This is a genomic window from Halomonas daqiaonensis (genome assembly GCF_900109725.1).
In the GTDB taxonomy this organism is placed as follows: domain Bacteria; phylum Pseudomonadota; class Gammaproteobacteria; order Pseudomonadales; family Halomonadaceae; genus Halomonas; species Halomonas daqiaonensis.
On sequence record NZ_FOBC01000022.1, the window covers coordinates 1 to 55326 of the forward strand.

The 55326-nt window shown below is 64.7% G+C and carries 51 protein-coding genes, 2 tRNA genes, 1 other RNA gene and 1 pseudogene (1 of these 55 only partly in view); 31 read left to right on the top strand and 24 right to left on the bottom strand.

The window, feature by feature from the left end:
- Positions 1-122: 122 nt before the first annotated feature.
- Entirely contained in the window at positions 123-1325 is a 1203-nt protein-coding gene (locus BMY30_RS15055) for an ISL3 family transposase (protein ID WP_089715187.1), read from the top strand.
- A gap of 160 nt (positions 1326-1485) precedes the next feature.
- Here BMY30_RS15055 and BMY30_RS15060 read toward each other — a convergent pair whose 3' ends face one another.
- From BMY30_RS15060 to BMY30_RS17895, 4 genes are all read right to left on the bottom strand, one after another.
- A complete protein-coding gene (locus BMY30_RS15060; RefSeq protein ID WP_089715189.1) occupies positions 1486-2934 on the bottom strand; it encodes a GGDEF domain-containing protein in 1449 nt (482 codons plus the stop codon).
- Between the two features lie 47 nt (positions 2935-2981).
- Positions 2982-3350, bottom strand: a complete 369-nt coding sequence (locus BMY30_RS15065; RefSeq protein WP_089715191.1) for a hypothetical protein — start codon at positions 3348-3350, stop codon at positions 2982-2984.
- A 163-nt stretch (positions 3351-3513) separates the two neighbouring features.
- A protein-coding gene (locus tag BMY30_RS15070) for an IS3 family transposase (RefSeq protein WP_089715193.1) occupies positions 3514-4676 on the bottom strand; the annotation gives its coding sequence in 2 pieces (ribosomal slippage) (positions 3514-4418 and positions 4418-4676; 1164 coding nt in all).
- 269 nt (positions 4677-4945) lie between these two features.
- Positions 4946-5164, bottom strand: coding sequence for a hypothetical protein (locus tag BMY30_RS17895; RefSeq protein WP_170840164.1), 219 nt, complete (start codon positions 5162-5164; stop codon positions 4946-4948).
- On the opposite strand from BMY30_RS17895, the pseudogene BMY30_RS15075 reads away from it, so the two are divergent.
- Positions 5153-5570, top strand: a pseudogene (locus tag BMY30_RS15075) (IS1380 family transposase); the annotation flags it as partial. The gene BMY30_RS17895 and the pseudogene BMY30_RS15075 sit on opposite strands and share 12 nt — an antisense overlap.
- Positions 5571-5811: 241 nt before the next feature.
- Here the strand turns inward: BMY30_RS15075 and BMY30_RS15080 are convergent.
- The 3 genes from BMY30_RS15080 to smpB form a co-directional block, all read right to left on the bottom strand.
- Positions 5812-6114, bottom strand: coding sequence for an Arm DNA-binding domain-containing protein (locus tag BMY30_RS15080; protein WP_089715195.1), 303 nt, complete (start codon positions 6112-6114; stop codon positions 5812-5814).
- Between the two features lie 262 nt (positions 6115-6376).
- Positions 6377-6756: a transfer-messenger RNA gene (ssrA, locus tag BMY30_RS15085) on the bottom strand.
- Positions 6757-6796: 40 nt separating this feature from the next.
- Entirely contained in the window at positions 6797-7288 is a 492-nt protein-coding gene (gene smpB / locus BMY30_RS15090; RefSeq protein ID WP_089715197.1) for an SsrA-binding protein SmpB, read from the bottom strand.
- A 128-nt stretch (positions 7289-7416) separates the two neighbouring features.
- Here smpB and BMY30_RS15095 point away from each other — a divergent pair, with 128 nt between their 5' ends.
- Both BMY30_RS15095 and BMY30_RS15100 read left to right on the top strand, forming a co-directional pair.
- Entirely contained in the window at positions 7417-7851 is a 435-nt protein-coding gene (locus BMY30_RS15095) for a type II toxin-antitoxin system RatA family toxin (RefSeq protein ID WP_089715199.1), read from the top strand.
- Between the two features lie 10 nt (positions 7852-7861).
- Positions 7862-8155: an RnfH family protein gene (locus BMY30_RS15100; RefSeq protein ID WP_089715201.1), complete on the top strand. Its 294-nt coding sequence runs from the start codon at positions 7862-7864 to the stop codon at positions 8153-8155.
- Positions 8156-8207: 52 nt separating this feature from the next.
- Here BMY30_RS15100 and BMY30_RS15105 read toward each other — a convergent pair whose 3' ends face one another.
- Positions 8208-8636, bottom strand: a complete 429-nt coding sequence (locus BMY30_RS15105; protein ID WP_211607368.1) for an outer membrane protein assembly factor BamE — start codon at positions 8634-8636, stop codon at positions 8208-8210.
- 72 nt (positions 8637-8708) lie between these two features.
- On the opposite strand from BMY30_RS15105, the gene fur reads away from it, so the two are divergent.
- On the top strand, positions 8709-9155 hold the full coding sequence (gene fur / locus BMY30_RS15110; RefSeq protein ID WP_089715206.1) for a ferric iron uptake transcriptional regulator: 447 nt from the start codon (positions 8709-8711) through the stop codon (positions 9153-9155).
- 110 nt (positions 9156-9265) lie between these two features.
- On the opposite strand, the gene recN is transcribed toward fur, so the two are convergent.
- On the bottom strand, positions 9266-10939 hold the full coding sequence (recN, locus tag BMY30_RS15115) for a DNA repair protein RecN (protein WP_089715208.1): 1674 nt from the start codon (positions 10937-10939) through the stop codon (positions 9266-9268).
- Positions 10940-11187: 248 nt separating this feature from the next.
- On the opposite strand from recN, the gene grpE reads away from it, so the two are divergent.
- The 3 genes from grpE (at position 11188) to dnaJ (ending at position 15114) form a co-directional block, all read left to right on the top strand.
- On the top strand, positions 11188-11811 hold the full coding sequence (gene grpE, locus BMY30_RS15120; protein ID WP_089715210.1) for a nucleotide exchange factor GrpE: 624 nt from the start codon (positions 11188-11190) through the stop codon (positions 11809-11811).
- A 133-nt stretch (positions 11812-11944) separates the two neighbouring features.
- Positions 11945-13876 carry a molecular chaperone DnaK gene (gene dnaK / locus BMY30_RS15125; protein ID WP_089715212.1) on the top strand — a complete coding sequence of 644 codons (1932 nt, stop codon included), beginning with the start codon at positions 11945-11947 and terminating at the stop codon, positions 13874-13876.
- A 92-nt stretch (positions 13877-13968) separates the two neighbouring features.
- Positions 13969-15114 (top strand): molecular chaperone DnaJ, encoded by a 1146-nt coding sequence (gene dnaJ / locus BMY30_RS15130; RefSeq protein WP_089715214.1) that lies wholly within the window; start codon positions 13969-13971, stop codon positions 15112-15114.
- A 75-nt stretch (positions 15115-15189) separates the two neighbouring features.
- On the opposite strand, the gene BMY30_RS15135 is transcribed toward dnaJ, so the two are convergent.
- Both BMY30_RS15135 and corA read right to left on the bottom strand, forming a co-directional pair.
- Complete coding sequence (locus tag BMY30_RS15135; protein ID WP_170840165.1) at positions 15190-15912, bottom strand: HNH endonuclease; 723 nt, start codon at positions 15910-15912, stop codon at positions 15190-15192.
- Positions 15913-16259: 347 nt separating this feature from the next.
- A complete protein-coding gene (corA, locus tag BMY30_RS15140) occupies positions 16260-17225 on the bottom strand; it encodes a magnesium/cobalt transporter CorA (RefSeq protein ID WP_089715218.1) in 966 nt (321 codons plus the stop codon).
- Positions 17226-17407: 182 nt separating this feature from the next.
- On the opposite strand from corA, the gene BMY30_RS15145 reads away from it, so the two are divergent.
- Together BMY30_RS15145 and BMY30_RS15150 are read left to right on the top strand one after the other, a co-directional pair.
- Positions 17408-17686, top strand: a complete 279-nt coding sequence (locus tag BMY30_RS15145; RefSeq protein WP_170840166.1) for a DUF2218 domain-containing protein — start codon at positions 17408-17410, stop codon at positions 17684-17686.
- Positions 17683-18588 (top strand): DMT family transporter, encoded by a 906-nt coding sequence (locus BMY30_RS15150; protein ID WP_244516238.1) that lies wholly within the window; start codon positions 17683-17685, stop codon positions 18586-18588. Before BMY30_RS15145 ends, BMY30_RS15150 begins: the two co-directional genes overlap by 4 nt.
- A gap of 37 nt (positions 18589-18625) precedes the next feature.
- Here BMY30_RS15150 and BMY30_RS15155 read toward each other — a convergent pair whose 3' ends face one another.
- On the bottom strand, positions 18626-20557 hold the full coding sequence (locus tag BMY30_RS15155) for an MBL fold metallo-hydrolase (RefSeq protein ID WP_170840167.1): 1932 nt from the start codon (positions 20555-20557) through the stop codon (positions 18626-18628).
- Positions 20558-20676: 119 nt separating this feature from the next.
- Between BMY30_RS15155 and dapB the strand changes: the two genes are divergently transcribed.
- The 4 genes from dapB to greA all read left to right on the top strand — a co-directional run bounded on the left by dapB (position 20677) and on the right by greA (position 26945).
- Positions 20677-21483, top strand: coding sequence for a 4-hydroxy-tetrahydrodipicolinate reductase (gene dapB, locus BMY30_RS15160; protein WP_089715224.1), 807 nt, complete (start codon positions 20677-20679; stop codon positions 21481-21483).
- Between the two features lie 533 nt (positions 21484-22016).
- Complete coding sequence (gene carA / locus BMY30_RS15165; RefSeq protein WP_211607370.1) at positions 22017-23174, top strand: glutamine-hydrolyzing carbamoyl-phosphate synthase small subunit; 1158 nt, start codon at positions 22017-22019, stop codon at positions 23172-23174.
- Between the two features lie 52 nt (positions 23175-23226).
- Complete coding sequence (carB, locus tag BMY30_RS15170) at positions 23227-26472, top strand: carbamoyl-phosphate synthase large subunit (protein WP_089715229.1); 3246 nt, start codon at positions 23227-23229, stop codon at positions 26470-26472.
- Positions 26469-26945, top strand: a complete 477-nt coding sequence (gene greA / locus BMY30_RS15175) for a transcription elongation factor GreA (RefSeq protein WP_089715231.1) — start codon at positions 26469-26471, stop codon at positions 26943-26945. Before carB ends, greA begins: the two co-directional genes overlap by 4 nt.
- A 178-nt stretch (positions 26946-27123) precedes the next feature.
- Here the strand turns inward: greA and BMY30_RS15180 are convergent, their stop codons facing one another.
- Positions 27124-27450 carry a YhbY family RNA-binding protein gene (locus BMY30_RS15180; RefSeq protein WP_089715233.1) on the bottom strand — a complete coding sequence of 109 codons (327 nt, stop codon included), beginning with the start codon at positions 27448-27450 and terminating at the stop codon, positions 27124-27126.
- 193 nt (positions 27451-27643) lie between these two features.
- Between BMY30_RS15180 and rlmE the strand changes: the two genes are divergently transcribed.
- The 15 genes from rlmE to pnp all read left to right on the top strand — a co-directional run bounded on the left by rlmE (position 27644) and on the right by pnp (position 43095).
- Positions 27644-28318, top strand: a complete 675-nt coding sequence (gene rlmE / locus BMY30_RS15185; protein ID WP_089715235.1) for a 23S rRNA (uridine(2552)-2'-O)-methyltransferase RlmE — start codon at positions 27644-27646, stop codon at positions 28316-28318.
- A gap of 196 nt (positions 28319-28514) precedes the next feature.
- Entirely contained in the window at positions 28515-30479 is a 1965-nt protein-coding gene (gene ftsH / locus BMY30_RS15190; protein ID WP_089715238.1) for an ATP-dependent zinc metalloprotease FtsH, read from the top strand.
- 67 nt (positions 30480-30546) lie between these two features.
- On the top strand, positions 30547-31410 hold the full coding sequence (folP, locus tag BMY30_RS15195) for a dihydropteroate synthase (protein WP_425283463.1): 864 nt from the start codon (positions 30547-30549) through the stop codon (positions 31408-31410).
- Entirely contained in the window at positions 31403-32752 is a 1350-nt protein-coding gene (gene glmM / locus BMY30_RS15200) for a phosphoglucosamine mutase (protein ID WP_089715240.1), read from the top strand. The genes folP and glmM overlap by 8 nt, the downstream gene beginning before the upstream one ends.
- An 82-nt stretch (positions 32753-32834) precedes the next feature.
- Positions 32835-33584, top strand: coding sequence for a triose-phosphate isomerase (gene tpiA / locus BMY30_RS15205; RefSeq protein WP_089715242.1), 750 nt, complete (start codon positions 32835-32837; stop codon positions 33582-33584).
- Between the two features lie 4 nt (positions 33585-33588).
- Positions 33589-33948 (top strand): preprotein translocase subunit SecG, encoded by a 360-nt coding sequence (secG, locus tag BMY30_RS15210; protein WP_089715244.1) that lies wholly within the window; start codon positions 33589-33591, stop codon positions 33946-33948.
- Between the two features lie 23 nt (positions 33949-33971).
- Positions 33972-34058 (top strand) — tRNA-Leu (locus BMY30_RS15215).
- A 111-nt stretch (positions 34059-34169) separates the two neighbouring features.
- Positions 34170-34246, top strand: a tRNA-Met gene (locus tag BMY30_RS15220).
- Between the two features lie 216 nt (positions 34247-34462).
- A complete protein-coding gene (gene rimP, locus BMY30_RS15225) occupies positions 34463-34921 on the top strand; it encodes a ribosome maturation factor RimP (RefSeq protein ID WP_089715246.1) in 459 nt (152 codons plus the stop codon).
- Between the two features lie 43 nt (positions 34922-34964).
- Positions 34965-36458 (top strand): transcription termination factor NusA, encoded by a 1494-nt coding sequence (gene nusA, locus BMY30_RS15230; RefSeq protein WP_089715248.1) that lies wholly within the window; start codon positions 34965-34967, stop codon positions 36456-36458.
- 27 nt (positions 36459-36485) lie between these two features.
- Positions 36486-39047, top strand: a complete 2562-nt coding sequence (gene infB / locus BMY30_RS15235; RefSeq protein ID WP_089715250.1) for a translation initiation factor IF-2 — start codon at positions 36486-36488, stop codon at positions 39045-39047.
- Between the two features lie 18 nt (positions 39048-39065).
- Positions 39066-39527, top strand: a complete 462-nt coding sequence (gene rbfA, locus BMY30_RS15240; protein ID WP_089715251.1) for a 30S ribosome-binding factor RbfA — start codon at positions 39066-39068, stop codon at positions 39525-39527.
- Positions 39527-40444 (top strand): tRNA pseudouridine(55) synthase TruB, encoded by a 918-nt coding sequence (gene truB, locus BMY30_RS15245; protein ID WP_089715253.1) that lies wholly within the window; start codon positions 39527-39529, stop codon positions 40442-40444. The genes rbfA and truB overlap by 1 nt, the downstream gene beginning before the upstream one ends.
- 79 nt (positions 40445-40523) lie before the next feature.
- Positions 40524-40793, top strand: coding sequence for a 30S ribosomal protein S15 (gene rpsO / locus BMY30_RS15250; protein WP_040183911.1), 270 nt, complete (start codon positions 40524-40526; stop codon positions 40791-40793).
- A 166-nt stretch (positions 40794-40959) separates the two neighbouring features.
- Positions 40960-43095 carry a polyribonucleotide nucleotidyltransferase gene (gene pnp, locus BMY30_RS15255; RefSeq protein ID WP_170840168.1) on the top strand — a complete coding sequence of 712 codons (2136 nt, stop codon included), beginning with the start codon at positions 40960-40962 and terminating at the stop codon, positions 43093-43095.
- A 174-nt stretch (positions 43096-43269) separates the two neighbouring features.
- On the opposite strand, the gene BMY30_RS15260 is transcribed toward pnp, so the two are convergent.
- From BMY30_RS15260 to dksA, 9 genes are all read right to left on the bottom strand, one after another.
- Positions 43270-44445: an acetyl-CoA C-acetyltransferase gene (locus BMY30_RS15260; RefSeq protein WP_089715256.1), complete on the bottom strand. Its 1176-nt coding sequence runs from the start codon at positions 44443-44445 to the stop codon at positions 43270-43272.
- Positions 44446-44807: 362 nt separating this feature from the next.
- On the bottom strand, positions 44808-45656 hold the full coding sequence (panC, locus tag BMY30_RS15265) for a pantoate--beta-alanine ligase (protein WP_089715258.1): 849 nt from the start codon (positions 45654-45656) through the stop codon (positions 44808-44810).
- A gap of 21 nt (positions 45657-45677) precedes the next feature.
- On the bottom strand, positions 45678-46469 hold the full coding sequence (gene panB / locus BMY30_RS15270; RefSeq protein WP_089715260.1) for a 3-methyl-2-oxobutanoate hydroxymethyltransferase: 792 nt from the start codon (positions 46467-46469) through the stop codon (positions 45678-45680).
- Between the two features lie 115 nt (positions 46470-46584).
- The gene (folK, locus tag BMY30_RS15275) at positions 46585-47082 is read right to left on the bottom strand and encodes a 2-amino-4-hydroxy-6-hydroxymethyldihydropteridine diphosphokinase (protein WP_089715262.1); all 498 of its coding nucleotides are present in this window, start codon (positions 47080-47082) and stop codon (positions 46585-46587) included.
- Positions 47079-48476, bottom strand: coding sequence for a polynucleotide adenylyltransferase PcnB (pcnB, locus tag BMY30_RS15280; protein WP_089715263.1), 1398 nt, complete (start codon positions 48474-48476; stop codon positions 47079-47081). The genes folK and pcnB overlap by 4 nt, the downstream gene beginning before the upstream one ends.
- A gap of 807 nt (positions 48477-49283) precedes the next feature.
- Positions 49284-50672 (bottom strand): sigma-54-dependent transcriptional regulator, encoded by a 1389-nt coding sequence (locus BMY30_RS15285; protein WP_089715265.1) that lies wholly within the window; start codon positions 50670-50672, stop codon positions 49284-49286.
- Between the two features lie 238 nt (positions 50673-50910).
- A complete protein-coding gene (locus tag BMY30_RS18320; RefSeq protein ID WP_280140908.1) occupies positions 50911-51036 on the bottom strand; it encodes a hypothetical protein in 126 nt (41 codons plus the stop codon).
- A gap of 12 nt (positions 51037-51048) precedes the next feature.
- A complete protein-coding gene (gene gluQRS / locus BMY30_RS15290; protein WP_089715267.1) occupies positions 51049-51942 on the bottom strand; it encodes a tRNA glutamyl-Q(34) synthetase GluQRS in 894 nt (297 codons plus the stop codon).
- 90 nt (positions 51943-52032) lie between these two features.
- The gene (gene dksA / locus BMY30_RS15295) at positions 52033-52470 is read right to left on the bottom strand and encodes an RNA polymerase-binding protein DksA (RefSeq protein WP_040183924.1); all 438 of its coding nucleotides are present in this window, start codon (positions 52468-52470) and stop codon (positions 52033-52035) included.
- 221 nt (positions 52471-52691) lie between these two features.
- On the opposite strand from dksA, the gene BMY30_RS15300 reads away from it, so the two are divergent.
- Both BMY30_RS15300 and sfsA read left to right on the top strand, forming a co-directional pair.
- Entirely contained in the window at positions 52692-53852 is a 1161-nt protein-coding gene (locus BMY30_RS15300) for an aminotransferase class I/II-fold pyridoxal phosphate-dependent enzyme (RefSeq protein ID WP_089715269.1), read from the top strand.
- Complete coding sequence (sfsA, locus tag BMY30_RS15305) at positions 53852-54610, top strand: DNA/RNA nuclease SfsA (protein WP_089715271.1); 759 nt, start codon at positions 53852-53854, stop codon at positions 54608-54610. Before BMY30_RS15300 ends, sfsA begins: the two co-directional genes overlap by 1 nt.
- Before the next feature lie 19 nt (positions 54611-54629).
- Here sfsA and BMY30_RS15310 read toward each other — a convergent pair whose 3' ends face one another.
- Both BMY30_RS15310 and metW read right to left on the bottom strand, forming a co-directional pair.
- A complete protein-coding gene (locus BMY30_RS15310) occupies positions 54630-55082 on the bottom strand; it encodes a DUF4426 domain-containing protein (protein WP_089715273.1) in 453 nt (150 codons plus the stop codon).
- 47 nt (positions 55083-55129) lie between these two features.
- On the bottom strand, positions 55130-55326 hold the final stretch of the coding sequence (gene metW / locus BMY30_RS15315) for a methionine biosynthesis protein MetW (protein WP_089715295.1). The gene runs 403 nt beyond the window's last position; only the last 197 of its 600 coding nucleotides appear in the window; its start codon lies beyond the right edge, outside the window — the gene reads right to left on this strand; its stop codon occupies positions 55130-55132.

Consider the following 55326-nt stretch of genomic DNA (forward strand, 5'->3'; position numbering starts at 1 on the left):
GGTTCTACGCAGACTGGCGTGAAAACGAAGTGATCTTAGGCAGTAGCGGGATAGAGTAACGGCGGTAAATCCGAGTAAGCTGATATTCGCCAAAACGTCAGCCTACGGATACCGCCGTTGCCATGGATGCTACCCCGCTCTACCTGTTCTGGAAAGGGTTCACCGTTACCCACCACGAGTTTTTGGATCCTCAGACGCTGCGGCTCCAGCTGGAACCCGATGACCGGATTCCCCCTGTCTGCAGCGGCTGCGATCATGCCTGTTTCCTGGTGCATGACGTGCATCGCCGGCGCGTCCGTGAGGCACCGCTGCTGATCTACCGAGTGGAGCTCGACGTCCCGGTGCGGCGCCTGCGCTGCCCGGTCTGTGGCCCGACACGAGAGCGCATCGACTGGTTACCCGGGCGCTCGCCGGTCACCACCACGCTTCGCCAGTGGGTGGAGCGTCTGGTCACGTTGCTGCCGATTCGGCATGTCGCGGACCTGGTTGGCTTGCACTGGCATACCGTCAAGACCATCGACAAGCATCGCCTGCAACGCGACCTGCCAGTACCGGACCCGACACGCTTGCGGCGCCTGATGATGGACGAGTTCGCCCTGCACAAGGGGCACCGCTACGCCACCGTGGTGGCCTGCGCCGACACCCAGCAGGTGGTCTGGATCGGCGAGGGCCGCTCACGAGAAGCGATCCGCCCGTTCTTCGCGTGGCTGGGCGAGGCGCGAGAGCAGATCGAGGCCGTCGCCATGGACATGAACTCGGCCTTCGATCTCGAGGTGAAGGCCCAGTGCCCCAACGCCGAGGTGGTCTACGACCGCTTCCATGTGGTGGCCAAGTACGGACGCGAGGTGATGGACCGGGTGCGCGTCGACCAGGCCAACCAGCTGCGCGACGACAAGGCCGCCCGCAAGGTGATCAAGGGCAGCCGCTGGCTGCTGCTGCGCAACGCCGACAACCTTAAGCCCGAGCAGGCGGTGAAGCTGGAGGAGCTGTTGGCGGCCAATGCGTCACTGACCACGGCGTATGTGCTCAAGGACCAGCTGAAGACCCTGTGGTTTGCCGACGACGAGGCCACCGCTTGCGGTGCCTGGCAGGAGTGGTACGACATGGCCATCAGCAGCGGCATTGAAGCGCTAGGACGCTTCGCCAAGCGGCTGGCTCCCTATCTGGAGGGGATCCTGTCCAGTGCCCGGCACCGGCTGAACACCAGCGTGCTGGAGGGCATGAACAACCGGATCAAGGTCATCAAGCGGATGGCCTACGGGTACCGCGACACGGCGTACTTCTTCCTGAAGATCCGTGCCGCGTTTCCCGGCAAAGTGCGATGAACCATTTTTTTGGACACCGATCTAAGCGATTATCCGGTATTCGAGGGCTATGAGCTGACCGTCCCAGTACGCCCGCCCGGGCTAGACCTCGGAAAATGCCGCCCTGCGCATCTTGGAAGAAAATCGCACGGCTCAAGAGACCTGATGAGGATCGAGATCCTCACCCGGTCACCACGCGATTTCGGCCCAACGCCTTGGCCTCGTAGAGGCGTTCATCCCCGGCGCGCATGATCGAGTCCAGGTCCTTGCCGTCCTGGACCATTTGGGCACTACCCACGCTGACCGTGACCTTCAACACCTTGCCGTGCAGCCTGATCTCCAGGTCATGAAGGGACGAACGAATGCGCTCAGCGATCTCGCCCGCCTGCTGACTGTTGGCATCCGGCAACAGGACCTGGAATTCTTCGCCACCCACCCGGGCCAGCAGGTCGGTGGGCCTCAGATTCTGTTGCATTGTCAAGGCCACCTGTTTGAGCACCTGGTCACCGGCCTGATGCCCATGGACGTCATTGACCGTCTTGAAGTGATCGATATCCAGGCACAACAGCGACAGGGGCGTGCCGTTGCGTTGTGCCCGGGCGAGTTCCCGCCTGGCCTGTCTCGTCAACTGGCGTCGATTGGCCGCGCCGGTGAGCCAGTCGGTGGCGGCCTGTTGGGCCAGGCGTGTGTTGGCTGTCTTGAGTTTTGCCAGGGCCTCTTGGGTGTGAGCCTGTTCTTGCCGGACCTGCTTCATGACCTCCGCCTGGCTGTAGACGGTGGAGAAGGAGCCGGTGGTATGGAAGGCGTGAACGACGCCGTAGCTGAGCAGGAGAAACCCTGTCGTGAAGATGACGTGGGCCAGCCACCACAGATGGCTCCAGGGATCGGAGATCAAGAAGGCGATCGAGGCCTGGGCGAAAGCCGCCAACGAGAGCAGGTAGATGATCATCAGCGGCAGGCGGATACGCCGCAGGGCCGTGACGATGATACCTGCCAGGAAGAGTGCCAAGGCCAGGGCTTCCATCACCGGGATCACGCTCTTCGCCGAAACCATGGGAATCAGGAAGAATGCCGCCAGCCCCAGATCGATGGCCAGGAAGATTCCCACTGCCATCCCCCAGGTGGTCGGGCGTCGGCGTGACTCGGAAGGCCTCACCGGCTTGCCGAAACGCTTCAGCGCGACCAGTAAGCAGATGGCCATGGCTAGGCGCGAGGCGGGACCATAGGCGAGGAACAAGGCCATCATGTCATCGGAAAACCGGGTGAAGAGACCATGCGGCAGATAAACCAGGGTGAAGCCCAGGAACGCCAGGGCCAGCCAACGCAAGAAGATCTCGCCGGATGCCAGATAGCAGCGCCAGGTGACATAGGTGACAAAAGCCCCTAGTGCAATGGCCAGCAAGGAGGCCACCTCATGCAGGCCATATGCCTCGAAAAGAAGCTTGGGATCTTGGAAGAGCTCCAGGTAGCTGATCATCATCAGGGGGAGAAGGGCCACCAGTAACACCAGCAGGCGCTGGTAGATGCCCGTCAGGCGCCGAATGAAGGCATCGGGCTTTCCTTGGTTTTCTGATTCCGTGTCACTTTTGGATGAATCGCTTAGCCGCTGCGCTACGGTGCCGTCATGCATCAGGGATCGAATCGTCCGGGGGCGTTTCCACCAAAATATCAGCTGATTCATGATAATCGCGCCCAGCTTTTGAGTAATGCCAAAGCGTCATCGGCCGTGACGGGTCGGCTGAATAGGTAGCCCTGGATCACATTGCACCCCAATTCCTGCAGCATGGCGCGCTGGGCCTCGGTGAGATAGCGAAGGCGAGTATCAACGATGCAGAGGGTACCGAGGGGCTGGCCCGAAGGACCGCGTAGCACCGCACCGGCGTAGAAGAGGATGGCGATGGGCACCTTGAAGATTTCTGCCACGAGCCGCGTGTAGCGATCGAAGCGCTCCTCCGGTGAGGTGTTGAGGATATCGAGAGAACGGAGTTCGGCGAGCCGAGCCGTTTGGTCGAAGGGAAGTACAGTGTCTATCTTGTGTTCGACCATGATGAGCCGTCCTGATGCTCTGCCCCTTCAATATTAAGCGGCTTGTGCGTGGGGGTGGGGAAGGAGGCGGACAGGCACTCAGTCGATGGGTGCCGGAGAGCAGGATGTTCTTGGGAAAGCCGAATAAGCTAAGTGATCTTACCCAGCAAACGTGGACACCGATCTAAGAGATCTTTCGGGCCTCGAAGGCCTCAGGGCTGATCATCCCAATCGCACTATGCCGGCGCTGCCGGTTGTAGTCCAACTCGATGTATTCGAACACTTGCCGCCGCATGGCCGCCCGGGTCTCGAAACGTTCACCATGGATCGCCTCGATCTTCAGGCTATGGAAGAAGCTCTCGGCACACGCGTTGTCGTAGCAGTTGCCCTTGGCACTCATGCTGCATTTCAAGTCGTGCTGGATCATCAGTGACTGGTACAGGGTCGAACAGTACTGGCTGCCGCGATCCGAATGTACGATCACCTTCTCGGGCATCTTACGGCGCCACAACGCCATCTTGAGGGTGTCACCGACCAGGTCAGCCGTCATGCGGTCGCTCATTGCCCACCCGATCACCTTGCGTGAGTAAAGGTCGATCAGCACCGCCAGGTAGAGCCATCCTTCACCGGTCGCCAGATAGGTGATGTCGCCGACCCATTTCTGGTTCGGCGCCATGGCGGTAAAGTCTTGCTCCAGCAGGTTGGGCGCTACCGGCAGCGAGTGCCGTGAGTTCGTCGTGGCCTTGAACTTGCGCGCCGCCTTGGCGCGAAGCCCCTGGCGGCGAAGGCTGGCAGCGACGGTCTTGCGATTCACCGCCAGGCCATCGTCAACCAAGTCCAGCGCCAATCTAGGGGCGCCTGAGCGCCCCTTCCGGCGCTGATAAGCCTGGGCCACTTGCTGGTCGAGAGCCGCTTGTTGGCGGCGTCTCAGGGGCGGTTCACCGCCACGCTGTCGCCAGGCGTAGTAGCCGCTGCGAGCGACCCCAATAACCCTGCACATGCGCTGGATGCTGAATGCCTGACGATGCTGGTGGATGAAGGCGTACTTCACTTCAGGCTCTTGGCAAAGTACACCGCGGCTTTTTTTGCGATTTCAAGCTCTTCCGACTTCTCGGCCAGTTGCCGCTTGAGCCGAGCATTCTCGTCGGCCAGGGCTTGCTCACGCTCTGAGGTGCTTTGCCGCTGCTGGGCCTTGGTTCGCCACTGGTAGAGCTGGCTGGGCTGAAGGCCAAGCTCTCGGGCGGCGGCACTGATGCCGACCCGGTCGGCTAAGGCCAGCGCCTCGGCCTTGTAGTCTTGGGAGTAACGGGTACGGGTCTTCTTCATCGAAGCTGGTTGCCTTGCCATGGGTCACCTCGTCTCAGTGTACTGTCTTAATGAGGTGTCCACTGCTGCTGGGCAAGATCAAAGTGTGCTCGCTCTGTGGTCATGACGGCTCGTCAAATCGGACCGGTATGACAGGGCTTAATTTGAGGCCGCGGTAACAATTGGTTCGCGTGCGCCGGCACCTTTTTGCAATCTACTCTGGCGGGGTTGTCTGCTGGTACCAGAAACGAACTTAAGGTTCATCAAGGATGCCTGTTTTTTAACAAACATACGACTGTTTCGTAACAAGGCTAATTATAATTAACACATGACTCACCGAACTGAGTTAAAAAATGAGTGGCGATAAATTTCTCAAATAAAATCAATACGTTTAAACCATAATGCGATTCAAGAGACCACTCACAGTGGGTGTAAAGCGAATCCTCTGGATTCTGTCCCGAAACGCGTCCATCCGCGTTGAGCTTGATGGCCAGCGCATCACCAGCGATCGCGGCGCACTGCCGCTGCATGCCTTTTCCCTGGTCACTAACCTCAGCAAGTTCGAATGGCCGCCGGAGAAGGATACCCCAAGCGTGGTAGCACTGAAGCCCACACGGGCGAGGTGAAGTCTGCGCAGGACATGCATCTCTCCTCGACGGATCGCGGCTGCTCTACCGTTCAGGACGTGATGGCCCGCAACGAGGTGAGCCTGCTGCTGAGCCTCTATGACTACCAGATGCTGCATGGGCTCTGGCGCCTGCTGGAAAGCCGGACACACCAAGGGTGGAGTCTGATGCGGATGCGCGAGCAGGTGCTCAAGGTCGCCGCGACGTTATCGCTGCCCCCCGGCGCATTACGGTTCACCTCGGTGAAGCGGCCGACAAATGGTGGCTGACCTTGCTGAAGGGACTGCCTCGGCCGACGGCCCTAGCCTGACACTCGGCATCAACATGATCCAATCAGCCAGCAGAGCGGCCACAACGGAGGTCGGCGGGCACGGCTGCGTCGACAGTCGACCTCGATTTCTATGAGATATAAAAAGGCTGGATGAAAGTCGAAACGGGCATAAATTAGGCGGTTGATCAGCAGACGGATGCAGTTGAGGCAGGCCGGTATCGGCAGCCACCGGCTTCAAACCAGTCGTTCGGCACCCCCGATGAATGAAGCGGGTGTATCCCTATGCAGCAGTATGGCCATGGCGCGCGAGCTGCTTGGCCATGCTGGGGTCCACATCCTCGGCTAGCTGCTCCTTGGCCTTGTCACGAGCCTTTCTTGCGTCCGCCAGCGTTACGTCCGGGTAGGTGCCGATCGCGAGGAGCCTCTCCTTGCCAGTATAGCGGTACTTCATCTGCCAGTACTTGCTGCCAGTCGGTCGGATCTCAAGATAGAGTCCTCCGCCATCGGCCATCCTGGTGGTCTTGTCTTTGGGCTTCACCGTCTTCACGGCGGTGGCTGAGAGCTTGTTGATCTGGCGGCTCATGGGGGGACCTCACAGCGAGCTTGGCAGGTACCCCCATCGTGGGCCGCCTTGCACTTGCGAGGCGACTTAGAAGCCCGCCTGATGCGGTCTGCGGGGTGTTGGGGGTACCAGATTATGGTTTCGACGATGTACCCCCAGATCTACCCCCATCGTTGGGGGTATGTCAAAGGATGACCTGGGAACTCCTGAAACAAGAAAGGGGCCCGGAGGCCCCTGTTCATGCGGTTTCTGGCGTTTCTTGGGAACTCCTGAAACCTCGGTTTGGTGGAGGCGGCGGGAATTGAACCCGCGTCCGCCGGCACTCACCCTTCGGCTCTACATGCTTAGTTTCGTCTTTTGATTTAACGCGACTGGCTCCGACGAGCAGGATCCAGTCACGCGGTTCCTCTAAGTTTTAACGATCGGCGAGAGGACACCACCGATCGCGATCCCATCAGTCTTCGCTCGTATCCCCTCCGTGATGAATGGGCACATCACTTCGGGGCCGGGCTAGAAGCTAGCGGCGTTTAAGCTGCCAGCGCGCCCTGAGCGTAGTTGTCGTCGTTTGCGACTATTTAATCGTGATGTTGGATTTACGAGATACATCACGCTCTCGGCATGCACCTCAGGGATTGTCACCGGCGTCGAAACCGTGTCGCCCCCGTAACGAGCATCCTAACAGGATGTGTAGCCTTGTGACACATCAGGCCTTGATTTGTTCCCGCATGATGCGGCCCTTCTGGCGCTGCCAGTCGCGGTCCTTCTCGGTAGCCCGCTTGTCGTGCAGTTTCTTGCCGGTCACCAGGGCCAGCTCGCACTTTACCAGGTTGTTCTTCCAGTAGAGCTTGAGCGGAATGCAGGTGTGGCCCTTCTCCTGGGTGCGCGAGAAGATCTTGGCGATCTCCTTGCGGTGTAGCAGCAGCTTGCGGGTGCGCGTGGGGTCCGCTACCTCATGGGTGCTGGTGGTGTTGAGCGGCATGATATGGCTGCCCAGCAGCCAGGCCTCGCCGTTCTTGACCAGGATGTAGGTGTCGGTGAGCTGCGCCTTGCCGGCCCGCAGGCTCTTCACTTCCCAACCGGCTAGCGCCAGGCCAGCCTCGAAGGTCTCGTCGATGTGGTACTCGAAGCGCGCCTTCTTGTTCTGGGCGATGACGTTGTTGCCGGGCCCCTTGCTCTTGGCTTTCTTGTTGGCCATGAAACCTCGTGTCCTGTATCTGCCGGTGGCGCCGCCCCTTCGATATGGGGGGAAGCGTGGTACCATTCAAGGCCTGAAATAAGCGCTCATGATACGCCCTGGGCACAGTGAAGTCAGCGGAGGGCTCAATGCCAACGGTCAATCGGTCCGCCATGGTGCGGCACACTCCCAAGGAAATGTTCGACCTGGTCAACGACTTCGAGCGCTACCCGGAGTTCTTGCCAGGGTGCCGGCGCGCGCGTCTGCTCGAGCGCGACGAGTCGCATTTGATCGGCGAGATGACCCTGGGGCGGGCCGGGATCGAGCAAAGCTTCACCACCCGTAATGACCTGATCGAGCCCGAGCGCATCGAGATGTCGCTGGTCAGCGGTCCCTTCAAGCGCCTGCGCGGGCGCTGGCTGTTCCTGCCTATGGGCGAGGGGGCCTGCAAGGTGAGCCTCGAGCTGGAGTTCGAGTTCGCCAACCGCCTGCTGGGCATGGCCTTCGGCAAGCTCTTCCAGCAAGTGGCTGGGCAGTTGGTCGATTCCTTCACCCGCCGTGCCGATGACCTCTATGGCCCCTAGGTCGCCCGCCATGCTCGATATCGAGGTGGCCTTTGCGCTGCCCGAGCGGCAGCGCATCATCCAGCTCGTGGTGCCCGAGGGCACTACAGCACGCCAGGCGGTGGCAATGGCGGGGCTGGAGGCGGCGTTTCCCGAACTGCCATCGGTCACCTTTCGGCAGGCCGACCTAGGCATCTTCGGCAAGCGGCTGCGCGACCCCGAAGCGGTGCGGCTGCGCAGCGGGGATCGGGTCGAGGTCTATCGGCCACTGCAGATCGATCCCAAGGCGGCTCGCAGCGAGCGGGCCGCCCGCGAGAATCGCTGACGCCCCAGCCAGCGAGGGTCGGGGCGTCAGCAAAGCACGCGGTGCGGAGCTATCAGGGGCGATCCGGGGTGACGTTGTCGATCGGGGCTTCCCGGGCGTCCGACGTGCCCTCGACGCTGGGGCCGACACCCCGGTCATCGGGCAGTTGGATGTCGCTGGAGATATTGCCCTGGCGTTCGATATTTGCCAGTTGGTTCCCCTGGAAGGTCAGGGTGACGCGGCGTTGTTCCACGCCGCCATAGGCCTTGTCGAGGCGATAGACATAGTCCCACTGGCTGGAATCGAAGGGAGCTTCGAGCAGCGGGCTGCCCATCAGGTCGACCACCTGCTGCCGACTCATGCCCGGTTGCAGCTGTTCGACCATGGCCTTGTTCACCAGGTTGCCCTGGGGCAGGTCGCGCTTGTACACGCCGAAGTAGCTGCAACCGCTGATCATCAGCAGGGCGGCGGAAAGGGTGATGATTCTGGTCAACTTTTGCATTTGCGCCTGTTCTTCACTATCGTGGTTTCGGTCGATCATAACCGACCCTACCCGATACTGCGAAGAGCGACCATGGCCGACCAGAACCATGAATTGCGCAAGGCCGGTCTCAAAGTGACCCTGCCTCGCGTCAAGATCCTTCAGATCCTCGAGAATGCCTCCGAGCAGCATCACCTGAGCGCCGAGGATGTCTACAAGACCCTGCTGGACACGGGCGAGGACGTGGGCCTGGCCACCGTCTATCGCGTGCTTACCCAGTTCGAGTCCGCCGGCCTGGTGATTCGCCATAACTTTGATGGTGGTCATGCGGTCTTCGAGCTTTCCCAGGATGAGCACCACGACCATATGGTGTGCCTGGAGAGCGGCGAGATCATCGAGTTCTTCGACGAGACCATCGAGCGTCGGCAGCAGGAAATCGCCGAGGAGCACGGCTTCGAGCTGGTCGACCATGCTCTGGTGCTCTACGTGAGGCCGCGGGGCTCCAAGGCGACCCGCCCGGAGGGCATCCAGAAGAAGTGACCTCGCCACGCTGAGTCTGCCAGTTACACGACCGCGGCCCCGATCCCAAGGATCGGGGCCGCGTTGCGTCAGGGCTGGGCGGTCCGTGGTGGGCGACCGGTGTTGGTCGCTCAGTGGTGGGCGCGTTGGCTGGCATCGAGCATCTCCCTGGCGTGAGCCAGGGTGTGGTCGGAGAGGTTCACGCCGCCCAGCATGCGGGCCAGTTCGCCGACTCGGCCGGCCTCGTCGAGCAGTGCCATCCGAGTCAGCGTGGAGGCTTCTCCGGCCTGCTTCTCGATGTGCAGGTGATGGTGCGCCTGGGCGGCTACCTGCGGCAGGTGGGTCACGGTCATCACCTGGCCGTTCTCGCCGAGCCGGCGCAGCAGTTGGCCGACGATCTCGGCGGTGGCGCCGGAGACGCCCACGTCCACCTCGTCGAACACCAGGCTGGCGATGGTGGAGTGCTGGGCCGCTACCACCTGGATCGCCAGGCTGATGCGCGAGAGCTCGCCGCCGGAGGCCACCTTGGCCAGCGGCCGGGCCGGCTGGCCGGGATTGGCGCTGATCAGCATGCGAGCGACCTCGAGCCCCTCGGCGGCTGGAGCGTCGCGGGTCTCCAGCTCGACCTCGAAAGTTGCCTTGTCCATGGCCAGGAAGGCCAGCTGTTCCTGCACGGCCTCACCGAAGCGACGGGCGGCCTGGCGGCGAGCCTGTGAGATCTCGGTAGCCTGCTCGTGCCAGCGGTTCTTCAGGGTCTCGGCCTCGCCGGCCAGGGCCTCCAGGTCGCCATCGCCGCCTTCCAGGCCCTCGAGCTCCTTGGCCAGCCGCCGATGCAGGGCGAGGAGTTCCTCGGGTAGCACATGGTGCTTGCGGGCGATACGGTGCACCTCGCTAAGACGCCCCTCGACCCAGGCCAGTCGCTCCGGGTCCAACTCGATGCTACCGGCGAAATGGCCGAGCTCGCGGCTGGCCTCCTCGACCTGGATGCGCGCATCGCCGAGCATGCTGAGGGTGTCGGCCAGGCTGCCGCGCTCGCTGCCCGGCAGCGCCGAGAGGTGCTGGATTGCCTGGTTGAGCAGTGACAGGGCGCCGCCCTCGTCGCCGTCGCAGCATTCGGCAGCGAACTGTGCCTCGCGCAGCCGCTCCTCGGCGTGGGCCAGCTCCTCCTGCTCCTCCTCGAGCCCCTTGAGCTCGTCCTCGGCCAAGGCCAGCTGATCGAGCTCCTCGACCTGATAGCGCAGCAGCTGGCGGCGGGCGCGGATCTCGTCGCCATCCTCGGCCAGGCGCTCGAGGCGGCGGCGGGTCGCCTGCCAGTCGCGGAAGGCCTGGCGCATCTCGGCCACCTGCTCGTGGTGGCCGGCGAAGTCGTCGAGCAGGCGCAGGTGGGTCTCCTCGTGCAGCAGCGCCTGGTGGGCATGCTGACCGTGGATCTCGATGAGATGCTCGCCCAGGGCACGAAGATCGGCCACTGTGACCGGCTGGCCGTTGATCCAGGCCTTGGAGCGCCCGCCGCGGGTGACCACCCGGCGCAGTAGGCAGTCGTCCGTGGGCAGCTCTCGTGTCTCGAGCCAGGCACGGGCCTCGGGCAGCGCCTGGAGGTCGAAGCGGGCACTGAGGTCGGCGCGCTCACGGCCATGGCGCACGCTGGCGCTGTCGGCACGCTCGCCCAGGCAGAGCCCCAAGGCACCCAGCAGAATGGACTTGCCGGCCCCCGTTTCACCGGTGATGGCGGTCATGCCGCCGCCAAGTTCCAGCTCGAGGTGGTCGACGATGGCGAAGTCGCGAATGGCAAGCTCTGTCAGCATGGTGCCTCCCGGGGCCTGTCTGGGGCTACTGTTCTGAAGCTACTGTTCTAGAACCACTGTCTATCTATACACATAATGTCATTTTATACAGTAGTCAAGGTTCGCCCACAATGCACGTCCGGCTTCGTCTCCCGGTAACGCCTTGAGTTCGCCTCGGCCAGCCCCATATATCCCGCAGACACGTCATCAAGCCATCATCAATGCCTTGCCAGCGGCCCTGGCCGCTGATTGCCATTCAGGAGACCCACATGGCCAAAGACCCCCAGACCCCGCTGGACGACGAACTCGCTCGCGAGGAGCAGGAAGCCGAGCCGCAGCCCGAGACCGTAGAGGGTGAGCTGGAGGACGCCATCGAGGGCGCCGAGCAGGCTGCCACTGAGTCCCAGGCCGCGGACAATCCCGAGGCCGAGACGCTGGCCGCCCGGGTCGAGGAGCTCGAGCAGAGCGTAGCCGATGCCAAGGAGCAGCAACTGCGTGCCGCCGCCGAGGCGCAGAACGTGCGTCGCCGCGCCGAGCAGGAGGCCGAGAAGGCGCGCAAGTTCGCCCTCGAGAAATTCGTCAAGGAACTGCTGCCGGTGGTCGACAGCCTGGAAAAGGCACTGGAGGCTATGCAGGACGGCGCCAGCGAAGCGCATCGCGAGGGCGTTTCCATGACCCTCAAGATGCAGCACGACGTGCTGGCCAAGTTCGGCGTCGAGGTGGTGGACCCCCACGGCGAGCCCTTCGACCCGCAGTTCCACGAAGCCATCACCATGGTGCCCAACCCCGAGATGGAGCCCAACACCGTCATGGAAGTGATGCAGAAGGGCTACCTGCTCAACGGACGCCTGGTACGTCCGGCCATGGTGGTGGTCAGCAAGGCTGCCGACTGAGGCCGGGCCGTACACCGGGGCATACAAAAGCGGCCCTCGGGTCTTGAAAAGGTCCTGAGGGCCCCCAGATAGACGGCAACCCCGCGGTGAAAGCCGCAGACAATGAATTCAACTGTAATTTTGAGGATTTCCTATGGGACGCATCATCGGTATTGACCTGGGGACCACCAACTCCTGTGTCGCCGTGCTCGACGGTGACAAGGCCAAGGTGATCGAGAACGCCGAAGGCGCACGCACCACGCCCTCCATCATCGCCTACACCGAAGACGGCGAGATCCTGGTGGGCCAGGCGGCGAAGCGCCAGGCGGTGACCAACCCGCACAACACCGTCTACGCGATCAAGCGCCTGATCGGCCGTCGCTTCAAGGACGACGTCGTCCAGAAGGACATCAAGATGGTGCCCTACACCATCTCCGAGGCCGACAACGGTGACGCCTGGGTGGAAGTGAAGGGCAAGAAGCTCGCGCCGCCGCAGGTCAGCGCCGAAATACTGAAGAAGATGAAGAAGACCGCGGAAGACTACCTGGGTGAGGAAGTCACCGAGGCAGTCATCACCGTACCGGCCTACTTCAACGACAGCCAGCGTCAGGCCACCAAGGATGCCGGTCGTATTGCCGGCCTCGAGGTCAAGCGCATCATCAACGAGCCGACTGCGGCGGCCCTGGCCTATGGCATGGACAAGGCGCGCGGTGACAAGACCATCGCGGTCTACGACCTGGGCGGCGGTACCTTCGATATCTCCATCATCGAGGTGGCGGACGTCGACGGCGAGACCCAGTTCGAGGTGCTGGCCACCAATGGCGACACCTTCCTGGGCGGCGAGGACTTCGACCTGGCGCTGATCAACTACCTGGTCGACCAGTTCAAGTCCGACAGCGGCATCGACCTATCCGGCGACAACCTGGCCATGCAGCGCCTCAAGGAAGCCGCCGAGAAGGCCAAGATCGAACTGTCCAGCGCCCAGCAGACCGACGTTAATCTGCCGTACATCACGGCCGACAACACTGGTCCCAAGCACCTCAATGTCAAGGTGACCCGCGCCAAGTTGGAGTCGCTTGTCGAGGACCTGATCAAGCGCTCCATGGATCCGTGCAAGACCGCGCTCAAGGATGCCGGCCTGTCCGCTTCCGAGATCGATGATGTCATCCTGGTCGGCGGCCAGACCCGCATGCCCATGGTGCAGAAGTCCGTGGCCGACTTCTTCGGCAAGGACGCCCGCAAGGACGTCAACCCGGATGAAGCTGTGGCCGTGGGTGCAGCGATCCAGGGCGGCGTGCTGGGCGGCGACGTCAAGGACGTGCTGCTGCTCGACGTTACCCCGCTGACCCTGGGCATCGAGACCCTGGGTGGCGTGATGACGCCGTTGATCGAGAAGAACACCACCATCCCGACCAAGAAGACCCAGACCTTCTCGACCGCGGATGACAACCAGACGGCCGTGACCATCCACGTGCTGCAGGGTGAGCGCAAGCAGTCCAGCGGCAACAAGTCACTGGGTCGCTTCGACCTCAGCGATATCCCGCCGGCGCCGCGCGGCGTGCCGCAGATCGAGGTTGCCTTCGACCTGGACGCCAACGGCATCCTGCACGTGTCTGCCAAGGACAAGGCTACCGGCAAGGAGCAGTCGATCGTCATCAAGGCCTCCAGCGGTCTCTCCGAGGAAGAGGTCGAGCAGATGATGCAGGACGCCGAGGCCCACGCCGACGAGGACAAGAAGTTCGAGGAGCTGGTGCAGCTGCGTAACCAGGCCGACGGCATGGTCCACGCCGCCCGCAAGACCCTCGAAGAGGCCGGCGACAAGGCCAGCGACGAGGAGAAGCAAGCCATCGAGAGCGCCGCCGCCGAGCTGGAAGAGGCAATCAAGGGTGACGACAAGGACGACATCCAGGCCAAGCTGGACAAGCTGACCGAGGCTTCCGGCAACCTGGCGCAGAAGATGTACGCCGAGCAGAGCGATGCTGCCCAGCAGGCCGATGAGGCCGGTGGCGACGCTGGCGCCAAGAAGGAAGATGACGTGGTCGATGCCGAGTATGAAGAAGTCAACGACGACCAGAAAAAGCAGTAAACCACGACATCTGAACCACGGATGACGCCAGCGCGGGAGCCTGACTCCCGCGTTGGTGTTTCCGCAGAGTCCCTACGGAGGCGGACAGACTCATGTCCAAGCGTGATTACTACGAAGTACTGGGCGTCGAGCGCGGGGCCGACCAGAAGGACATCAAGAAGGCCTACCGGCGCCTCGCCCAGAAATTCCATCCGGACCGTAACCCGGATGATGACAAGGCCGCGGAGAAATTCCGCGAGGTCTCGGAGGCCTATGAGGTCCTGAGCGACAGCGAGAAACGCGCCGCTTACGACCAGTTCGGCCATGCCGGTGTCGACGAGCAAGCCGGTGGTGGCGGCGGCTTCGGCGGCGCCGGGGCCGGTGGCTTCAGCGATATCTTCGGCGATGTGTTCGGCGATATCTTCGGCGGGGGCGGCGGGCGCCGCCATCCCAATGCGCCGGCCCGTGGCTCGGATCTGCGCTACAACCTCGAGCTCGACCTCGAGGACGCCGTGGCCGGCACCAGCGTGGATATTCGCGTGCCGCGTCATGTCGAATGCGAGCGCTGCGACGGCAACGGTGCCGAGCCGGGCTCCTCCAAGGACACCTGCCCGACCTGTAACGGCATGGGCCAGGTGCGCATGCAGCAGGGCTTCTTCGCCGTGCAGCAGACCTGCCCGACCTGCCACGGCAGCGGCCAGCACATCAAGGTGCCGTGTCACAAGTGCAACGGCGATGGCCGGGTACGCGAGACCCGCACCCTTTCGGTGAAGATCCCGGCCGGCGTGGACACCGGTGACCGCATTCGCCTCAACGGTGAGGGCGAGGCCGGTATCAACGGTGGCCCGCCCGGGGACCTGTATGTCCAGGCGGCGATCAAGCCGCACCCCATCTTCCAGCGCGACGGCCGCCACCTGCAGTGCGAGGTGCCGATCAACTTCGTCGACGCCGCCCTGGGTGGCGAACTCGAGGTGCCGACGCTGGATGGCCGGGTCAAGCTGAAGATCCCGCCCGAGACCCAGACCGGCAAGGTCTTCCGTCTCAAGGGCAAGGGCATCAAGCCGGTGCGTGGCGGCCCGCCTGGCGACCTGCTGTGCAAGGTCGTGATCGAGACCCCGGTCAAGCTCAAGGAGGAGCAGAAGGAACTGCTGCGCAAGTTCCAGGACAGCCTCGGCGGCCAAAACGGCCATCACCACTCACCGAAGAAGTCGAATTTCTTCGATGGGGTGAAGAAGTTCTTCGAGGACATGAAGCCGTAAGGCGAGTCCGCTCGGCAACGACAGGGCCCCGGCATCGCGCGATGTCGGGGCCCTGTCATGTCTGGTTAGTGACGATCAGCGCTGCAGGTGATCCATCCGCCATGCCAAACCATCGTCGTGGGGTTGGAATCGCTCGTCCCGAGGCAGCGATAGTGGCTGACTGTCCAGCCGCCACAGCCACTGGTTGTCCGCCATCAGCGCATCGACCACGGGGCTGACGTGCCAGGCTCGATCAGGCCCCGGGGCGATCAGGTGGTTGTCCATCGCCCAGTGCAGATCTGGCGTCAGAGCCAGGCCATTGCAGGGGCGATCGTCGCGGCTCGCAGCGAAGGGGATCAAGTGGGCGGCTTCGACCAGGAAGCGAAAGTCCGGGGTGATGAAGCGTCGCCGGCTAGCCGCGCAGCGATAGTCATAGGCATCCAGCACCAGGGTGCGGAATGCCGCGGACCTGGCCTGGTTCTGGTCCGCTTCGCGAACCTCGCCTGCCAGGCGCTCTGGGGCTTTCTCATATTCGCCACTGGCAAATGCCGTCTCGAGATATGCCTGAAGTAGCGCATAGGCCCCCTTGTTCGAGGACAGATACCGGCTGGCCAGCAGCGCACAGGCTTCACGGGCAGTGTTGGTGTCCTTAAATGCCGAAAAGAGTGCCGGATCAAGCCGAGCAGCGCCGAAGCGCTGTTCGAGCTGATTCATGGATTTCGGTTGCCCCATCTGGTCGGCCAACTCCTTCACGGCCTGGCCATACTCGGGACGCCAGAGTTTTCCGGTGGGGCCTTCCCGGTTTTTTAACGCCCACATCGGCATCCATGGACGGGCTCGGTAGGCTCTCCTGTCGCCGTCTCGAAGATGTCGTGGTAGCGGGCGATCAGGCGTGTATCAATCTGGACAAGCGGGGAGGTGATATGGCCTGCCTGAATCTCGCAGATGATCGCCAGCAACAAACAAGGTTGGTGTGGTGCGGGTCGCCCCGTACTTTGGTCGACTTTGAGCCGTGTTAGGCAGTCAAGCCGAGTATCCATCCGCACTTCCTCTTGTGTTCCCTGTTTCTGCTGCTCCTGAGCTCACACCAGTCTGCCATGCCTTGCTGCTCAAGTGTGCGGTTACCCTATATCACTCATGTACTAAGGTGCTGGCGACGGTGATCGTTACAGCCAGCCGGCTCGACGGAAGCGATAGTAAAGCAGGCTGCAGGTGCCTCCCATTACCAGCAGGGCCAGGGGGTAGCCGAGTCGCCAGTCAAGCTCCGGCATGTGGGTGAAGTTCATGCCCCAGATGCCGGCGAGGATCGTGGCTACCGCGAAGATGGCCGCCCAGGCCGCCAGTCGCTTGTGAACCTCGCCCTCTTCGATGGCCACCATCGAGAGGTTGACCTGGATGGCGGTGATGGTCATCTCGCGGATGGTGTCCACTGTCGATTCGATGCGGTGCAGGTGGTCGTAGACATCCCGGAAGTACTCCCGTGTCTTGCGGCACAGTGCCGGTACCCTGCCGCCGAATAGGTGCGCCGTGGCCTCGCCCAGGGGCATGGCAGCGTGCTTGAGCTTCATGGTCTGGCGCTTGAGCTTGTAGAGGCGCTCCAGGCTCCGGCGGGCCGTACCCTTGACGAAGATCTCGTCCTCGATGCTCTCGAGCTCGGCCTGCAGCGATTCAATGACGGGGAAGTAGCGGTCGACGATGGTGTCCATCAGGGCATAGAGCACGAAGGCCGGCCCATGCCTCAGAAGCTTCGGCTCGTGCTCGCAGCGCCGGCGTACCTCGGCGAAGCCTCGGCCCGGGTGGAGGCGCACCGAGAGCACATAGCCGGGACCTGCAAACACGGCTACCTGGCCGGCCTCGAGCTGGTCGTCGCGCATGGTGATCATGTGCATGACCATGAACAGCGCATCGCCGTACTCCTCGATCTTGGGGCGCTGGTCCCCTTTCAGGGCGTCCTCCACGGCCAGTTCATGCAGGTCGAACACCTTCTGGAAGGTGGCCATCTCCTCTTCGTCCGGATTATGCAGTGCCACCCATACGAAGCGGTCCGGCGTTCCCAGGTAATCGCCGATCTCGTGGGTCTGGATGTCCTGCAAGCGATGTCCCTTCTCGTAGGCCACGCAGTTGACGATCATTTTCAGGTTCTCCCGCCGGTGATGGAGCCGTGTGCAAGAGCATAGACGCTGAGGCCGTTCGCCTGCCGTTCCCTTCCAACGGTGCGGTATGGGGAGTGAGCGGTAAAGTGCGGTCAGGGCTGGCGTTCCGGGGTGACGTCGTCATAGTCTGAATGCTCACCCAACGAGATGCGGAGGCCACCATGCCGATTTCACGAGCCGAGCTGCACGCCGAAGACGCGGCGTCGCTGGTCGACCAGCTCTGCGAGCGCTGGTCGGACGCCAAGGAGGTGGATCGCTCCAGCGATCCGGTTCGGGTCACCTTCGATGAAGGTAGCTGCTTCCTCCAGGCGCAGCCGGACAAGCTGCTGGTGGTGGTCGAGGCACTGGATGACGAGTCTCACAACGAGCTCGAGGGCCAGGTGGATGCTGCCCTGGATTCCCTGAAGGGCGTCGAGCTGGATATCGTCTGGGAGGCGTGAGCAGCGCGGTATCCTCTCGCGCCGCCCATCTCGGCATGCTGCTGTGGGCGGTGCTGGTGGGACTGTCGTTTCCCGCGGTGGGGGTGATGAGCGAGCTGCCGCCGTTCTCGCTCACCGCGCTGCGCTTCGCCATTGCCTGCAGCGGCCTGTGGTGGCTGGCTCGGCGCTCACCGGCCTTCCTGCCTTCCTGCCGGCAACTGCCGCTCTATGCCCTGATGGGGCTCTGCCTGGCTGGCTTCTTCGGTGCCATGTTCTGGGCGGCTCACCATGCCACGGCGCTCTCCATGTCGACGCTCTTCGTTACAGTGCCACTGCTGGCTTTCCTGCTGGGGCTGGGTTTCGGTGTGGAACAGCTGGCCTGGCGCCTGCCGGCAATTCTGGCGCTGGGCGCGACGGGAGCGCTGGGCCTGGCGTTCGCTGAATCCCTGGTGAAGGGTGGGCGCCTGCAGTTCGGCATCGGCGAGGCGGTGTTCTTTCTGGGCTGTCTCTCCACGGCGCTCTATCCGGTGCTCAGCAAGTGGGGGCTGGCGACCGGACGCCTGCCGGAATCGGCGGCGGTTCGCACCTTCTGGAGCCTGGGCCTGGGTGCCGTGCTGATCGGGCTGCTAGGGATCGCCCTCGAGCCGGTGGAGCGTCTGGCGACCATGAGCGGCCGTGACCTGTTGTTGCTGGTCTATCTGGGGCTGTTCTCCAGCGCCCTGACCTTCTGGCTCCTGCAGCGCGCTACCTCGGTGCTCACCCCGGGCGCGGTCACCGCCTACAGCTACCTGGTGCCCTTCGTCTCGATGCTGCTGCTGTTCGTCCGTGAGCCCGAGCGGATCGGCTGGGTCTGGCTGCCGGGCAGTTTGCTGGTGATCGTGGCGATCTTGCTGCTGCTGCGAAACGGCCGCGCGACTGCCTAGTCGGCCGCACTTTGCCGGACGTCCTGGCCGGCCGCACCTAGCTGCTCTCGCCACCGCCCGCTGCCTCACCGGGAAAGGCCAGGCGGATCTCGTCGTGCAGGCGGCGGGGGTCGCTGACGTGGCGGCGCGAGAAGTGGAAGGGCACCAGCCGTGCCACTCCGGCCGCCGCGGCGATTTCCCCGCAGGCTCGTGCGGTCAGGTGGCCGGTGCGTCGGGCCTGCTCCGCCTCGGCCTCCAGGAAGGGAGCCTCGCAGAAGAGCACCCGGGCGCCCCGCGCCAGCGCGACCAGTCGCCGCCGGTTTTCCGCGGTGTCGCCCAGATCGGTGGCATAGACCAGCCGCTCGCCTGGCCGGCTCATCAGCAGCACCTCTGCCAGCCGGGCTGCCGTCTGCGTGGTGCCGTCCGGCAATCGGATCAACGCCTCTTCCTCGCCTGCCAAGGTGTGATGCTTGAGCGTGCCGAGCCAGGGGCCCGGTGGCCAGCCATGAGCCGCCAGTTGTTCCTTGCGAACCGATACCCGTTGGTCGGGCTCCAGGGCAAAGGCTAGCACCGGCGTGCCGTGGTCGAGGGTCGTGGCGCGCACGCGAAAGCCGAGCTCCCCGCGCAGCAGGCCGCCGGGGACAGAGCGGCTGGGCAGGGGCGTGGGTCGCGTTTCGCCGGCGACGATCCGCCAGCGAGCGAGGCGCTCGCCATGCAACTCGTTGACCTCGAAGCGCGGCGCCTTGTCGCCGACCCGGTCCCAGAGGATGCCGCGCACGAGCCCGTGCAGATGGCTCGCCAGCCCCGGTGGGCCGTAGAGTCGGCAGGGCGGGTATTCGCCGATGCGTGAGCGCAGCAGCCACAGGAAGCCGCCGATGTGGTCGAAGTGGGCGTGGCTGATGAAGACATCGCTGACCTGGTGGGCGAGGCGCGCCGGCAGGCGGCCGGGGTCGCCCAGGTCGAACAGCAGGCTGCGCTGCTGGTGCTTGAGGCGGACATGCAGCAGCGGGTCGCCGAAGACGCCGTTGACCAGGGTTGCGGTAAAGGTGCCGAGGTCGGCCCGGGGACCCTCGCGGCTTTCCAGGGGCTCGGGGGTATCGTCCGATTCTGGCGTGTCGCGGGTGGGTAAGCAGGGACGGGCGGTGCCCAGTTGCCCGTCGCATCCGCGCTGGGCATCGCGAACTACCAGGGTGCAAGGCGTGCCGGTCGGCGTGGGGGCGCGAATCCAGAGCCGGTTAGCTTCCAGCGCGATTATCTCGCCTAGGCCCAGCGTGTCGCCCCGCTCGTCGAGCAGCCCGACCTGGCGTCCGGCCCAGGCCTCGGGAGCGCTGCGCGGCGGGACGGTGCCGATCAGGGCCAGTGAGGGCAGCTCGAGCATGGTCTCGTGCGCCGTCGCCAGCCAGGCCGCCCAGTCGTCGCTGCGACGCTCGCGGCGCCGTCGCTTTCCGGGGTGGCGGGCGTTCGGGGCCGGTGCCAGGGTGACGGTTTCTAGCCCCAGGGCGCGACACTCCTCGTGCAGCGGGAATGAGGCTGCATCCGCCGTCAGCAGCAGCAGGGCACTGACGCTTCCGGCCTCCGCCAGCGCTGGCAGCAACTCGGCGCCGGCGGCGCCACGGACGACCCCCGGGGCATCCAGCAGCAACGCCCCGGCAGGGGCCCGTTCGGCCAGGCATCGCACCGCCTGCACCAGTGGCAAGCGGAAGCGGGCGGCATCCAGGGTGGCGAGGGCCGCCAGGGCTTCAAGCTGCCAGTCATCCGCCTGCCAGCGGCCCAGGCAGGCCGCGCCGGGTGGCCCGATGCCGGGCAGCCCCGGGTCGGCACTCAGGCAGTGGCACGCCTGGCCTCGAGCGGCCAGGGTCGCGGCGGCCGCGCGCACCAGGGTGCTCTTGCCGCTGCCCGGGGCGCCGGCCACCAGCACGTGGTCATGTCGCTTCAGCAGGGCCAGCAGGGGATGGTCCGCGGGGAGGTGCTCGGTGGGTACAGGCATCATGGCGGCTCTCGGCATCGATAGGCCCAGTGTGGGGGGATTGGTGGGGGACGGCCACCCTGCGCGGGTGGCCTCTGGTATACTGCCGCCATTCCTCAGCCATTGAATTCGCAGGAGTCCGCATGACCCGTATCGCCATCGTCGGTGTCGCCGGCCGCATGGGCCGCACCCTGGTCAACGCCGTGCAGCAGGATGACGGCGCCACCCTGGCCGGCGGCATCGTCGAGCCGGGGAGCTCGCTGGTGGGGGCCGACATCGGCGAGCTGGCGGGGGTCGGCAAGCTGGGCGTGACCGCTGTGGACTCCCTCGAGGCCATCGCCGATGACATCGAGGTGCTGATCGACTTCACCACCCCCCAGGTGACCCTGGCGAATCTGGCGTTCTGCGCCGAGCACGGCAAGCGCATCGTCATCGGCACTACCGGCCTGAACGACGAGGAACTCGCTGAGCTGGACGCCTTCCGCGACCGGGTGCCGATGGTCTTCGCGGCGAACATGAGCGTGGGGGTGAATCTGACGCTGAAGCTGCTCGAGACGGCGGCCAAGGCGCTGGGTGACGAGGGCTACGATATCGAGGTGATCGAGGCCCACCATCGCCACAAGGTGGATGCGCCTTCCGGTACGGCGTTGAAGATGGGCGAGGTAGTGGCCGAGAGCCTGGGCCGTAGCCTCAAGGAGCACGGCGTCTTCGAGCGGGTGGGCCAGTGCGGACCACGCGATCCCAAGGAGATCGGCTTTGCCACTGTGCGTGCCGGCGATATCGTCGGTGAGCACACCGTGATGTTCGCTACCGAAGGCGAGCGCATCGAGATCACCCATAAGGCGTCGAGTCGCATGACCTTCGCCAAGGGCGCGGTGCGCGCCGCACGCTGGGTGGCCGATCAGGGCATTGGCCGCTTCTCGATGCAGGATGTGCTGGGGCTGGATTGACTGGGGTGGCGTAAACTAAGGGTCGCCTGGTCTCCGCTCCCGATAGAATCGGCACCACGACCTTGTGGGAGCGGTGCTCGCACCGCGATTTCTGTGGCGCGGCACTAATCGCGCTGCAAGCAGTGCTCCCACAAAACCCACTGCAGCTTGGTCAGCTATGGCGTGTCCTGCCTTATTCCCAGGGCAGTATCGATGGCCCTGCCTGGTAGGCCTCCGGGGGTAGCCGCTTGGCGCCTTTTCCTGTAATATCCCCAAAATTTTGGCCGGGCGCATGGGCGAGAGCCCCCTTCGCTGCGCTTGTTGCTTCGGCCCCCAGTGTGCTGATGTTCTGAGCGAATCAGTTCCGAGCGAATGACAACAAGCGGGATGAAACCGGTCTTACATCGGATTTCGTCCCGCTTTTTTGCGGGGCGGCCTTCCGCGGGGCGGCCTTCCGCGGGGCGGCCTTCCGCGGGGCGGCCTTCCGCGGGGCGGCCGCTCGGGGCCCGGCCATGACGCGCAGTATTCCTAGACGAGCATGGGAGGACGTTGCATTGAACAAGCCCGCGATACTGGCCCTGGAAGACGGAAGTGTATTCCACGGCACGGCCATCGGTGCCGATGGACAGACCAGCGGTGAGGTGGTGTTCAATACGGCCATGACCGGTTACCAGGAAATCCTGACCGATCCCTCCTACACCCGCCAGATCGTCACCCTGACCTATCCACATATTGGCAATACCGGCGTCAACGCCGAGGACGTCGAGTCCGGCGCCATTGCCGCTTCCGGCCTGGTGATCCGTGACCTCCCCCTGCTGGCCAGCAGCTTCCGCTGTGAACAGACGCTCTCCGACTACCTCAAGAGCCAGAACGTGCTGGGCATCGCCGACATCGACACCCGCCGCCTGACCCGCATCCTGCGTGACAAGGGTGCCCAGAACGGCGCGATCCTCGCCGGTTCCGATGCCGAGGGTGACGACGCCGTCGATCGTGCCCTGGCCGCCGCCCGCGCCTTCCCGGGCCTGAAGGGCATGGACCTGGCCAAGGTGGTCTCCTGCCAGACCCCCTATGAGTGGAACGAGGGCGAATGGACCCTGGGCACGGGCTATGCCGATGTGTCCGGCCCTGATGGAAAGGCGGAGCGCCCCTTTCATGTGGTGGCCTACGACTACGGCACCAAGCGCAACATCCTGCGCATGCTCGCCTCTCGCGGCTGCCGCCTGACCGTGGTGCCGGCCCAGACCCCGGCCGCCGAGGTGCTGGCCATGAACCCGGACGGCGTCTTCCTGGCCAACGGGCCCGGCGACCCCGAGCCCTGTGACTACGCCATCAAGGCGATCCAGGAAATCCTCGAGACGACGATTCCGGTGTTCGGCATCTGCCTGGGCCACCAGCTGCTGGCGCTGGCCAGCGGTGCCAGAACGATGAAGATGGGCCATGGCCACCACGGCGCCAACCACCCGGTGCAGGACCTCGATACCGGCAAGGTGATGATCACCAGCCAGAACCACGGCTTCGCCGCCGATGAGGCGAGCCTGCCGGCCAATCTACGAGCCACCCACCGCTCGCTGTTCGACGGCACCCTGCAGGGCATCGAGCGTACCGATCGCCCGGCCTTCAGCTTCCAGGGTCATCCCGAGGCCAGTCCGGGACCGCGCGACGTATCGCCGCTGTTCGACCGCTTCGTCACCATGATGAAGGAACGCCGCTAGGCTGCACCGCCTCCATCTGACCGTCATTCATCGATTAGCCGCGGGAACCGTCATGCCCAAGCGTACCGACATCCAGAGCATCCTTATCATTGGCGCCGGCCCCATCGTCATCGGCCAGGCGTGCGAGTTCGACTATTCCGGCGCCCAGGCCTGCAAGGCGCTACGCGAGGAGGGCTACCGGGTCATCCTGGTCAACTCCAATCCGGCCACCATCATGACCGACCCGGTGATGGCCGACGCCACCTACATCGAGCCGATCACCTGGCAGACGGTGGAGAAGATCATCGAGGCCGAACGCCCGGATGCCATCCTGCCGACCATGGGCGGCCAGACCGCGCTCAACTGCGCGCTGGACCTGGACAAGCACGGCGTGCTGGCGAAATACGGGGTGGAGATGATCGGCGCCAACGCCGATGCCATCAACATGGCCGAGGACCGCGACCTCTTCGACCAGGCCATGAAGCGCATCGACCTGGAATGCCCCAAGGCCGAGGTGGCGCACAGCATGGAGGAGGCCTGGCGCATCCAGGCGCAGTTCGGCTTCCCGGTGATCATCCGTCCTTCCTACACCATGGGTGGCTCCGGCGGCGGCGTGGCCTACAACAAGGAGGAGTTCGAGGAGATCTGCACCCGTGGCTTCGAGCTCTCCAACAACCATGAACTGCTGATCGACGAGTCGCTGCTGGGCTGGAAGGAGTACGAGATGGAGGTCGTTCGCGACAAGAACGACAACTGCATCATCGTCTGCGCCATCGAGAACTTCGACCCCATGGGCGTGCACACCGGCGACTCCATCACCGTGGCCCCGGCCCAGACGCTGACCGACAAGGAATACCAGATCATGCGCGACGCCTCGCTGGCGGTGCTGCGCGAGATCGGTGTCGAGACCGGCGGCTCCAACGTGCAGTTCGGCGTCGATCCCAAGACCGGGCGCGTGGTGGTCATCGAGATGAACCCGCGGGTGTCGCGCTCCTCGGCGCTGGCTTCCAAGGCCACCGGCTTCCCGATCGCCAAGATCGCCGCCAAGCTGGCCGTGGGCTACACCCTGGATGAACTGCAAAACGACATCACCGGCGGGCGCACCCCGGCCTCCTTCGAGCCGTCCATCGACTATGTCGTCACCAAGATCCCGCGCTTCACCTTCGAGAAGTTCCCGCAGGCCAATGATCGCCTGACCACCCAGATGAAGTCGGTGGGCGAGGTGATGGCCATCGGCCGCACCTTCCAGGAGTCGCTGCAGAAGGCGCTGCGCGGCCTGGAAACCGGCAATGACGGCCTCGACCCCAAGTTTCCTGAGCACAAGCTCGGCGAGTTCACCGACGAGGCCATGGCGCTCATCAAGGGTGAGCTGCAGGCCGCCGGCGCCGAGCGTATCTTCTTCGTCGCCGACGCCATGCGTGCCGGAATGAGCGTCGACGAGGTCTTCGCCCTGACCAACATCGACCGCTGGTACCTGGTGCAGATCGAGGACCTGGTGCGCACCGAGGCCGAAGTGGCGAAGCGCTCGCTGTCTGAGTTCAGCCCCCGCGAGCTGTTCGCCCTCAAGCGCAAGGGCTTCAGTGATGCCCGCCTGGCGAGCCTGCTGGGGGTCGCCGAGAAGGAGTTCCGCAAGACTCGCCAGCAGGCCGGTATCCGTCCGGTCTACAAGCGGGTCGACACCTGTGCCGCGGAGTTTGCCTCGGATACCGCCTATATGTACTCCACTTACGAGGAGGAGTGCGAGGCCGAGGTCTCCGACCGCAAGAAGATCATGGTGCTGGGTGGCGGACCCAACCGCATCGGCCAGGGCATCGAGTTCGACTACTGCTGCGTCCACGCCGCCTTCGCCATGCATGACGACGGCTATGAGACCATCATGGTCAACTGCAACCCGGAGACCGTCTCCACCGACTACGACACCAGTGACCGTCTCTACTTCGAGCCGGTGACCCTGGAGGACGTGCTGGAGATCGCCGACAAGGAGCAGCCGGTTGGCGTGATCGTGCAGTTCGGTGGCCAGACCCCGCTGAAGCTTGCCCGCGAGCTGGAGGCTGCCGGCGTGCCGATCATCGGCACCACGCCGGACGCTATCGACCGCGCCGAGGATCGCGAGCGCTTCCAGCAGATGATTGACAAGCTGGGCCTCAAGCAGCCGCCCAATGCCACCGCACGCAGCTTCGAGGAGGCTTTCGCCAAGGCCGAGGCGATCGGTTATCCGCTGGTGGTGCGCCCCAGCTATGTGCTCGGCGGGCGCGCCATGGAGATCGTCTACGACCCCTCGGAGCTGGAGAACTACATGACCCACGCGGTCAAGGTCTCCAACGACTCTCCGGTGCTGCTCGACCACTTCCTCAATGCCGCCGTAGAGATCGACATCGATGCGGTCAGCGACGGGACTCAGGTGGTGATCGGCGGCATCATGCAGCATATCGAGCAGGCCGGCGTGCATTCCGGCGATTCCGCCTGCTCGCTGCCGCCCTACTCGCTTCCCGTCGAGGTGCAGGACGCGATGCGCGAGCAGGTCAAGCAGATGGCCGTGGAGCTCGGGGTCAAGGGCCTGATGAACGTGCAACTGGCCTGGCAGGACGGCGAGATCTACGTCATCGAGGTCAATCCGCGTGCCTCGCGTACCGTGCCCTTCGTCTCCAAATGCATCGGCACCTCGCTGGCTCAGATTGCCGCGCGCTGCATGGCCGGCTCCAGCCTCGAGGAGCAGGGCTTCACCCGCGAGATCGTGCCGCACTTCTTCAGCGTCAAGGAGGCGGTCTTTCCGTTCAACAAGTTCCCGGGTGTCGACCCGATCCTCTCGCCGGAGATGAAGTCCACCGGCGAGGTGATGGGCAGCGGTGACACCTTTGCCGAGGCCTTCTACAAGGCGCAGCTGGGTGCCGGCGAGGCGATCCCGCCCCTGGATGGCGACCGCAAGGCCTTCCTCTCGGTGCGTGACCCGGACAAGGCGGGAGTTATCGATGTGGCACGTTCTCTGGTAACCTTGGGGTTCACTCTGTGCGCGACCCGTGGCACGGCCGAGGCCCTAGAGGCCGCCGGCCTGCCGGTGGAGATCGTCAACAAGGTCTATGAGGGCCGTCCGCATATCGTCGATCTGCTCAAGAACGACGAGGTCGCCTATATCGTCAACACCACCGAGGGCCGCCAGGCCATCAACGACTCCTCGGTGATCCGTCGCACCGCACTCGCCCGCAAGGTTCCCTATGCCACCACCCTGGCAGGGGCCAATGCCGTTTGCATGGCGCTCGAATACGGCAATGCCATTACCGTGCGGCGGCTACAGGAACTGCATGCAGGAGCTACGCAATGAACAAGGTCCCGATGACCGTCGCCGGTGAGAAGCGGCTTCGCAAGGAACTCGAGGAGCTCAAGAGCGAGGCGCGTCCGCGGGTAATTGCTGCTATCGCCGAGGCTCGCGAGCACGGCGACCTGAAGGAGAACGCCGAGTACCATGCGGCCCGCGAGCAGCAGGGCTTCATCGAGGGGCGTATCCAGGAGATCGAGGGCAAGCTTTCCAACGCCCAAGTGATCGATGTCACCAAGCTGCCTCAGACCGGCAAGGTGATCTTCGGCGTGACCGTGGGGCTGATCAACCTGGAGTCCGACGAGGAAGTGACCTATCGCATCGTTGGCGAGGACGAGGCCGATATCAAGTCGGGTCGCATCTCGGTGACCTCGCCCATCGCTCGTGCCCTGATCGGCAAGGAAGAGGGCGACGTGGTGGTGGTGAAGACTCCCGGCGGCGAGGTCGAGTACGAGATCTCGAGCGTAGAGCACCTCTAAGCGCCGAGCTACAAGCGCCGGGCCATTTGGTGACGGGCGGCTCGGCGCGGGCTCACCGGCAGGCAAGAAGAAACCCCGCGGACTCTGGTCGGCGGGGTTTCTCGTTCAAAGCACCGTGGCATCATCCTGCGGCGCTCGGCGCTCGGCGCTCGGCGCTCGGCGCTCGGCGCTCGGCGCTCTAACGCCGCCCGTGGTGGTTCTCGAAGCGCGTGATGTTGGAGAGCTTGGGGTTGACCCGGGGGTTATGGCGGTAGAGCAGGGCCATTTTGCCGATCTTCTGTATCAGCTCGGCGCCGCTCGCCGCGACCAGCTCGTCGAGCATGGCGGCGCGGTCGTCGCGATCGGGCAGGGCGAGCTTGACCTTGATCAGCTCGTGGTCGCCCAGCGCGCGGTCGAGCTCGGCCAGCACGCCCTCGGAGGCTCCGTTCTCGGAGACGGTGACGACGGGGTCGAGGTAGTGGCCGATGCTGCGAAATGCTTTCTTTTGTGCCTGTGACAAGCTCATGGTATCTTGCTTCTTCCCGGTTGGCGCGCAGCGCACATGGTACGGTGAAACGTCGCGGGGCGAAAGCGCGTGGCCTTGCCATCCTCAGGATTCCACCAGCCGGTCCCGCAGGTCAGCACCCCGTCGTACCTCCACAGGTCTTTCCGGAAACCGCTCGACTGCCTGTCATTCATGGTCATTCACAGGTGATGCCGTGGCACGTTCCAATGCTTCCCGCGCCAAGGGCGCAACCGGCAAGGCGCCGGCCAGCAAGACCAGCAAGACCAGCAAGGACTGGCTGAAGGAGCACTTCGACGACCGCTTCGTGCAGCAGAGTTGGCAGGACGGCTATCGCAGCCGCGCCAGCTACAAGCTGCTGGCACTGGACGAGAAGGATCGCTTGTTGCGGCGAGGAATGACGGTTATCGATCTGGGTGCCGCGCCCGGCGGCTGGAGCCAGGTGGCCGCCGAGAAGGTCGGCTCCGAAGGCGTGGTGATCGCCTCCGATATCCTGGAGATGGATGCCCTGGCGGATGTCGACTTCATCCAGGGCGATTTCACCGAGGAGAGCGTGCTCGAGGCGATCCTCGCGACGCTAGGCGATCGACCGGTAGACCTTGTGATGTCCGACATGGCCCCCAATATGAGCGGTATGGCGGCCATCGACCAGCCCCAGGCGATGCTCCTCGCCGAGCTGGCGCTGGACCTGGCACGCCAGACGCTCTCGCCCGGCGGCACCTTCCTGGCCAAGGTGTTCCAGGGGGAAGGATTCGATGCCTTTCTCAAGGAGCTGCGCGGCAGCTTCACGCGGGTGGTGACCCGCAAGCCGGAGGCCTCCCGGGCCCGCTCCCGCGAGGTCTACCTGCTGGCGGAAGGGTTTCGCGGCTGAGGCAATGCCTCGTCGCGCTAGGTGCTTTCACGATAGGTCGCGCCTAACGGGCCGATTGCCGGACACGGCATCGTGACTGTGTCACAGTGACAGCAGTTTCCCCTCCCCACGGAGGCTGGCTGAACATGTGCCGCTCATGTAGTGTCGAAAGACCAGGCATTTTCGGCCGACAGATTCTTGCAATGAGGGTAGTCCCTTGAATGATATGGCGAAGAACCTGATTCTGTGGTTGGTCATCGCGGCAGTGTTGCTGACGGTGTTCAACAATTTCAGCGTCGACAGCTCACCGCAGGCGATGAACTATTCGCAATTCGTCCAGCAGGTGCAGAACGAACAGATCCGCAACGTGACCATCGATGGCTATACCATTACCGGTGAGCGTACCGATGGCTCGCAGTTCCGGACCATCCGCCCGGCGGCGGAAGACCCCAAGCTGATGGATGACCTGCTCGCCAATGACGTCACCGTGGTGGGCAAGGAGCCCGAGCAGCAGAGCTTGTGGATGCGCCTGCTGATCGCCAGCTTCCCGATCCTGTTGATCCTGGCCATCTTCATGTTCTTCATGCGCCAGATGCAGGGCGGGGGTGCCGGCAAGGGTGGGCCGATGAGCTTCGGCAAGTCCAAGGCCAAGCTGCTCTCCCATGACCAGGTCAAGACCACCTTCGCCGACGTCGCCGGCTGTGACGAGGCCAAGGAAGAGGTCGAGGAGCTGGTCGACTTCCTGCGCGATCCCACCAAGTTCCAGCGCCTGGGCGGTACCATTCCCCGCGGCGTGCTGATGGTGGGCCCGCCGGGTACCGGCAAGACACTGCTCGCCAAGTCCATCGCCGGCGAGGCCAAGGTGCCGTTCTTCTCGATCTCCGGTTCCGACTTCGTCGAGATGTTCGTGGGTGTCGGTGCGTCCCGCGTGCGAGACATGTTTGAGCAGGCCAAGAAGCAGGCACCCTGCATCATCTTCATCGACGAGATCGATGCCGTGGGCCGTTCACGCGGCGCCGGCATGGGCGGCGGTAACGACGAACGCGAGCAGACCCTCAACCAGCTGCTGGTCGAGATGGACGGCTTCGAGCCCAACGAGGGCATCATCGTCATCGCCGCCACCAACCGCCCCGACGTGCTCGACCCGGCGCTGCTGCGCCCGGGCCGCTTCGACCGCCAGGTAGTGGTGCCGCTGCCGGACATCCGCGGTCGCGAGCACATTCTCAACGTGCACCTGCGCAAGGTGCCGCTGGCCGACGACGTCAAGCCGTCGCTGATCGCCCGTGGTACCCCCGGTTTCTCCGGTGCCGACCTGGCCAACCTGGTCAATGAGGGGGCCCTGTTCGCCGCGCGTCGCAACAAGCGCCTGGTGGGCATGGAAGAGCTCGACATGGCCAAGGACAAGATCATGATGGGCGCCGAGCGCAAGTCTATGGTCATGACCGACAAGGAGAAGCTCAATACCGCCTACCACGAGTCGGGTCACGCCATCATCGGCCTGGTGATGCCGGAGCACGACCCGGTCTACAAGGTCACCATCATTCCCCGTGGTCGGGCGTTGGGCGTGACCATGTTCCTGCCGGAGGAAGATCGCTACAGCCTCTCCCGCCAGCAGATCATCAGTCAGATCTGCTCGCTGTTCGGCGGCCGGATCGCCGAGGAGATGACGCTCGGTCCCAATGGGGTGACGACGGGCGCCTCCAATGACATCAAGCGGGCCACGGAGCTTGCGCACAACATGGTTGCCAAGTGGGGTCTCTCCGAGGAGATGGGGCCGATCATGTACGACGAGGACGAGTCCCACCAGTTCATGGGCGGCCCCGGCCAGGGCGGCAAGCTCAAGTCCGGAGAGACTACCTCCAAGCTGGACAAGGAAGTGCGCAAGATCATCGACGGCTGCTACGAGCAGGCCAAGAAGATCCTCGACGAGAACCGCGACAAGCTCGATGCCATGGCCGAGGCGCTGATGAAGTACGAGACCATCGACTCCCATCAGCTCAAGGACATCATGGAAGGGCGTGACCCACGGCCACCCGAGGGCTGGGACGACCCGAGCAGCGGAACGCCAACGGGTGGCGAGCCTCAGGCCGAGTCCGCCCCGGAGTCGAGCGACGATGCCGAGGATGACGAGACGCCGTCGCGGAGGCCTTCCGACCCGCTGGGTGGTCCGGCCGGCAGCTGAATTCGCTGCGTTCCCCCTTTTCAGGCGCCCTGCGGGGCGCCTTTGCCGTTCGACCGACAGGAAGACGATGGATACCCGTACCCCGACGCATCTGCCGTGTGGCCGGCACCGGCTCGACCTCTCCTTCCCCCGCATCATGGGGGTCCTCAACGTCACCCCCGACTCCTTCTCCGACGGCGGCCGCCATGCAGTGCCGGATGACGCACTGCGTCATGCCGAACAGATGCTGGCCGAGGGGGCCGCGATCATCGACGTGGGTGGCGAGTCTACGCGTCCCGGTGCCGAGCCGGTCTCGGTCCAGCAGGAACTGGACCGGGTGGTGCCGGTGGTGGAGGCCCTGGTGCGCGAGTTCGATGCTCTGGTCTCTGTGGATACCAGCACCCCCGCGGTGATGCAGGCAACATCACAGGCCGGCGCGGGCATGATCAACGACGTGCGCAACCTGCGTCGCGAGGGTGCCCTCTCGGCGGCGGTCGTCAGCGGGTTGCCGGTGTGCCTGATGCACATGCTCGGCGAGCCCGGCGACATGCAGGACGCCCCGCACTACGATCAATCGGTGGAGGAGGCCGTGGCTGCCTTCCTGACGGAGCGGGTGGCGGCCTGCGAGGCGGGCGGGCTGCGTCGCGAGCGCATGCTGCTCGACCCGGGCTTCGGCTTTGCCAAGTCGGTGGAGCACAATCTGCGGCTGCTCAAGCATATGGACCGCCTGGGGGAGCTTGGGTTGCCCCTGTTGGTGGGCATGTCGCGCAAGAGCATGATCGGCAAGGTGCTGGGCCGGCCGGTGGAGGAGCGCCTCTCCGGTGGCCTGGCGCTCTCCGCCATGGCGGTGGAGCGCGGCGCCCGTATTCTGCGCGTCCACGACGTGGGGCCCCACGTGGACGCGGTGAACATGACCTGGGCCGTACTCGAGGAAGGTAGTGCGCATGACTAGACGCTATTTCGGTACCGATGGCATCCGTGGCACCGTCGGGGAGTCGCCCATCACAGCTGATTTCATGCTCAAGCTGGGCTGGGCCACCGGCCGGGTCCTGACCCGGGACAAGAGACGTGCCCGGGTAATGATCGGCAAGGACACCCGGATCTCGGGCTACATGTTCGAATCGGCTCTGGAGGCGGGGCTCTCCGCCGCGGGTGTCGACGTGATGCTGCTGGGGCCAATGCCAACCCCGGCGATTGCCTATCTGACGCGCACCTTCCGCGCCGATGCGGGCATCGTCATCTCGGCCTCCCACAATCCCTTCCAGGACAACGGCATCAAGTTCTTCTCCGCCGCCGGCACCAAGCTCGCCGACGAGGTCGAGGAACGCATCGAGGCCATGCTCGGGGAGGCGCTGACCACAGTGGCGCCGGATCACCTGGGCAAGGCGATGCGGGTCGATGATGCCCCCGGTCGCTATATCGAGTTCTGCAAGTCGACCATTCCAGACCGGGTCAGCCTGCACGGGCTGAAAGTGGTCATCGACTGCGCCCATGGCGCTACCTACCACATCGCGCCCAGCGTGTTCCGCGAACTGGGCGCAGAGGTTCGCCTGATCGGTGCCAATCCCGATGGCCTGAACATCAACCAGGAGGTGGGCTCGACCCATCCCGCTGCGCTGCGGGCAGCGGTGATCCAGCAGGGGGCCGACCTCGGGGTGGCCTTCGACGGTGACGGTGACCGGGTGCTGCTGGTGGATGCCGATGGCCGCGAGATCGACGGCGACGATATCCTCTATCTGATCGCCATGGATCGCCATGGTCGTGGCGAGCTGGGTGGTGGCGTGGTGGGTACCCTGATGTCCAACTTCGGCCTGGCGGCCGCCATGGAAGAGCGCGACATTCCCTTTGAGCGCGCCCGGGTCGGGGATCGCTACGTCATGGAGCGGCTGGCCGCCAACGGCTGGCAGCTGGGGGGCGAGTCTTCCGGCCATATCGTCTGTGGCCATGTGCAGACCACCGGCGACGGCATCGTCTCGGCGTTGCAGGTGCTGGCGATCATGGTCCGCGAGCAGCAGCCTCTGGGGCGCCTGCTCGCCGGCCTGCAGAAGGCACCCCAGGCGCTGGTCAATGTACGCCTGACACCCGGCAGCAATGCCAAGGCGTTACTGGAGCAGGAATCTCTCAAGCAGGCGGTGAGCAGCCTGGAGGCGGAGCTGGGCGATCAGGGGCGCGTGCTGCTGCGGGCCTCGGGCACCGAGCCGCTGATCCGTGTGATGGTCGAGGGACGTCCTCATCTGGACGTCGATTCTCTGGCACGTCGTCTGGCCGACGACGTCGAGGCGCTGCTCGGCTGATCGTCGGCAGGCTGCCCGGTGCCGGTTGTCTTGAATGGGTCCCTCCTATACCATTTCGCACCACCTTGAAAGAGGAATTCCCATGCGCATGCCGCTGATCGCCGGAAACTGGAAGATGAACGGCTCCCTGGCGCTTGTCGAGGAGTTCGGCCGGCGCTTTGCCGATGTCTCCCTTCCTGTGAACGTCGAGGTGGCGCTGATGGTGCCTTTTCCTTTCCTGGAGGCGGCGGGCCGGGCCTTCGGCGAGACCTCGGTGATGGTCGGTGCCCAGACGCTCAGTGATCGACCCTCGGGGGCCCTTACCGGTGAAGTCAGCGCGGCGATGCTGCGCGAGTGCGGTGCCCGGCTGGTGCTGGTCGGCCACTCGGAGCGACGCACCCTGTTCGGTGAAGACGACGCGGCGGTGCTGGCGCGCGTCAAGGCGGCCCTGGATGAAGAGCTCACGCCGCTGTTGTGCGTCGGCGAGACCCTCGAGGAGCGCGAGGCCGAACGCACCGAGGCGGTGGTGCTGGGCCAGGTAGAGGCGGTATTCGACGCCCTCGACGAGGCCGAGCGCAATCGGCTGGTGATCGCCTACGAGCCGGTCTGGGCGATCGGCACCGGACGCACGGCGAGTCCCGAACAGGCCCAGGCGGTGCACGCGGCCATACGAGGCTGCCTGGCGCGTTATGATGATGCGCTTGCCGGTGGCATGCGTCTGCTGTACGGCGGCAGCATGAAGGCGGATAATGCCGCCGAGCTGCTCGCCCAGCCCGATATCGACGGCGGCCTGGTGGGCGGTGCTTCGCTCAAGGTCGACGATTTCCTAGCCATTTGTCAGTCAGCAGGTTGAATCCATGCAAGTTGCCATTCTCATGACCCATGTGGCGATCGCCATCGCCCTGGTAGTCCTCATCCTGCTGCAGCAGGGCAAGGGCGCCGAAGCCGGTGCCGCCTTCGGTGGCGGTGCCTCCCAAACCGTGTTCGGCTCGCGGGGCAGCGGTAGCTTCCTGGCGAAGTTCACCGGGTTGCTTGCCGCGGCCTTCTTTGCCACCTCCCTGACCCTGGCCTGGTTTGCCTCCCAGGCCGGTGAGGCGCCCGAGGCCGGCATTCCCGATGCCCAACTGATCGAGCAGCAGAATGCCGTGCCGACCCTTGACGATGGCGGCGGCGATGTGGATAATGCTGCGCCAGCGCTGGAGGAAAGCGGCGACTGATGTCGCTATCCAGCCTCTCCGTTGCCGAAGTGGTGGAATTGGTAGACACGCTATCTTGAGGGGGTAGTGGCCTTATGGCCGTGCGGGTTCAAGTCCCGCCTTCGGCACCAATGACGAAGTGGTCGATGCAATGATCGAGGCTTCGAAGCAGGATTGGCAGTATGCGGTGTTGCCGCTTGACGGAGTCGTCATGCGGGCTTACAATCACCGGCCTAGATTGATGCGGGGTGGAGCAGTCTGGTAGCTCGTCGGGCTCATAACCCGAAGGTCATCGGTTCAAATCCGGTCCCCGCTACCATCTTCCTGGCAGGCATGCAGTTGTTGAGGGGCATGTCGGAGAGCCGAAGTGGTATACAGGTTTCTTGTGAAAGCCCCTTCCTGTGAAGGGGCTTTTTGTTAGCAGCTTGCCAGCCGGAGACGGCGGCGCTGTTCCGGGCAACGCCAATCAGCCACCTGACTCTTCTCTTCACTCCCGGCCAGGTGCCTGATGCAACGGCTGTAGGAGCTTTCTTCCGTGGCAATCAAGGATGCAGCACTGCATGCGCTGATCGAGCCGGTGGCCTCCGCCATGGGGTTCGAGCTATGGGGCATTGATCATCTGTCCCAGGGCAAGCATTCCCGTCTGGTGATCTATATCGATCACCCGGATGGGGTGAGCGTGGATGATTGCGCCGATGTCAGTCGCCAGGTCAGTGCGGTACTCGATGTCGAGGATCCGGTGCCCGGTGAGTACCGGCTGGAAGTCTCCTCGCCGGGCATGGATCGGCCGCTATTCACCCTCGAGCAGTTCGAGCGATACGCCGGTCATGTGGTGGCCGTGAAGCTGCGCCTGCCCTTCGACGGGCGGCGCAAGTTCCAGGGCCTGCTGGCCGGGGTCGAGAGCGATGAGGTGCTGCTGCAGATCGACGGCGAGGAATATTGCTTTCCCATCGAGAGCATCGATCAGGCGCGAGTGGTCCCGCAGTTCGCGTGATGAGCTCGGTGCATAAGGACAGGTTCACTGGCGAGGCTAAGGCATGAGTAAAGAAATTCTGGCGGTCGTCGATGCGATCTCCAACGAGAAGGGGGTCCCCCGCGAGGTGATCTTCGAGGCCGTCGAGGCGGCCCTGGCCAGTGCATCGCGCAAGCGCTTCGATGACGAGGAAGCCAGCGTGCGGGTGCACATCGATCGCGAAACCGGCGACTACGAGACGTTTCGTCGCTGGGAGGTGGTCGAGGATGATGACTTCGACGGGCCCGATGCCCAGATCAAGCTCTCCTTCGCCGAGCGCCGTGACCCGCCCCTGGGGCTGGGTGACGTGGTCGAGGAGCGCATCGAGAATGCTTCCTTCGGCCGCATCGCCGCCCAGACCGCCAAGCAGGTCATCGTGCAGAAGGTGCGCGAGGCCGAGCGGGCCGAGGTGGTGCGCCAGTATGCCGAGCGCGAGGGTGAGCTGGTCGCCGGCATCGTCAAGAAGACCACACGCGACGGCCTGATCATCGATCTCGGCGATAACGCCGAGGCCTTCCTGCCACGCAGCGAGATGATCCCCGGCGAGCGCTACCGCATGAACGAGCGGGTCCGCGCGCTGCTGGTCAAGGTCGATCCCGAGGCGCGCGGCGCCCAGCTGATCCTGTCGCGCACCTGCCCGGAATTGATCATCGAGCTGTTCAGCATCGAGGTGCCGGAGATCGCCGAGCAGCTCATCGAGATCAAGGGCGCGGCACGCGACCCGGGCTCGCGGGCCAAGATCGCGGTCAAGACCAATGACCGGCGCATCGATCCCGTGGGCGCCTGCGTGGGTATGCGTGGCTCACGTGTCCAGGCCGTTTCCTCGGAGCTGCAGAACGAGCGTGTGGACATCGTGCTGTGGGACGACAATCCGGCCCAACTGGTGATCAATGCCATGGCGCCGGCGGATGTCGGCTCGATCCTCGTCGACGAGGAGGCCCACGCCATGGACGTGGCCGTCGCCGAGGACAACCTGGCGCAGGCCATCGGCCGCAGCGGCCAGAACGTGCGCCTGGCCTCCGAACTCACCGGCTGGCGTCTCAACGTCATGACCGAGGAGGAGGCCGAGGACAAGCGCGATCAGGAGATCGACAGCCTGGTCGAACATTTCATCCAGCACCTGGATATCGACGAGGACGTGGCGCGACTGCTCGTGGAAGAGGGCTTCACCTCCCTGGAGGAGATCGCCTATGTGCCGGTCGAAGAGATGCTGGAGATCGAGGAGTTCGACGAGGAGCTCATCGAGGAGCTGCGCGCTCGCGCCAAGGATGAACTGCTGAACCTGGCCATCGCCTCCGAGGAGGAGCTCGATGGCGCCCAGCCGGCCGACGACCTGCTGGAGATGGACGGTATGGAGCGCCACCTGGCCTTCATTCTGGCCAGCCGGGGCATTGTTACCATGGAGGACCTGGCCGAGCAGTCCGTCGATGACCTGCTGGACATCGAGGGAATAGACGAGGAGCGCGCCGCGGCACTGATCATGACTGCCCGTGCGCCATGGTTCGAGAACGAACAGTAAACAGGTCACGGGCTGAGGAGGGTCGTAATGTCAGAAATGACCGTTAAGGATTTTGCAGCGAAGGTGGGGCGCGATGTACCCCGCCTGCTGGAGCAGATGAAGGAAGCCGGGCTCGGTCAGAAGTCCGAGAGCGATGCCGTGTCCGAAGAGGACAAGCGTCAACTGCTTGACTATCTCACCAAGAGTCACGGCGGCAGCGGCGCCGGGGCGAAGAATCGCATCACCCTGACGCGCAAGACGCGTAGCCGTATCAAGACCGGCGAACGCGGCAAGAGCATCGAGGTGCAGGTGCGCAAGAAGCGCACCTACGTCAAGCGTGATGAGGAAGAGACCCAGCCGGAGCCGGCGAAGGATGCCGGACCGCGCCAGCTGGTTGGCGACATGGCCGATTCGCAGCAGGCCCAGGCCGCCAAGGATGCCCGTGAGGCCGAGGATGCTCGCGAAGCCGAGAGTGCTCGTGAGGCCGAGGAATCCAAGGCGCGTGCCGCCGAGGAGTCCGCCCGCGAAGCGTCGGCCAAGCTCGAGGCCGAGAAGGCCGCCGCCGAGCCCGAGATTCCCGTGCCGGAACTCGAGGCTGCCTCGCCCGCGGAGGAGCCTCCGGCCCCGCCCAAGGAGGGACGTCCCGAGTCGCGCCGCGCCGCCGTCAAGAAGGCTACCACCAAGGCCGGTGCCGGCAAGAAGGGCCGTGGCGAGCGCGACGACGACGATCGCGGTGATCGCGAGGAGCGTCGCCGTGGTGGCAAGAAGGTCAAGCGTGCCGAGCGCCGTGGAGGTCGCCGCGGCGGCAGCCAGGGGGGTGGCGGCAAGCATGGCTTCCAGAAGCCGACTCAGCCGATCGTCCGCGAGGTCTCTATCCCCGAGTCGATCAGTGTCGCCGACCTGGCCGACAAGATGTCGATCAAGGCGAACGAGGTCATCAAGGCCATGTTCACCATGGGCGCGGCGGTGACCATCAACCAGACCATCGATCAGGATACTGCGGCCATCGTGGTCGAGGAGATGGGCCACAAGCCCAAGCTGGTCAAGGACGATGCGCTGGAGACCGAGGTCCTCGAGGGCATTTCCTACGAGGGCGAGGAAATCACCCGCTCACCGGTGGTCACGGTCATGGGTCACGTTGACCACGGCAAGACCTCGCTTCTCGACTATATCCGCAAGGCCAAGGTGGCCACCGGCGAAGCCGGCGGTATCACCCAGCACATCGGTGCCTACCATGTGGAGGACGACCACGGTGGCGTAACCTTCCTGGATACCCCGGGCCACGCGGCGTTCACCGCCATGCGTGCTCGCGGTGCCAAGGCCACCGACGTGGTCGTGCTGGTGGTAGCCGCCGATGACGGCGTCATGCCCCAGACCATCGAGGCGATCGAGCACTCGCGGGCAGCCGAAGTGCCGATGGTGGTCGCGGTCAACAAGATCGACAAGGCAGGCATCGACCTGGACCGGATCAAGAACGAGCTTTCCCAGCACGGTGTAATCTCCGAGGAGTGGGGCGGAGACACCCAGTTCGTGCATGTCTCCGCGCACACCGGCGAGGGCATCGAGGAGTTGCTGGAAGCCGTTCAGCTGGTGTCCGAGGTGCTCGAGCTCAAGGCCGTCCCCGAGGCGCCCGGCAAGGGCGTGGTGGTCGAGTCGCGCCTGGACAAGGGCCGCGGCCCGGTGGCCACGGTGCTGGTCCAGAACGGTACCCTGAAGAAGGGCGATATCGTGCTCGCCGGCCTGCACTACGGCCGCGTACGAGCCCTGACCAACGAGCTGGGCAAGCAGGTCGATGAGGTTGGCCCGTCCATGCCGGTGGAGATCCAGGGTCTGGACGGTACGCCCGAGGCGGGTGACGACTTCATGGTGCTGGCCGACGAGAAGAAGGCCCGCGAGGTCGCCAACTTCCGCCAGGGCAAGTACCGCGAGGTGCGCCTGGCACGTCAGCAGAAGGCCAAGCTGGAGAACATGTTCAGCCAGATGGGCCAGGACGTGGCCGCCAAGCTCAACATCGTGCTCAAGGCCGACGTCCAGGGTTCCCTGGAGGCGATCAAGGGCGCCCTGGAAGAGCTCTCCACCGACGAGGTGGAAGTGGCCGTGGTCTCCTCCGGCGTAGGCGGTATCACCGGTACCGATGCCAACCTGGCACTGGCCAGTGACGCCATCGTGGTCGGCTTCAACGTGCGTGCCGATGCTGCGGCCCGCGAGATCGTCGAGCGTGAAGGCCTGGATCTGCGCTACTACAGTGTCATCTACCAGCTGATCGACGAGGTCAAGCAGGCCATGAGCGGCATGCTGGCACCGGAGTGGAAGGAAGAGATAGTCGGCGTGGCCGAGGTTCGTGACGTCTTCCGTGCACCCAAGATCGGTGCCGTGGCCGGTTGCATGGTGGTCGAGGGCAGTGTGCACCGCAACAAGAAGATCCGTGTGCTGCGCGACAACGTGGTGATCTACGAGGGCGAACTCGAGTCCCTGCGTCGCTTCAAGGACGACGTCCAGGAAGTGCGCAATGGCATGGAGTGCGGCATCGGCGTGAAGAACTACAACGATGTCCAGGTCGGCGACAAGATCGAGGTCTTCGATCAGGTCAAGGTCGAGCGGACCCTCTAAGGACTCGAGGAGTCGTACATGCGCGAGTTCAAGCGTACCGACCGGGTGGCCGACCAGCTCCAGAAGGAGCTGGCGGTGCTCATCCAGCGCGAGGTCAAGGATCCGCGGCTGGGCATGGTCACCGTCAGCGGCGTTGAGGTCAGCCGTGACCTCGGCTATGCCGACGTCCATGTGACCCTGCTGGGCGAGCAGACCCCGGAGCACATCAAGGAGAACCTGGCTGTGCTCAAGCGGGCCGCCGGTTTCCTGCGCAGCCAGATCGCCCGGCGCATCAAGCTGCGCCATGTGCCGGAACTGCGCTTCCACTACGACGAGAGCGTGGTGCGCGGCCAGCGACTGTCGTCACTTATCGACGAGGCCGTCGCCAGCGACCAGGTCCAGTACGACGAGGCGGCGGATGACGACAGTGGCCCGGCCGATGGTTCGGTCGACGATCGTTCGGCAGGCAATGCTTCTGCAGACAGGGACGAGCGCGACTGATGGCACGGCGGCGTCGCGGGTTGCCGGTGAACGGCGTGCTGCTGCTGGACAAGCCCGCGGGCCTGTCCAGCAACTATGCGCTGCAGCGGGCGCGGCGCCTGTTCCAGGCCCAGAAGGCCGGCCACACGGGAACCCTGGATCCCATGGCCACCGGCCTGCTGCCGGTGTGCTTCGGCGAGGCGACCAAGTTCTCCGCCCACCTGCTGGATGCCGACAAGGTCTATCGCACGCGGGTGGAGCTCGGCGCGATCACCGACACCGGTGATGCCGAGGGCGAGGTGGTGGAGCGCCGCGCGGTGCCTCGGCTGACCGAGGCCGACGTCGAGGAGGTGCTCGAGCGCTTTCGCGGCGAGATCGACCAGGTGCCGCCGATGTATTCGGCGCTCAAGCATCAGGGGCGCAAGCTCTACGAACTGGCCCGCGAGGGCAAGTCGATCGAGCGTGCAGCCAGGCGCGTGAAGGTGTATGATGCGCGCCTTCTTTCCCTTGCCGACACCGCCTTCGAGCTCGAGGTGTGCGTCAGCAAGGGGACCTATATCCGTACCCTGGCCGAGGACATTGGCCAGGCACTGGGCTGCGGAGCGCACATCAGCGCGCTGCGCCGTCTGGCAACGGGGTCTTTCACGACTGAGGGCATGCTGACCCTCGACGCGCTGGAGGCGCTGCCCGGCCAGGCCGAACGTGAAGCGGCGCTGCTGCCCGTCGACGTGCTGGTCGACCACTTGCCACGACTCGAGGTCGATGCTGTGGCGGCCACTCGGCTGAACCATGGCCAGTCGGTTCGAGTCGAGGCTGGCGAGTTGGCCGAGGGCGAGACACCAAGACTCTATCGTGCCGGGGCCTTTCTGGGCCTTGGCGCGGTGACGGGGCCACAGGAGGTGGCGCCGAAACGGTTGCTGAGCACCGTAGCCGACTGAAGGGAGAAACGCCCGAGACTGCAAATATGCGTGGTCTCAAACATTCATCACCCAAGCATATTGCTTACTGGAGAGACAGATGGCACTGACAGCCGAGCAGAAGTCCACAATCGTCAACGAGTACGGTCGTGGCGAGAACGACACCGGTTCCCCTGAAGTGCAGGTAGCCCTGCTGAGCGCCAACATCGATGGCCTGCAGGACCACTTCAAGACCAACAAGCAGGACCACCACTCCCGCCGTGGCCTGATCCGCATGGTCAACCAGCGCCGCAAGCTGCTGGATTACCTGAAGCGCAAGGATTTCGAGCGCTATCAGTCGTTGATCCAGCGCCTGGGCCTGCGCCGCTAAGCGACGTACCCCAAGCGGTAACGAAACGGGCAGCCTTCGGGCTGCCCGTTTCGTATTGGTAGATACCCAGGAAATGTCGTTAACCGGTGGCCGCGGCGGGCGTCAACCCCTAAAATGGTCGCCGAGCTAAAACGAACCAAACATCGAAAAGTTGAAGGAAGTCGCCGTGAATCCGGTCAAGAAAACGTTTCAGTACGGTCGCAGCACCGTCACCCTGGAAACCGGGCGTATCGCCCGCCAGGCCACCGGTGCCGTGATGGTCACCATGGACGATACCGTCGTGCTGTGCACCGTGGTGGCCAAGAAAGAGGCCAATCCTGCTCAGCCCTTCTTCCCGCTGGGGGTGTTCTATCAGGAGAAGACCTACGCAGTCGGCAAGATTCCCGGTGGCTTCTTCAAGCGCGAGGGGCGCCCCACCGAGAAGGAGACCCTCACTTCGCGGCTGATCGATCGCCCGATCCGTCCGCTCTTCCCCAAGGGCTTCATGAACGAGGTCCAGGTGGTCTGTTCGGTGCTCTCCACCGACCGCAACCATGACCCGGATGTAGCCGCGATGCTCGGCACCTCCGCTGCCCTGGCTGTTTCCGGCGTGCCCTTCAACGGCCCGATCGGCGGCGCGCGCGTGGGCTTCACCGAGGATAACGGCTACTTCCTCAACCCCACCGTCGAGGAGTTGACCAGCTCCGAGCTCAACATGGTGGTTGCCGGCACGGAGAAGGCGGTGCTGATGGTCGAGTCCGAGGCCAACGAGCTGCTCGAGGACGAGATGCTGGGCGCGGTGCTCTTTGCCCATCAGGAGATGCAGGTGGCCATCCAGGCCATCAATGAGCTGACCGCCGAGGCGGGCAAGCCGAAGTGGGACTGGCAGCCCCCCACCGAGAACACTGTCCTCAAGGGCGCCATGGCCGATGCCTTTGAGCAGAAGATCGGCGAGGCCTATCGCATCACCGACAAGATGGAACGCCAGGATGCCCTCTCCGCCCTGAAGGATCAGGCGGTCGAGCAGTTCGCTGGTGAAGAAGAGGACAAGCACGAGGCCGACGCGGTCAAGGGCGCTTTCGCAGGCCTGGAGAAGCGTGTGGTACGCTCGCGCGTGGTCAGGGGGGAGCCCCGCATCGATGGCCGCGACCACAAGACCGTGCGTCCGCTGGATATCGAGGTCGGCAGCTTGCCCAAGACTCACGGCTCGGCGATCTTCACCCGCGGTGAGACCCAGGCCATCGTGGTCGCGACCCTGGGTACCCTGCGTGACTCCCAGCTGATCGAGTCGCTGGAAGGCGAGCGCAAGGATCGCTTCATGCTGCACTACAACTTCCCCCCCTACTGCGTGGGTGAAGCCGGCTTCATGGGCGGGCCCAAGCGTCGCGAAATCGGTCATGGTCGCCTGGCACGTCGTGGTGTGTCGGCGATGCTGCCCTCCGAGACGGACTTTCCCTATACCATCCGGGTGGTGTCCGAGATCACCGAGTCCAACGGCTCCAGCTCCATGGCCTCGGTATGCGGTACCTCATTGGCATTGATGGATGCCGGTGTTCCCATGAAGGCGCCGGTGGCGGGTATCGCCATGGGCTTGGTCAAGGATGAAGACGGCTTCGCGGTGCTGACCGACATCTTGGGTGACGAAGACCACCTCGGCGACATGGACTTCAAGGTGGCCGGCTCCGCGAACGGCGTCACCGCCCTGCAGATGGACATCAAGATCGAGGGGATCAACGAGGAGATCATGGAACAGGCCCTGCAGCAGGCCTATGAGGCCCGCCAGCAGATCCTCGAGCAGATGAATACGGTGATCGCCCAGAGTCGTGGCGAGGTCTCCGAGAACGCCCCCTCCATGGCGACCATCAAGATCGACCCTGAGAAGATCCGCGATGTCATCGGCAAGGGCGGCGCCACTATCCGCAAGATCTGCGAGGAGACCGGCGCCTCTATCGACCTGGATGATGACGGTACCGTGCGCATCTACGCCGAGGACAAATCGGCGGCCAAGGCGGCCATCGACACCGTGCTGGCGATCACCGCCGAGCCGGAGATCAGCAAGCTCTACCGTGGCAAGGTGGTGCGCATCGCCGACTTCGGCGCCTTCGTCAACATCATGCCGGGCACCGATGGCCTGGTGCACATCTCCCAGATCGTTCCGGAACGGGTCAACGACGTGCGCGATTTCCTCAACGAGGGCGATGAGCCCATCGTCAAGGTGCTCGATATCGACAACCGCAACCGGGTGAAGCTAACCATCAAGGAGATTACCCCGGAAGAGAAGGCGGCATTCGAGGCGGAAGAGGTCGCTGAACCCCAGCTGTAAGCGACCGTCTTCGAGCCGCAAGCTCCAAGGAGCAAGGCATAAGGAAAACCGCCGCCAGGGCATAACCCTGGCGGCGGTTTTCTATGGTAGGTCACAAAAGCAGAATGCCCGGGGCAGTAAAAAAGCCCAAGGCACTCTATTTTCTTACAGATTACAGCTCGCGCGCAGCGCAGCTTATCTTTCGATGGCGAGTGCTACACCCTGTCCACCGCCGATGCACAGGGTTGCCAGGCCCTTCTTGGCATCACGGGCGATCATCTCGTGGACCAAGGTCACCAGGATGCGGCAGCCGGAGGCACCGATGGGGTGGCCGATGGCGATGGCGCCGCCGTTGACGTTGATCTTGCTGACATCCCAGCCCAGTTCCTTGTTGACAGAGATGGCCTGGGCGGCGAAGGCCTCGTTGGCCTCGACCAGATCCAGATCATCCAGGCTCCAGCCGGCTTTCTCGAGGCAACGACGGGTGGCCGGGGCCGGGCCGATGCCCATGATGGAGGGGTCGACGCCGGCGTTGCTGTAGGCCTTGATGCGGGCCAGCGGCTCGAGGCCCAGGGCCTTGGCTTTCTCGGCGGAGCAGAGCATCACCACGGCGGCCCCATCATTGATGGAGGAGGCGTTGCCGGCGGTCACGCTGCCGTCCTTCTTGAAGGCCGGGCGCATGCCGGCGAGCTTCTCGGCGGTCACGTCACGCGGGCCCTCGTCGGTGTCGAAGACCACCGGATCGCCCTTGCGCTGGGGAATCTCCACGGGAACGATCTGTCCCTTGAACTTGCCCTCGCGAATGGCCGCGGCGGCCTTCTGCTGGGAGCCCGCAGCGAACTCGTCCATCTCCTCGCGGCTGATACCGTACTTCTCGGCCAGGTTCTCGGCCGTGATGCCCATGTGGAAGTTGTTGAAGGCATCCCACAGGCCGTCGTGGACCATGGTGTCGATGGCCTTCCAGTCACCCATGCGCTGGCCGGTACGAGAGTTCGGCAGCACGTGGGGTGAGGCGGACATGTTCTCCTGGCCACCGGCGATGATCAGCTCGGCGTCGCCGCAGCGGATCGCCTGGGTGGCAAGGTGCAGGGTCTTGAGGCCCGACCCGCAGACCTTGTTGATGGTCATGGCCGGAACGGCATCCGGCAAGCCGGCCTTGATGGATGCCTGGCGGGCGGGGTTCTGACCGACCCCGGCGGTGAGTACCTGGCCGAGCAGTACCTCGTCGACCTGGTCTCCAGCGACGCCAGTGGTGGACATGATGTCCTTGATGACATGGGCACCCAGGTCGCTGGCGGGAATGCCGGCCAGGGAACCACCGAAGGTGCCGACGGCAGTGCGGCGAGCGGCAACAATCACCACGTCTTGCATGGGAGATACTCCTGAACAATGACTAGCTGGCTTGCGGCCTTGTCTGAGGACAGCCTGAACTCGATGACGTCTCAGACAAGGCCGGGCCCTTCAGCATAGGGGACGCTCGTGCGTGGCGGCAATGCTTCCATGGGCGAATGCGCAGAGGGGGTGCCAAACAAGAAAGCATGTTGGCTGAAACGGCATGCCACAGGGTGCCGTGGCAGGCGGATGTCAGGCCAGCTGAACGGGAGTGGCACAGCAGCCCTTTTCGTTGAGCACGGCATGGGTGACACGGTCCATGGGCAGCGTGGCCTTGAGCCTGATGGTCTGCATGGGGTAGAGGTCCCTCTGCATGGCGGCACCGTGACGGCGCCAGGCCCTCAGCGTGGCAGGGTCAGGCTCAGATTGTCGATCAGTCGGGTCGGGCCGAGACGCGCGGCGGCGAGCAGGACGGCCTGACGGGTAGTCGCCGTGACCGGCCCCAGGTCGTCGTCGCGAAGCTCGAGGTAGTCGGGTTCGAAACCGGCTTCTCGCAACCGGGCGAGGCCCTCGGCGAGGGTGCCGTCCGGGTCGGCGCCGGCCTCCAGCGCATCGCGCAGCGTGCAAAGAGTGCGGTAGAGCGCCGGGGCGGTGGCGCGCTGGGCGTCATCCAGATAGCCGTTGCGTGAGGAGAGGGCCAGACCGTCATCGGCGCGCACGATGGGTACGCCGACGACCTCCACGGGGAGGTGCAGGTCGTCGACCATGCGGCGGATCACCGCGAGCTGCTGGTAGTCCTTCTCGCCGAAGCAGGCCACGTTGGGCTGCACCAGGTTGAAGAGCATGGTGACGACGGTGGCGACGCCATCGAAGTGTCCGGGGCGGTCACCACCGCAGAGCCCCTCGCTGACCTCGGGCACGCAGACCCGGGTCTGGGCCTCCAGGCCGCGCGGGTAGACAGTCGTCGTCTCGGGGGCGAACAGCAGGTCGCAGCCGGCGTCCTCCAGCTTCGCCTGGTCTTCGGCTAGGGTTCGCGGATAGGCGTCAAGATCCTCACCGGCTCCGAACTGGAGCGGATTGACGAAGATGGTCGCCACGACCACGTCGCCCTGGCGTCGTGCCTCCGCTATCAGCGCCAGGTGGCCGTCGTGCAGGTTGCCCATGGTCGGCGCCAGGGCGATGCGTTGACCGCGGCGCCGGCACTCGTCAAGGGCCTCACGAAGGGGCGGAATCTCTCGCAGGGTACGCATCGGCGAGCTCCTGAACGCTGCTTAGAAACAATGCTCTTGGGCGGGGAAGCGGCGGGCCTTGACGTCTTCGTGGTAACGGCGAAAGGCACCCGGGATATCGTCGGCCTCGGTCATGAAGTTCTTCACGAAGCGGGGCGTACGGCCGTGGGTGACGCCCAGCACGTCGTGCATCACCAGGATCTGGCCGTCGGTATCGGGGCCGGCGCCGATGCCGATCACTGGCACTTCCAGCGCCTCGCTCACCGCCCGGCCCAGGCTTGCCGGTACGCACTCGAGCAGGATCACCGAGGCGCCGGCCTCTACCAGCGTGCGGGCATCCTCGAGGATCCGGGTCGCCTGCTCGGCCTCGCGGCCCTGCACCTTGTAGCCGCCCAACTGATAGACCGACTGAGGTGTCAGGCCCAGGTGGGCGCAAACCGGCACGCCGCGACGGGTCAGCTCGCGGATGCCGTCGGCCATCCAGGCCTCGCCCTCAACCTTGACCAGCTCGGCCCCGGCGCGCATCAGCTGGGCGGCATCCTGAAGCAGACGCTCGGTGCTCGAATTGCTCATAAAGGGCAGGTCGACCATCAGTAGACTCTTGTCCCTGCCGCGGTACACGCAGCGGGTATGGTAGCAGACCTCGTCGAGGGTCACCGGCAGGGTGCTGGCGTGCCCCTGCAGCACCATCCCCATAGAATCGCCGACCAGCAACACCTCGATCCCCGCCTCTCCGGCCGCGCGGGCGAAGGAGGCGTCGTAGGCGGTCAGGCAGCTGAACGGCTCACCGGCGCGCTTGAAGGCCTGCAGCGTGCTCAGGGTGACGGTTTTCATGGCGTGCTCTCATCGTCTTGTCGTGGGAGGTCTCCGGCGGACCTGCCTTGGTGTGACCAGCGATTGTTACCCGAATTCTGCCGAAGTGTCGATAGGTAACAGTTTGGAGTGTATTTCAGCTCTGCGGTAACACCGGCTGCAGGTCCCCGGTATCGAGCCCTGCGATCCATTGCGCCAGGGGGTGACCTTCGAGTACCAGAGTCGGCGCCAGCTCTGCCAGCGGAACCAGAACGAAGGCGCGTTGGATCATCTCCGGATGGGGCAGTGTCAGCCGCGGCAGCGTGACCCGGTGATGATCGAAGAGTAGCAGATCCAGGTCCAGGGTCCGGGGGCCCCAACGCCGACCGCGCACGCGGCCGTGGCGCTGTTCCAGGGCCTGCAACTGATCGAGCAGGGCGAGTGGCGAGAGCCGAGTCTCCAGGTACGCCACGGCATTGATGTAGTCGGGCTGGTCGGCAGGGCCCAGCGCTGGGCTGGCATAGAGCCGCGAGGCGGCGATGCGCTGGGTCAGGGGGAGATGGTCGAGCTCGCGAAGGGCGCGCTCGACATGCTCCTGCGGGCCATCGAGGTTGCTGCCCAGGCCGATCCAGGCATGGTGCCGCGGGTGGTTCATGTATCGCTCGCGGGACCCCGCGGCTTCCTGCGGCGTCGGCGGCGCTTGCGCGGCTGGCCGCTGCCGGCCGGGTCGGCGCCGACCTTGCCCAGCAGGCGCCGCTGCTCATGCTCGTCGGCCTGCTGGAAGGCGGTCCACCAGTCGCCCAGGCCGGGTTCTAGCTCGCCGGCGCCTTCGCGCAGCAGCAGGAAGTCGTAGGCGGCCCGGAATCGCGGATGCTCGTGGGTCTGGAAGACGCGCTTGCCGCGGCGCAGCGGCAGGCGCTGCTGCAGGTCCCAGATGTCGCGCATCGGCAGGCTGAAGCGCTTGGGGATGGAGATGTGCTGGAGCTGACGCGAGACCACCTGCTGGGATGCCGCCTGGAGCGCAGGAATAGGCGGCATGCCCTCGGCCTCTAGGCTCGCCTGGCGCTGCTGGACGGGTGCCCAGAGCAGAGCGGCGAACAGGAAGGCCGGGGTTACCGGACGGTCTTCGGCGATGCGGCGGTCGGTGCTCTCGAGCGCCAGCTCGACCAGGCGCTCGGCCCACGGCAGTTCCTCCATGGCCTCGTCAGCCTCGGGGAAGAGCATCTCGAACAGCCCGTAGTCGCGCAGCAGATGGAAGGTGGTGACGCCCTGACCGGCCATGAACAGCTTGAGGATCTCGTCGAACAGCCGCGCCGGGGGAATCTGCAGCAGCAGCGGCGCGGCGTCGTGGATTGGTGCCTCGGTGGCAGAGTCGAGGTGGAAATCGAGCTTGGCGGCGAAACGCACCGCCCTGAGCATCCTCACCGGGTCCTCGCGATAGCGGGTGGCCGGGTCGCCGATCAGCCGCAGGGTACGGGCCTCGATGTCGCGCACGCCGTCGGCGAAGTCGTGGATCGAGAAGTCGGCGATGTTGTAGTAGAGGGCGTTGACGGTGAAGTCGCGGCGCAGGGCGTCTTCCGCGATATTGCCCCAGACATTGTCACGCAGCAGCAAGCCATCGTCCGACTGCTGTGAGATATGGTCTGCGTGGTCATCGCTGGGCTTGCCCCGGAAGGTGGTGACCTCGATCACCTCGCGGCCGAAGCGGACATGCACGATGCGAAAGCGCCGGCCAATGATGCGCGAGTTGCGGAACAGGTCCTTGAGCTGTTCCGGCGTGGCGTCTGTGGCGACATCGAAGTCCTTGGGCATGTGGCCGAGCAGCGCATCGCGGATGCACCCTCCCACCAGAAAGGCCTGAAAGCCGGCATTGTGAAGCCGGTAGAGCACCTTGATGGCGGCCTCGCTGAAATGCTGACGCGAAACAGGATGTTCCTGACGAGGAATGATGCGCGGCCCGGTGCTGCCGGCCGGCGCATCCTGAGGGCCGAACAGCGACTTGATGCGCTCGCCCGGACTCTGCAGAAAGCGGGTAAAACCTTTGATCATGCGGCGATATCGACTCGCGGGACACGGAAAAGCGTTGAGTGTAGCGGACCACTGACACCTTGCAAAGCACATCACGGCGCCGAAGGCGTTCTGGACGTAGAAAGGGGAGGCCGATGGCCTCCCCTGTAAGCAGGATGCAGCATCCCTGCTGCTGGTTCTTCTTCGTGATGGCGCATCGCCCTGAATACGCACCACAGTCACCAAGGAGTGTTCAGGCAAGCGGTGTTCTTGTGTTTGTTGATGCTCCTGACGGCGACCGTCTCGTATTCAAAACAATAGTCCAACCACGACGGCATGGATGCATGCCTCCTTCCGGCTTGTTGGTGTTGTTGCCGAAAGTGCACCTCGACGGCCATTGTCATTGTTGGTTGGCCGTATGCGGGTGCGTCGCGTCCTGATGGCTCCGGTGCTTCGAGCAGCTTGTTCTTGTTGGGAGCCCGAAGGCCTCGCGCCGTGCCGATGCTGTTCTTGTTGTCGGCAGGCGCCGAAGTCGTATGGGCCGGGTGTCTTGTTGTTGTTGGCGGGTCAAGCCCTGTCACGCCTGGCTGTCTTGTTATTGTTGGCAGCGGGTGACGTCCGGATTTGTTTTTCTTGCCATTGAAGTAGCAGGCTGCGTGCCACAGCAGGAAAATACTATAAATAACATGATGTTATGGCGTATTGAGTGAGTCTGTCTTCCGGCGCAGGGCTGGAGTGTTACCCGATTTTCCCCGTTGTGAAACACTGGCTGTGTGGGAAGGTAACAAATGGTGCATGACCCCGCAGACGAAGCCGCGGGTGCTTGAGCCTAGTCTCATGGCGGTTGCCTCAACTCGTGCTGCGACGTGGACTCTTCTTGCGGGGAATGCCCAGGCGTTGGCGGCGCTCCCACAGGCACTTGCGGCTGATGCCGAGTTTCTGGGCGAGCTCGGTCTCGCTCATCTGGTCCTGGTGCTCCAGCACGAAGTGCTGGAAGTAGTCCTCCAGGGAGAGGTCCTCCCCGTCGCTGGCTTCCTGATCCCCCGCGCCGGCGAGGACCGGTGCGGGTGCCGGAGACCTGTCCTGCGGCCGGGGTGTCCGCGCGAGCCCCAGGTCGTCGGGATGGATGAGGTGGCCCTCGGCGAGGATGGCGCCGCGTTCCAGGGCATTCTCCAGCTCGCGTACGTTGCCTGGCCAGGGGTAATCGCGGATGGTGCGTCGTGAGGCCTGCGAGAGCCGCAGCCCGTTGCGCGCGTGGCGCCGGCAGGCCTTCTCCAGCAGCACATCGGCGATCTCGAGGATGTCGTCCTCGCGCTCGCGCAGGGCCGGCAGGTCGATCTGCATCACGTCGAGGCGGTAGTAGAGGTCGAGGCGGAACTCACCGGTCTTCGACAGGCTCTGCAGGTCGCGGTGGGTGGCGGCGATCAGGCGCACGTCGACATGGCGGGTCTCCACCGAGCCGATCTTGCGGATCTCGCCCTCCTGCAGCACCCGCAAGAGTCGCGCCTGGGCATCGAGCGGCAGTTCGCCGATCTCGTCAAGGAAGAGGGTGCCACCATCGGCGGCTTCGACCAGGCCGGTGCGCGAGGCACTGGCGCCCGTAAAGGCGCCCTTCTCGTGCCCGAACAGCTCCGACTCGATCAGCGTCTCGGGAATGGCTGCGCAGTTGACGCATACCAGCGGCGCATGGGCGCGGCGGCTCTGCTGGTGCAGGGCGCGGGCGACCAGCTCCTTGCCGGTGCCCGACTCGCCCTGGATCAGCACGGTGACATCGGCCGGCGCCGCCTTGCGGATGCGCGTGTAGACCACCTGCATGGCGGGGCAGTTGCCGATCATCGGCTGGTGCTTGCCGCCAGGTTGGGCGACGTCAGGGGGTACGCCCTGCTTAAAGGCCTCACGGTGCAGTATCCGAGCCACAGTCTCGAGCAGCTCGTCGTGGTCGAAGGGCTTGGCCACAAAGTCCACGGCGCCGAGCTTCAGCGCCTCCACCGCGGATCGCATGCTGGCGTAGCTGGTCATGATCAGCACCGGCACGGGGGCGGCGAGGGCGATCAGCTCGGTGCCGGGCTCACCGGGCAGCCGCAGGTCGCTGATCACCAGGTCGAAGCCTTGTGGCTCGAGCGCCAGGGCCTCGTCCACCGAGCCGGCCTCGCTGACCCGGTGGTCGTGGCGCTCCAGCAGTCGCTTCAGGGCGCTGCGGATGATGGCGTCGTCTTCAACGATCAGGATCCGGCTCATCGGTCACCATGCTCTGGTTGGAGGGGCAGCCACAGGTGGATCCGGGTGCCTTGTGATGAAGGGGTCGTACAGGCGGTCGTGTGCCCGCGCTTCGATGCCGTGGCCCTGGTCGGTGACGGGACGTGGAGCCACTTCCCTTGACCTCGTCCCTTTACGTCGAGGCTGGCCGGGCAACGGTTGTGGTAGCGGGTATCCTCCCCCGAGCGGGCAAGGTGGATCAAGTGCAGGGCCTCGTCGGTCAGCACCCCCAGATGAGGAAGGGGCGATACCAGGCCACCTCGGGGATGGCCCAGCCGCTCCTCAGCAGTGGCGAGCGCAGGTGTCCGCCGAAGACCAGGAAGAGCCTGATCTGATAGACGTCCATGGCGGACTTCTCTCAAGGGGCGTCGGTGCTGGCCTGACGGTGTGCCTCGGCATGCAGCCGGTCGATCTTCCAGTGGGCGACGGCCCAGCGCAGCTGCTCGTCCACTGGTGCCGTGGCCAGCTCTTGGGGCGGGGTCTGGTCAAGCGCTGTCAGCGCCGCATGCAGCAGCGGGCGCACGGCGTCGTCCTGCTCCGGAAGGGCCGGTGCCAGGTTCTGCTTGGAGAGCTTCTGGCCGTCCTCGCCGATGATCAACGGCAGGTGCAGATAGCTGGGTTCGGGGACGCCCAGGGCGTGCTGCAGCTGGCGCTGCCAGGGAGTGTTGTCGAGCAGGTCGAAGCCGCGCACCACGTCGCTGATGTCCTGGTCGGCGTCGTCGACCACCACGGCGAGCTGGTAGGCCCAGAGGCCATCCTTGCGCTTGAGCACCACGTCGCCGAGCTCGGCCGGGTCGAAGCGCTGCTGGCCGAACAGGCGGTCCTGCCAGACCACCGGCCGCAGGCCGAGATCGCTGCGCAGTCGCCAGGCTACCGGCTTGGCGGGTTCGCTTACGCCGTTGCGGCACCAGCCGGGGTAGACGGAATACTCACGCCACTGCTTGCGCGAGCAGCTGCAGGGGTAGGCGAGATCCCGGGCGATCAGTTGCTCGAGGGCGGCCTGGTAGGCGTCGTGCCGGTCATGTTGCCAGATGACTGGTCCATCCCAGTGCAGGCCGAAGGCCTCGAGCTGGCGCAGGATGGTGTCGGCGGCTCCGGCGGGGCAGCGCGGTGGGTCGATGTCCTCGATGCGCAGCCGCCATTCGCCGCCCGCTCGGCGAGCATCCAGGAAGCTGGCCAGGGCCGCCACCAGCGAGCCGAAGTGCAGGGGCCCCGACGGGGTCGGCGCAAAGCGTCCACGGTAGTCGCTCACCGGCTCATCCTGTTGCAAAGGGCCGGCATGCAAACGGGCACCCTGGGGTGCCCGTCGCGGGGTGGAATGGCGCAGATCGTCATGGCCGCCTCAGCCGCCCAGCTGTTTTTCCTTGAGCTCGGCCAGGGTCTTGCAGTCCACGCACAGGGTGGCGGTGGGCCGCGCCTCGAGCCGGCGGATGCCGATCTCGACGCCGCAGGCCTCGCAGAAGCCGTAGTCGTCCTCGTCGATCTTCTCGAGGGTCTCGTTGATCTTCTTGAGCAGCTTGCGCTCGCGATCGCGGGTGCGCAGCTCCAGGTTGAAGCCTTCTTCCTGGGTGGCGCGATCGGCGGGGTCGGCGTAGTTGTTCGCCTCCTCCTGCAGGTGGCGCACGGTGCGGTCGACTTCTTCCATGAGCTCCTGTTTCCAGCCCAGCAGGATCTGTCGGAAGTGCTCCAGCTGCTTCTCGTTCATGTACTCTTCACCCGGCGCCGGCTCGTACGGGGTGAATTTCTTGGGAGCATCCATCTTCTTTTCAGCTACTGGCATGGGATTGCCTCGTTACTTGAGTGACTACTGATCAATACCCGCCGTGGTGCCTGGTATCTCACGCCAAAGGGGTGCTTGTTTAGCGTAAAAAGAAGGCACATGCAACCTCTTCCACTGTCAGGACTGCGCCGGCACGCCAAAAGTCGTAAGATGCCGGTTTTGACCGCCGGCTGCGGGTTTAAGGTGCCCGTCGTGCCGCGCCGTGTCGAGAGGAGCCGTGCATGTCCTGGAATCCGCGCGTCGAGCGCATCGCCCCCTTCCGCGTGATGAGCCTGCTGGAGACGGCCCAGGCTCGCGAAGCCGCCGGGCACGATGTCATCCACCTAGAGGTCGGTGAGCCTGATTTCCCGACTCCCGAGCCGGTGATCGAGGCTGGCCATGTCGCCCTGTCAGCGGGGTATACCCGCTATACGCCCGCAGCGGGGCTTCCGGCCCTGCGCGAGGCCATCGCCGGTCATTATGCCGAGCATTTCGGCACCGCGGTCGACCCCAGGCGCATCCTGGTCACGCCCGGTGCCTCAGGGGCGCTGCTGCTGGCCAGCCAGCTACTGGCGGGCCCCGGTGATCGGGTGCTGATGGCCGACCCCAACTATCCCTGCAACCGCCACTTCATGGCCCTGGCGGGTGCCGAGGTAGACGCGGTGCCGGTGGGCCCGGCCAGCGACTGGCAACTGGATGCCGGTCTCGTCGAGGCCCACTGGCGCGACGAGACCCGCCTGGCGATGCTTGCCACGCCCTCGAACCCCACTGGCCATATGCTCGATGCCGGCCAGCTCTCGGCGGTGGCCGACACGGTGGCGGCGCATGGTGGCCATCTGCTGGTCGACGAGATCTACCAGGGCCTCTGCTACGACCTCGAGCCTCTTTCGGTGGCCTCGATCACCGCGGACGCCTTCGTGGTCAACAGCTTCTCCAAGTATTTCGGCATGACTGGCTGGCGCCTGGGCTGGCTGCTGGCGCCCGAGGCGGCGGTGGAGCCTCTCACTCGGCTCGCTCAGAATGTTTTCCTGGCTGCTTCTACCCCCGCACAGCACGCGGCCCTGGCCGCCTTCACACCCGAGAGCCGAGGCATCCTCGAGACTCGGCGCAGCGAACTCGGACGGCGCCGCGATGCCCTGCTGGCGGGGCTCTCCCGCCTGGGGCTGGCACCCTCGCTGCCACCCCAGGGAGCCTTCTACCTGTGGCTCGACATCTCGCGCTACAGCGACGACAGCGAGGCCTTCTGCCAGGCGCTGCTCGAGGAGGAGAACGTCGCCATCACCCCGGGCACCGATTTTGCCCTACACGGCGGTGAATACCATGTGCGCATCGCCTTTACCACCGGCGAGGCGCGGCTGGAGGAGGCCGTTTGCCGCCTCGAGCGCTTCCTGGCGCGCCGCTGATGGAATATCCTGCCTTGGTTCCCGGTATCTTGCTGCGTCGCTACAAGCGTTTTTTGGCCGACGTGCGCCTCGATGATGGCCGCGAGGTGGTGGCCCACTGCCCCAATACCGGCTCGATGCGGGCGGTGAACGTGCCGGGTTGTCGGGTGTGGCTGTCGCCCAGCGACAACCCGGCCCGCAAGCTGGCCTGGACCTGGGAACTGATCGAGCTGCCGCAGCCTAACGGCACCACTGCGACGGCCTCGGTGCACACCGGGCGGGCCAACCGCATCGTCGAGGAGGCGCTGCGCGAGGGCAAAGTAGAGGAACTGGCCGGCTATGCGGCGCTCCGGCGCGAGGCTAGCGTAGAGAGGGCGAGGCTCGATTTCCGTCTCGATGACCCCGAGCGTGGCTGCGTCTTCGTCGAGGTCAAGCAGGTGACTCTCATGGAGGCCGACGGCCACGGCTATTTTCCGGACGCGGTGAGCGCGCGGGGTCGCCGGCACCTCGAGGCGCTGGCCCTGCTCGCGGCACAGGGCCACCGCGCCGTGCTGCTCTTCTGCGTGGCCCACGAGGGCATCGAGGACGTGGCCCCCGCAGCCCACCTGGACCCGGCCTATGCTGCGAGTCTGCGCGAGGTGGCGGGCCTTGGCGTGGAGGTGCTGGCGCGGCGCTGTGAGGTGATCCGTGAGGCCGGCGTGCCGGTGGCAATCCGCCTGGGACGCCGGCTGCCGGTTTCACTTGTCCGCGAGGTGGACTCGGCCGTTGTCGTCGATTGAGCCGGGAGGCTCTCGCGGGTCAGCGGTCGATATAGAAGCGCTGGATGAAACTGATCTCCGCGGGCTCGGCATTGCGGTCGTAGCGCACACGCAGGTCGAAGCGCATCGGTTCGTCCTCGTGGATGCGGAATACTGCCACCTGGGATGGCGTGTCACCGATACGCAGGCTGCGAAACGCCAGCGGTTTGGCGTCGCCCCCGTCGAGCCCGCTGATTCGACCGTCGACCGGCGCCGTGACCGGACGGGTCGAGCCATCCTCGAGTTCCTCGATCACGCTGACGTTGAGCAGGGCCATGACTCGGCTGCGCTGGATGCCGTGTTCCCGGGCCACCTCCTCCGGCAGGAAGCTGGTGTTCACGGCGCTGTAGTGGATCTGGTAGTCCCCCACCTGTTCGTACTGCTGGGCCTGGGCCGGTAGGGTCAGCAGCAGCGCCAGGCCCATGGCCAGGGCCGCCAGGCTGTGTCGCATCATCGTCGGTGCTCCCTTCATCGGTGTCTCGCGCTTGCGCCTCCCCGGCGTCACGCCCTGCGGCGGGTGACCCGGAAGATGGCGATCTCGCCGAACAGGTTGGGCCACCACCGCGAGGTCCAGTGTCCCTCGTGGTCACCGATGCCCACCGCCCGGTCGACAATGCTCAGACCCTTGTCGCGGCACAGGCGTTCAAAGTCGTTGAAGGTCGAGAGGTGGATGTTGGGGGTGTCGTACCAGGCATGGG

What these genes read in the sequence shown, in the direction of transcription:
- BMY30_RS15080 (WP_089715195.1), bottom strand. Translation starts at nt 6,114, where the DNA reads ATGAGCCGCCAGATCAACAAGCTCTCAGCCACCGCCGTGAAGACGGTG.
- rbfA (WP_089715251.1), top strand. Translation starts at nt 39,066, where the DNA reads ATGCGCGAGTTCAAGCGTACCGACCGGGTGGCCGACCAGCTCCAGAAG.
- BMY30_RS15285 (WP_089715265.1), bottom strand. Translation starts at nt 50,672, where the DNA reads ATGAGCCGGATCCTGATCGTTGAAGACGACGCCATCATCCGCAGCGCC.
- pcnB (WP_089715263.1), bottom strand. Translation starts at nt 48,476, where the DNA reads ATGATCAAAGGTTTTACCCGCTTTCTGCAGAGTCCGGGCGAGCGCATC.
- recN (WP_089715208.1), bottom strand. Translation starts at nt 10,939, where the DNA reads ATGCTGACAGAGCTTGCCATTCGCGACTTCGCCATCGTCGACCACCTC.
- folP (WP_425283463.1), top strand. Translation starts at nt 30,547, where the DNA reads ATGGATACCCGTACCCCGACGCATCTGCCGTGTGGCCGGCACCGGCTC.
- BMY30_RS15300 (WP_089715269.1), top strand. Translation starts at nt 52,692, where the DNA reads ATGTCCTGGAATCCGCGCGTCGAGCGCATCGCCCCCTTCCGCGTGATG.
- fur (WP_089715206.1), top strand. Translation starts at nt 8,709, where the DNA reads ATGGCCGACCAGAACCATGAATTGCGCAAGGCCGGTCTCAAAGTGACC.
- BMY30_RS15155 (WP_170840167.1), bottom strand. Translation starts at nt 20,557, where the DNA reads ATGATGCCTGTACCCACCGAGCACCTCCCCGCGGACCATCCCCTGCTG.
- dnaJ (WP_089715214.1), top strand. Translation starts at nt 13,969, where the DNA reads ATGTCCAAGCGTGATTACTACGAAGTACTGGGCGTCGAGCGCGGGGCC.
- secG (WP_089715244.1), top strand. Translation starts at nt 33,589, where the DNA reads ATGCAAGTTGCCATTCTCATGACCCATGTGGCGATCGCCATCGCCCTG.
- carB (WP_089715229.1), top strand. Translation starts at nt 23,227, where the DNA reads ATGCCCAAGCGTACCGACATCCAGAGCATCCTTATCATTGGCGCCGGC.
- grpE (WP_089715210.1), top strand. Translation starts at nt 11,188, where the DNA reads ATGGCCAAAGACCCCCAGACCCCGCTGGACGACGAACTCGCTCGCGAG.
- BMY30_RS15100 (WP_089715201.1), top strand. Translation starts at nt 7,862, where the DNA reads ATGCTCGATATCGAGGTGGCCTTTGCGCTGCCCGAGCGGCAGCGCATC.
- BMY30_RS15135 (WP_170840165.1), bottom strand. Translation starts at nt 15,912, where the DNA reads ATGTGGGCGTTAAAAAACCGGGAAGGCCCCACCGGAAAACTCTGGCGT.
- BMY30_RS18320 (WP_280140908.1), bottom strand. Translation starts at nt 51,036, where the DNA reads ATGGACGTCTATCAGATCAGGCTCTTCCTGGTCTTCGGCGGACACCTG.
- BMY30_RS15095 (WP_089715199.1), top strand. Translation starts at nt 7,417, where the DNA reads ATGCCAACGGTCAATCGGTCCGCCATGGTGCGGCACACTCCCAAGGAA.
- truB (WP_089715253.1), top strand. Translation starts at nt 39,527, where the DNA reads ATGGCACGGCGGCGTCGCGGGTTGCCGGTGAACGGCGTGCTGCTGCTG.
- nusA (WP_089715248.1), top strand. Translation starts at nt 34,965, where the DNA reads ATGAGTAAAGAAATTCTGGCGGTCGTCGATGCGATCTCCAACGAGAAG.
- BMY30_RS15145 (WP_170840166.1), top strand. Translation starts at nt 17,408, where the DNA reads ATGCCGATTTCACGAGCCGAGCTGCACGCCGAAGACGCGGCGTCGCTG.
- sfsA (WP_089715271.1), top strand. Translation starts at nt 53,852, where the DNA reads ATGGAATATCCTGCCTTGGTTCCCGGTATCTTGCTGCGTCGCTACAAG.
- corA (WP_089715218.1), bottom strand. Translation starts at nt 17,225, where the DNA reads ATGATCGTCAACTGCGTGGCCTACGAGAAGGGACATCGCTTGCAGGAC.
- dnaK (WP_089715212.1), top strand. Translation starts at nt 11,945, where the DNA reads ATGGGACGCATCATCGGTATTGACCTGGGGACCACCAACTCCTGTGTC.
- greA (WP_089715231.1), top strand. Translation starts at nt 26,469, where the DNA reads ATGAACAAGGTCCCGATGACCGTCGCCGGTGAGAAGCGGCTTCGCAAG.
- panB (WP_089715260.1), bottom strand. Translation starts at nt 46,469, where the DNA reads ATGAAAACCGTCACCCTGAGCACGCTGCAGGCCTTCAAGCGCGCCGGT.
- BMY30_RS15065 (WP_089715191.1), bottom strand. Translation starts at nt 3,350, where the DNA reads ATGGTCGAACACAAGATAGACACTGTACTTCCCTTCGACCAAACGGCT.
- BMY30_RS15260 (WP_089715256.1), bottom strand. Translation starts at nt 44,445, where the DNA reads ATGCAAGACGTGGTGATTGTTGCCGCTCGCCGCACTGCCGTCGGCACC.
- BMY30_RS15055 (WP_089715187.1), top strand. Translation starts at nt 123, where the DNA reads ATGGATGCTACCCCGCTCTACCTGTTCTGGAAAGGGTTCACCGTTACC.
- BMY30_RS15180 (WP_089715233.1), bottom strand. Translation starts at nt 27,450, where the DNA reads ATGAGCTTGTCACAGGCACAAAAGAAAGCATTTCGCAGCATCGGCCAC.
- dksA (WP_040183924.1), bottom strand. Translation starts at nt 52,470, where the DNA reads ATGCCAGTAGCTGAAAAGAAGATGGATGCTCCCAAGAAATTCACCCCG.
- BMY30_RS15105 (WP_211607368.1), bottom strand. Translation starts at nt 8,636, where the DNA reads ATGCAAAAGTTGACCAGAATCATCACCCTTTCCGCCGCCCTGCTGATG.
- smpB (WP_089715197.1), bottom strand. Translation starts at nt 7,288, where the DNA reads ATGGCCAACAAGAAAGCCAAGAGCAAGGGGCCCGGCAACAACGTCATC.
- tpiA (WP_089715242.1), top strand. Translation starts at nt 32,835, where the DNA reads ATGCGCATGCCGCTGATCGCCGGAAACTGGAAGATGAACGGCTCCCTG.
- BMY30_RS15310 (WP_089715273.1), bottom strand. Translation starts at nt 55,082, where the DNA reads ATGATGCGACACAGCCTGGCGGCCCTGGCCATGGGCCTGGCGCTGCTG.
- dapB (WP_089715224.1), top strand. Translation starts at nt 20,677, where the DNA reads ATGACCCGTATCGCCATCGTCGGTGTCGCCGGCCGCATGGGCCGCACC.
- panC (WP_089715258.1), bottom strand. Translation starts at nt 45,656, where the DNA reads ATGCGTACCCTGCGAGAGATTCCGCCCCTTCGTGAGGCCCTTGACGAG.
- infB (WP_089715250.1), top strand. Translation starts at nt 36,486, where the DNA reads ATGTCAGAAATGACCGTTAAGGATTTTGCAGCGAAGGTGGGGCGCGAT.
- folK (WP_089715262.1), bottom strand. Translation starts at nt 47,082, where the DNA reads ATGAACCACCCGCGGCACCATGCCTGGATCGGCCTGGGCAGCAACCTC.
- glmM (WP_089715240.1), top strand. Translation starts at nt 31,403, where the DNA reads ATGACTAGACGCTATTTCGGTACCGATGGCATCCGTGGCACCGTCGGG.
- BMY30_RS17895 (WP_170840164.1), bottom strand. Translation starts at nt 5,164, where the DNA reads ATGCAGCGGCAGTGCGCCGCGATCGCTGGTGATGCGCTGGCCATCAAG.
- BMY30_RS15060 (WP_089715189.1), bottom strand. Translation starts at nt 2,934, where the DNA reads ATGCATGACGGCACCGTAGCGCAGCGGCTAAGCGATTCATCCAAAAGT.
- rpsO (WP_040183911.1), top strand. Translation starts at nt 40,524, where the DNA reads ATGGCACTGACAGCCGAGCAGAAGTCCACAATCGTCAACGAGTACGGT.